Here is a 55,406-nt window from a genome sequence, read left to right as displayed (position 1 = left end):
GGAATAACAAAATCCATGACGGACCTTTCCCCGCCCTGTGCGTCAGACCGCAAGCGACACACAACCTGTCACACGACAGCCTGACACACAGGGACCTTCCGGCTATCCCGCAGCTGTCCAGCGATCCCGCGGAGCACCCTCAGGCGGCAGCCGCTTGGAAATGCTTCTCGACGAGGCCCTTGATGTCCTCGTGGCAGCCACCGCAACCTGTCCCGGCACGGGTGGTCTTGGAGACCTCCGCTACCGATGAACAGCCGTCCACCACAGACTCCTCGATCCTCGCGGCACTGACACCCGCGCAGCGGCACACTGTCCGCTGGGGGTCGTTGTTCGCCCCCCCCGTTTCGAGTTGGTCCGGCCCGTCCAGTCGAAGGAGCAGCGACCGGTCCGCAGGCAGCTCCGAGGAGCGTTCGAACAGCATCACCAGCTCAGCCGCGGTCCTGGGCATGCCCACGGAAACCAAGCCTTCCAATACTCCGCCCCGGGTAGTCATTTTGACGTATCGGCCGTGCTCGGGGTCGGCCCACTGGGAAATCTGACGGCGGGCGCGTCCAACGGCGGCTCCGGCTTCCAGCAGTTCCTCATCCCATGGATCGGCCTGGTTGTCGCCGGCCACGGCCAGGTTGATGCCCCGGGCCTTCAGGACGATGACGCCGGGCTTCTCAGCGGCCAGCGGCTCCAGCGAATCCGCCGCGGACTGCCCGCCACGGGCAAGGACTTGCAGGTATTCGGCCAACCACTCGGCCTGCCGCCACCCTGGACCCACCAGTCCGGAAGGACCACCGGCCGTCCGGCACGCGACACAGGACGCGTCGGTGCAACGGATTTCCGCGCAGTCGCCGATTGCGAACATGTGTGGTTCATGGTGGGTCCGCAAGCGGTGGTCCACCAGGATTCCGGCCGCAACCGGCAAGCCACAGCCCTCGGCCAACTCAATCCGCGGCCGCACGCCGCAGGACAGGACCAGCAGGTCGCCGTCGATCGCGGAGCCGTCCTCGAGCAACAACGCCGAGAAGGAGCCGCCGGGGCCGGCGGTTTCGACGCCGGTGGACCGGGCGTTGCCTGCCATCCGGACTCCGTTCGCCCGCAGGCTGGCGGTCAGGACCGAACCACTGCCGCGGTCGATGCTTCGGCCCAGCGGGAAGGGACCGTTATGCACCACGGTGGCGCATGCGCCTTCCTCGGCGGCGGCCAGGGCGGTCTCCAATCCCAGGACGCCACCGCCCAGGACCACAACGCGCTTGCGATCGGCAACGGCTGAACGCAGCACCGCAGCGTCCTTGAGATCCCGCAGCGTGATCACTCCGTCGGGCAACACGGGGCCGGACGGGTCAGGATTCAATCCCGTAAGGTTCGGAATGACCGGCCGGGAACCCGTGGCAAAGACAAGCCGGTCGTAGTGTTCAGCGGAGCCGTCGGAGAGGACAACATGTTGGCGCGCGCGGTCGATCCGCCGGACCTTGGTTCCCAGCCGCACCTCCACCCCGGCAGCTTCCAGATCAGCAGCATCGGCCAGGGCAAGCGCTTCGGAGGTAGTACGCCCCACGCCAAGTTCCGCCACCATCACTCGGTTGTAGGCAGCCTCGGTTTCCTGTCCGACAACGAGCAGTTGCACCATGCCCGAACGAACGGAAGGAAGCAGTTCCTCCACCAAACGAGCAGCCACGGGCCCGAATCCAACAATAACAATTCGCTCGCTCATGAAGCCTCCTTGGCGTGCAGTGACAGTCCTGCGTCTGCAAGGCCGTCGGGAGCCGGGGTGGATGCAGCACGCTGGACCCACACCCGGCTGGTCTTGAACTCCGGCATGCCGGAGATGGGGTCGGTGGCAGCCTCCGTGAGCCGGTTGGCGTTCTCCTGGCCGGGAAAATGGAAGGGCAGGAAAACTGTGTCCGGCCTGACGTTGTTGCTCAGTTCAGCCCGGCATAGGACCTCGCCGCGTTGGTTGGTCACGCTGGCGTAATCGCCGTCGGCGATGCCCCGGGAGGCGGCGGTGGCGGGGTGGATCAACAAACGTACTTGGGGCTGTGCCGCCATTAAGTCGTCAACACGCCGGGTTTGCGAGCCGGACTGGTAGTGCTCCAGGAGGCGCCCGGTGGCCAGGGCGAGGGAATCATCGGCAAACGAGCGCGCCGCCCGCTTGGACGGCATCACTGGGACCATCACGGCCCTGCCGTCGGGGTGGGCGAAGCCATCGGAAAACAGCCGGGGAGTTCCGGAACCGCCGGCAGGGAAGGGCCAGTAGGCGGCTTCGCCGCGGTCCAGCATGGCGTAGTCGATGCCGGAGTAGTCGGCCAAGCCACCGGCGGAAGCCAGCCGCAGTTCCTCGAACACGGTCTCGGGATCGTCACTGAACGTGGACGGGGCCTCCAGCATCTCCGCGAGCCGGGCCATGAGCCACAGTTCGGTCCGGACACCGGGCGGGGGAGTGAGCGCCCTGCGACGTCGGATCACCCGCCCCTCGAGGTTGGTCAGCGTGCCCTCCTCTTCAGCCCACTGCGTCACGGGCAGCACCAGATCGGCTTCCAATGCTGTCTCGGACAAGAAGAAGTCGCAGACCACCAGGAAGTCGAGGTCCCGGAGCCCCTGGGTGACGGCGTTGGTGTCCGGCGCGGAGACCACCACGTTGGCGCCGTGCACGAAGAGGCACCGCACGCCGTCGGGCTTTCCGAGCGATTTGAGAAGGTCGACGGCGGGCAGCCCCGGCCCCGGGATGAGCGACTCGTCGACTCCCCACACCGAGGCGATATGGGCGCGTGCGGCAGGGTCCGTAATCTTGCGGTAGCCAGGGAGTTGATCGGCTTTTTGTCCGTGCTCGCGGCCGCCCTGCCCGTTGCCCTGACCGGTGAGTGTGCCATAGCCGCTGCGGACCGAACCGGGGAGTCCGAGGAGCAGGCTGAGGTTGATTGCCGCCGTGGCCGTGTCTGTACCGTCCACGTGCTGTTCCACGCCGCGGCCACTGAGGATGTAGCTGCCGCCGGCACGTGCCCCCCGGGCCAGGCGGCGTGCAGTGTCACGGATGAGGTTGGCAGGAACGCCGGTGATGGACTGGACCCGTTCCGGCCAGAAGGCGTTGAGGCTGCGCACCAGGGCGGGGTAGCCGGAGGTGCGGGCCGCCACGAATGCAGAATCCACCAAGCCTTCGTGGACCACTGCGTGGCTGATGCCCAAAAGGAGGGCCAAATCGGTGCCGGGCGTTGGCTGCAAGTGGAGGCCGCCGCCGTCGGACGTGAACGCGGCAGTAGCCGAGCGGCGGGGGTCCACCACGATCAAGCCGCCGGCGTCGCGTGCGCCCTGGAGGTGCTGGACGAACGGGGGCATGGTCTCCGCGACATTGGAACCGAGCAGGAGGATGACCGACGCTGAATCGAGGTCCGTGACGGGAAAGGGGAGCCCCCGGTCAACGCCGAAGGCACGGTTTCCGGCAGCAGCCGCCGATGACATGCAGAACCGGCCGTTGTAGTCGATCCGCGAGGTGCGCAGGGCCAGTCGGGCGAACTTGCCCAGCATGTAGGCCTTCTCATTGGTGAGGCCGCCACCGCCGAAGACTCCCACGGCGTCGTTCCCGTGCTGACGCTGGGTGTCCTTCACGGCTGCCGTGATGAGCATCAGGGCTTGGTCCCACGAGATGGGTTGGTGGACGCCGTCGGAGCCTTTGAGCAGCGGTTCGGTAACACGTCCGTTGTGGCGCAACAACGACGCCGATGTCCAGCCCTTGCGGCACAGCCCGCCCCGGTTGGTGGGGAACTCGCGCCCGGAAACTTCCAAGGGAGCGGCGGGCTGGGCGGTCGCCGGTGCCTGGCCCGCCACCTCAGGGGCGGCCGGGCTCAGCGTCATGGCGCACTGGAGCGCGCAGTAGGGGCAGTGGGTATCGGCGCCGTTGGGCATCTAGATGTGTCCGATCGTGTTGCGCTGGCGGGCAGGGCGGATGTAGCAGGCCCAGCAGACGGTGAGCATGAGCACGTAGGCTGCGACGAACCCGTAGAACGCCGGCGTGTAGGAACCTGCGGTGGTGTTCGATGCGTTCAGGACCTGGGGGATGACGAAGCCGCCGTAGGCTCCGATCGCTGAGATCAGGCCGAGCGAGGATGCGGCGAGGCGGGCGGTGGCTGCGCTGCTGGCTCCGGAGCGGGCCGCGCGGCTGGAGGTCGCGAAGATCACCGGGATCATGCGGTAGGTTGCACCGTTTCCAAATCCGCTCGAGACAAAGAGGAGGAGGAACAGCCCCAGGAAGAGCCAGAAGTTCTTCAGCGGCAGCGTCCAGATCATGGTGAGGGTGATAACGGCCATGGATGCGAATGCGGTGATGGTCATGCGGGCGCCGCCCATGCGGTCGGCCATGCGGCCACCGTATGGCCGTGCCAGCGAGCCAACCAGCGGTCCGAGGAAGGCCAAGGACAGCGCCACTGCCCCCACATGGATGGAAGAGAACTCGGGAAAGTAGTCCTTGATCAGCTTGGGGAACACGCCGGCAAAGCCGATGAACGAGCCGAAGGTGCCTATGTAGAGGAATGCCATGATCCACAGGTGCGGTTCCTTGAGCGCGGCCACGGACCCGGCAACATCGCCCTTGGCGCTGGTGAGGTTGTTCATGTACTTCCACGCCCCAAAAGCGGCAACCAGGATGAGCGGAATCCAGATAATGCCAGCCATGGGCAGGTTCACGGTTCCGGCGGCAAGTACGGTCACGGCAATGGGAACCACCAGCTGCGCGACGGCGGCACCAAGGTTACCGCCGGCGGCGTTAAGTCCCAGTGCCCAGCCCTTTTCACGGGCAGGGTAGAAGAAGGTGATGTTGGCCATTGAACTGGCGAAGTTGCCGCCGCCGAAGCCTGCGAGGGCCGCGACGAGGAGCATGACGCCAAACGGTGTCTGGGGGTTCGAGACGCAGATGGCCAGCCCGGTGGTGGGGATCAGGAGCAGGAGGGCCGAGACGATGGTCCAGTTCCGTCCGCCGAACTTGGGAACCATGAAGGTGTAGGGGATGCGGAGCGTTGCGCCCACGAGGCTGGGCATCGAGATGAGCCAGAAGATCTGGTTGGTATCGAACTTGAAGCCTGCTGCCGGAAGCTGCACGACCACGATCGACCACAGCTGCCAAACAACGAATCCGAGGAATTCGGCGAAGATGGACCAGTACAGGTTGCGCTTGGCGATTGACCGGCCTTCGGCTTCCCATTGGCCCTTGTTCTCGGCATCCCAATTGGCGATCCAGCGGCCGGGACGGTGTTCGAGGGCGGGTGCGGTGACGGCAGCGGACTGGATGGGAGCCAGTTGGTCTGCGGTGCGTTCAACAGTCACAGGAGTGCCTCCTAGGTGGGGGACGTTGTGCTTTCAAACGTAGGTATCGTGCATTTCGCGGACCGTCGCCGTTTGTAAACGTGCTGTGACATTTCCCTATCTACGCCATCACAAGAGCGTGAGACGATGGTGAGGTTGTGGCGCGTGCCACAAGGTGAGATTTTTCTGTGCGTCCACATTTTGGACTTGGTGTCCATTCAATGGACTCCGGGAACTATTATTGAACTCTCGAATAAGCCATCGCCGGCAGTGTGCTCAGGCACCGACCGGCGTGAACGAAAGCTGCTACTACATGTCTTCCACTGCACCCTCCAAGGAAGGTAAGTCCACCAAGCCGGTGAACTCCCGGGGCCGGGTGATCTTCGCCAGCCTCATCGGTACCACGATCGAGTTCTACGACTTCTACGCCTACGCCACGGCGTCCGTGCTGGTCTTCCCCAAGCTCTTCTTCCCGGATGCCACCGACATCAACGCCCTGCTCAGCGCCTTCGCCATTTTCGGCGTCGCCTTCTTCGCGCGGCCCATCGGAGCCGTGGTCTTCGGGCACTTTGGTGACAAGATCGGCCGCAAGGGAACGCTGGTGGCTTCCTTGCTGACGATGGGTATTGCCACGTTCCTCATCGGTCTCCTGCCCGAGGCGTCCTTGCCGGGTTGGGCCATCCTGGCACCGGTCCTGCTGGTGGTCCTTCGGTTCTTCCAAGGCCTGGCCTTGGGTGGCGAATGGTCCGGCGCGGCTTTGCTCGCCACGGAGAATGCCCCCGAGGGCAAGCGTGCCATCTACGGCACGTTCCCGCAGTTGGGTGCGCCGATCGGCTTCATCATCGCCAACGTGATCTTCATCTGGATGAACGTTGCCCTGACCGCGGAACAGTTCCTCGCATGGGGTTGGCGTGTGCCGTTCCTGGTGAGCGCCGTCCTGGTGATCGTGGGCCTGTACGTCCGCCTCAAGCTCGTGGAGAGCGCTTCCTTCACCAAGGTCATCCAGCAGGACAAGGTCCAGAAGCTTCCGCTGGGTGCGACGCTCAAGAACCACTGGCGCCCCGTGGTTGCCGGCACGTTCATCATGTTTGCCACGTACGTGCTGTTCTACATCATGACCACGTTCACGCTGTCCTACGGCACCAAGCCCACGCTGGCCGGCGCGCAGGCAGCGGCCGAGAAGGCCGGCAAGCCCATGACAGCTGACCAGATTGCCGCGTTCGTTCCGGGCCTGGGCATTTCCCGGTCAGACTTCCTCTGGATGCTGATCGTCGGCGTTGTCTTCTTCGGAATCTTCACGGTGGTCTCCGGGCCGCTCGCGGAAAAGTGGGGCCGCCGGAAGTTCCTGCTGGGCGTTACCGCGGGCATCTTTGTCTTCGGAGCGCTGTGGTTCACCATGTTCGGCCCGGGCCAGGCAGCCGCGATGGTCGGCCTCATCGTTGGCTTCACCCTCATGGGCCTGACCTTCGGTCCCATGGCGGCGATCCTGCCTGAACTGTTCCCTGCCAACGTCCGTTACACGGGTTCGGCAGTGGCATACAACCTCTCGTCCATGATTGGCGCAGCCCCTGCCTCGTTCGTCGCGATCGCACTGTGGTCCGCCGCCAACGGAAGCACGTGGCTGGTGGGCGTTTACATGGCTGTTGCCGCTGTGATCACCTTCATCGCGCTTTGGCTCACTCGCGAAACCAAGGACACGGACTACGAGAACAACGTAGCCTAAGTACCTCTTAACGACGCCGGCCCCGCACCACCATAAGGTGCGGGGCCGGCGTCGTTAAGGCGTGCTTGCCGCTAGTCCTCGATGGTGGCGATGACAGCGCCGGCGGCTACCGTCTCGCCCGCGGAGGCGGTCAGGCCGCGGACCGTTCCGGCCTTGTGCGCGGTGAGGGGCTGCTCCATCTTCATGGCTTCGAGGACCACGATCAGGTCGCCTTCGGCCACCACGTCGCCGTCGGACGCTGCGATTTTCACGATGGTGCCCTGCATGGGGGAGGTCAGGGCGTTGCCGCCCGCGGCAGCAGCCGTAGCGCCTGCCGAGCGGGAGCGCTTTTTCGACTTCCCTGCCTTGGCGCCCGCGCCGCTGGAAGCAACTGCCACACCGGCACCCAGGCCGGACGGCAGGACCACCTCAAGGCGCTTGCCGCCAACCTCGACGACGACGCGCTGGCGCTCACCGGCGTCGGACGTTTCCGTGCCGGTGCCCGTCGGCGACCAGGCCGGGATGCTGTTGACGAACTCGGTCTCGATCCAGCGGGTGTGGACCTGGAACGGTCCCTCGGCGGGAGCGAAGGCCGGGTCCGTAACGACGGCGAGGTCGAAGGGGATGACCGTCGGGATGCCCTCGACAACCATTTCCTCGAGGGCGCGTCGGGAGCGCTGCAGTGCCTGCTCGCGGCTGGAACCGGTGACGATCAGCTTGGAGAGCATGGAGTCGAAGTTGCCGCTGATCACATCGCCCTGCTCCACGCCGGAGTCCACGCGGATGCCGGGACCCGTGGGGTTCTTCAGCGTGCTGATCGTGCCGGGGGCGGGCATGAAGTTGCGGCCCGGGTCCTCGCCCGTGATGCGGAATTCGAAGGAGTGGCCGCGGACCTCAGGATCCTCGTAGCCCAGGGCTTCGCCGCGCGCGATGCGGAACTGCTCGCGGACCAGGTCGATTCCGGTGACTTCCTCGGACACGCAGTGCTCCACCTGGAGGCGGGTGTTGACCTCAAGGAAGGAGATGGTTCCGTCCTGGCCCACCAGGAATTCGCAGGTTCCGGCGCCGAGGTAGTTGGCTTCCTTGAGGATGGCTTTGGAGGACTCGTACAGGCGCTTGACCTGTTCTTCGCTCAGGTAGGGGGCCGGGGCCTCTTCCACGAGCTTCTGGTTGCGGCGCTGCAGCGAGCAGTCGCGGGTGGAGACCACCACCACGTTGCCGTAGGCGTCTGCGAGGCACTGGGTTTCAACGTGGCGCGGGGAGTCGAGGAAGCGCTCGATGAAGCACTCGCCACGGCCGAAGGCTGCCACGGCTTCGCGGACCGCGGATTCGTAGAGTTCCGGGATCTCTTCCATGGTGCGGGCAACCTTGATGCCACGGCCACCGCCGCCGAAGGCAGCCTTGATGGCCACGGGAAGGCCGAACTCCTCGGCGAACTTCAGGATCTCGTCCGCGTCCTGGACGGGGTCGGCCGTGCCGGGGACCAGCGGGGCGCCAACCTTTTCGGCGATGTGGCGGGCCTGGACTTTGTCGCCCAAGGCGGAGATGGCCTCGGGCGAGGGGCCGATCCAGTTGATGCCTGCCTCGATGACCTTGGCGGCGAACTCGGCGTTTTCGGCCAGGAAGCCGTAGCCGGGGTGGATGCCATCGGCACCGGACTGCTTGGCAACCTCGATGATCTTGTCCATCACCAGGTAGGACTCGGCTGCCGTGTTGCCACCCAGCGCGTAGGCCTCATCGGCGAGGCGAACGTGCAGGGCATCACGGTCCGGGTCTGCGTAAACGGCTACGGAGGCGATGCCTTCGTCCCGGGCTGCTCGGATGATGCGGACCGCGATCTCGCCGCGGTTGGCAATCAAGACCTTGGTAAGAGGGCTGGAAATGGGCTGCGCCGGGTTAGCTGACAAGTTGTTGACTCCTTCTGTCCTTCAGGGAGCCTAGCGCGATTGTGAGGGTTCCGCCCATATTGATGGGGGATTCCGTGTGTGAAGCGCTGTTCCTTTGTAGGGTTGCTACAAAGTGATCTACTGTGCCTGCGGCGCCCACAGTTCCGTGACGCTGACGTTCGCGTGTACCAGCAGGTCGCGGAGGGTCGAGATGGAAAGCCCGACGACGGCGTGCGGATCACCGTCCACCTTGCGGATGAACGCCCCACCCAAGCCGTCGATGGTGAACGAGCCCGCGCAATGCAGTGGTTCTCCCGTGGCAATGTAGGCGTCGATGTCGTTTTCGGACATCTCGGCGAAGTGCACTTCCGCACTGGAGACGGCACCCAGGGTGGCGCCCGTACCCTCGGCGGTTTCGTCGTCGTCGACGTCCACGGCCGTGTCCCGGCAGTCCACCAGCCAGTGCCCTGTATGAAGGACACCCTTGGAGCCGCTCATCCGCAGCATCCGCTTCCTCGCGACGTCCGCGGTGTAGGGCTTGCCGTGGGATTCTCCGTCGAATTCGAAGACGGAATCGCAGCCGATCACCAAGGCACCTTCTGCCTCGGGGAGCGACGCGACCGCCTCGGCCTTGGCGCGGGCCAGGAGCAGTGCGGTGTCGTGGGGATCGGTCACGCCGTACTTGGCCTGCACCGCGTCCTCGTCCACGTCTGAAACCATGATCTCGTGGTGGATGCCTGCCTCGGAGAGAAGCTTGGTGCGGGCAGGGGACTGGGAGGCCAGGATCAATCGGGTCACGTCTTCCAGCCTAATACCCGCCGCCCCCCGAAGCTCTCTCACGTCCCACCCCCTTCCCGGTGGTTCCTCTCTCACGTCCCGCCCTTTAACGCCCGATGCTCTCTCACTCGCTTCGGGCAAGTGAGAGAGCATCGGTGATATCCGGTGGTTATGTGGGAGAGGGACCTAGTGGACCAGTTCCTCCGAGCCGGACTTGGGGCGGTCGCTGCGGGTGAGCTTGGCTCCTTCCACGTCCACGTCGGGAAGGATCCGCTGCAGCCACTTCGGCAGCCACCAGGCCTTCTCGCCGAGCAGGTACATGATGGCCGGCACGATCGTCATGCGGACAACGAACGCGTCGATCAGGACGCCGAATGCCATCGCGAAGCCGAGCGGCCGGACCATGGTCAGGTGGCTGAAGATGAAGCCGGAGAAGACGCTGACCATGATGATTGCCGCCGCGGTAACCACTGCCGCTGCGTGGCTGAACCCCGTGCGGACCGCGTGCCGGGCGCTCTCCCCATGCATGAATGATTCGCGCATGCCCGAGGTGATGAACACCTGATAGTCCATGGCGAGGCCGAACAGCACACCGATCAGGATGATCGGCAGGAAGCTCAGGACTGCGCCGGGGTTGGCGACATCGAATACGGATCCCAGCCAACCCCACTGGTACACGGCCACCACAGCGCCGAACGCAGCAGCGAGGGAAAGCAGGAAGCCACCGGTGGCGAGCAAGGGAACAACAATCGAGCGGAACACCAGAAGCAGCAGGATCAAGGACAAGCCGACGACGATTGCCAAGTAAGGCGGCAGGGCCGCGCCAAGCTTGGCGGAGACATCGATGTTGCCGGCGGTCTGTCCTGTCAGGCCAATGGTCGCACCTGTCTTGTCGTGGATCCCGGAGCCCTTCTCGCGAAGCTGGGAGACCACTTGAACGGTGCTGGCGCTGGCCGGACCTTCCTTGGGGATGACCTGGAAGACTGCCGTGCGGCGGTCGTCGCTGATGGCAACCGGAACTGCCGCCACCACGTTGTCCACACTGCGCAATTCATCCGCGACGTCATACTGTTTGCTCTTCGCGTCGTTTTCGCTCAGGCCTGCAGGGAACTCACCGACCACGATGATCGGACCGGTCATGCCTTCGCCAAAGCTGTTGCGCGTGAGGTCGTACGCCTTGTATGCCTGGGAATCAACAGGTTCCGAACCGCCGTCGGGCAGTGCCAGCCGCAGCTGGGATGCAGGCAGCGCGAGTGCGCCGAGCAGCACGATGCTGGCAATCAGCGAAACCCAGGGGTGGCGCGTCACGAGCCCGCCCCAGCCGCGCGTGCTGCGCTTCTCCTCGAGTTCGCGGTCGGCAGCTTCGTGACCGGGTTCCGCATTGTGCTGCGCGGCCTTGGCCCAAGCGCGCTTGGAGATGAGGCGGCGGCCGATCAGCGAAAGGACGGCAGGTGTCAGGGTCAAAGCGACGACGACGGCGACAGCAACAGTTGCCGCTGCGGCAACACCCATGACGGCCAGGAAAGGCAGGCCGGGCACCACCAGGGCGGCCAGCGCGATAATGACCGTGAGGCCGGCGAAGAGTACGGCGTTGCCCGACGTTCCTGTTGCGAGGGCTGCGGATTCTTCGCCATCCATCCCTGCGAGGAGCTGGTTGCGGTGCCGGTTGACGATGAACAGTGAGTAGTCGATGCCGACGGCGAGGCCCAACATGAGGGCGAGCATCGGTGACATGGAGCTCATGTCGATCACGCCGGTCAGGGCGAACGTTCCACCTACGCCAACCGCGACGCCGATCAACGCCATGATCAGGGGGAGGCCGGCCGCGATGAGCGTACCGAGCATGAGGATCAGGACTGCAGCTGCGACGGCAACGCCAACGATTTCCGCGATGCCGAAGATCTGGGAGACGTCCTCGGTGATTTCCTTGCTCGCGTACGCCGTCACGCCTGCCGATGAGACGCCGTGGACGATGTCCTGTACCTGCTGGCGGACAGCGGGTGCGACCGCGTTGATGGATGTCTTGAACTGGACTTGGGCGATCGCGGCCTTGTTGTCGCTGGAAACGAAGCGCAGGCCTTCGGAGGCGGCAGCCTCCCGCTTCCCGAGGGCCAACGCAACGGCGCCGTCGGCCGCTTCCTTGGTTCCGGCGTCGAGCTTTTCCTTGCCGGCCGCCAGCTCGGCACGCTTGGCTCCAAGCTGGGCCTCGATCTGCGCCGGCGAAAGGCCGGAAGCGGCCAGCTGTTGTTCTGCGGCGGCGAGCTGGGCCTCGCCCGCGGCCAGCTGGGCACGCGACGCGTCGAGTTGGGCCTGACCGGCGGTGGCCTTGGCTTCGCCTTCGGCAAGCTTGCCGGTCGCCTGGTCAAGCTGCTCCTGGGTGGTGAAGGGGTTCACCGTGCCCTGGACATCGGGCAAGGACTTGAGCTTGTCGAGCGCCGACGCAACGGCATCCTTTTTGGCTTGGTCAAAGCCGGCATCACCGGCGTCGAAAACAACGCTCGCGGAACCGCCGGAGGAGGCCGGAATCGCTGCCTTCAGCTTGTCCGCCATCTGCTGGGTTTCGGTGCCCGGAATCGTGAAGTTGTTGGACATGGTGCCGTGGAACGCAGCGGCCGAGCCGCCCACGGCCACCAGGACGGCCAGCCACAAGGAGATGACCAGCCAGCGGCGGCGATACGAAAACTTGCCTAGACGGTAGAGAAGCGAAGCCATGTCAGGACCGATCTGTGGTGGTGGAGACGGGTGCGGTGTGAGTTTTTGTGAACGACGACGGCGTGAAGCCGGCTCCCAGGAGCCCCATCGCATCGATGAGGTGCTGGCGAAGTACTGCGAGCGATTCGGGGGAGAGATCCGGCCCGCGCTCGGCGAACCAGACGGTCATGGCCGCTTTGCCGCAGGAGATGACCGAGCCTGCCAGCGCATAAAGGTAGAGCTCGCTGACGTCCTCTCCGAGCCTGGTGCGGGCGGCCTCGATGATCTGGCCTGTGCAGTGCTCCCAGGCCTCCAGTTCCGACCGCGCCAAGGAGCGGTTGTCCTGGGTCAGGCTGAAGAGTTCGGCCATGGGTGCAACGGACATTGGATCTGCAAGGGCCATGAGGGCGGCCTGGGCTGACTCGAGGATGGTCTCGTCGCTTGGCCGCAGCCTGAATTGCTCCAGGGCTCGATCCATGAAGCCGTCGGCAACCGAGGAGAGGGCGGCCTCGAGGCTCGGGAAGTAGTTGAAGAACGTGCGCCGGGATACGCCTGCGGTGGCAGCGATGTCCTCCACCGTGAAGTTCCCCGGGCCGTTGGTGCGCAGCAGATCGAGGGCCGCTGCCGCGATGGAGCTGCGGGTGGCGGCTTTATTGAGTTCGCGGCGTGAGGGAGCACTTGGCTCAGTGGTGGCCGACGTGTTGGTTTGGGTCACATACTTACACTAAGTGCAACTTTGCACTCTGCGCAATTTGAATCTTTATTGGGTGTTGATTTGGGTGGTCCTTGGGCCTGCCCAAATTGTCGTACCCCTCTGGAAGAGTTGATGCATGGACGGGAATCGGGCAATAGACACGGGTGCGGGCGATGGGATGGCGCGTGTCTCACCGATGCAAGGAGTTGCCCCGGGCCACGCTGCGGACGTAGCCCGCGATCTCATCGAGCAGTTGCGTGTCCTGGAGGACGTGAAGTCCGCGATTTCCGGCCTCCAAGCCAAGATCGCCGTAGGGTTCGATCACGCACAGCGCCAGGTCCAAGCTGAGCGAGGCCTTCCGGCATCGGAGCGCGGCAAGGGGGTTGCTGCCCAGATTGCGTTGGCGCGGCGTGAATCGCCGAACCGTGGATCACGGCTGCTGGGGCCCGCGAAAGCGCTGGTGACCGAGATGCCCCACACGATGGCCGCTTTGGATGCCGGCCAGCTCAACGAATGGCGCGCAACGCTGTTGGTCAAGGAAACTGCATGCTTGTCAGCCGAGGATCGCTGCGCTGTGGACGAAGAACTCGCCGCGGACACGGGAACCTTCGAAGGCGTCGGGGATCGTTCGATCATCGCTGCTGCCAAGGCTGCCGCATATCGGCGGGATCCGCGTTCAGTGACGCAACGAGCGGCGCGTGCGGCCTCGGAGCGGCATGTGGGCCTTCGGCCGGCGCCGGACACCATGGCTATCCTCACCGCTCTCCTTCCTGTCGCCCAAGGGGTAGCCGCCTACAAAGCCCTGACGGAGGCTGCGGATTCGGCTCGTTCGACGGGTGATGAACGTTCCCGCGGCCAAGTCATGGCGGACACCCTCGTCGAGAGACTCACGGGTACGCCGGACGGCATTTCCAAGGTGGAAGTGCAGCTGGTCATGACGGACCGCACGCTGTTCCAAGGAGACAGCGAGCCCGCAAGGCTTGAAGGGTACGGAATAGTCCCGGGTGGTTGGGCAAGGGAGCTCGTGGGCAGGGCTGGTGGGCCAAGCAACGCCGGGCAAGATGATGACCTGGCTGGAACCGCTCCAGCCTTCGAGGTGTACCTCCGTCGCCTCTTCACGGCCCCCGGCAGTGGGGAACTCGTGGCCACGGATTCCAAGGCAAGGCTCTTTCCTGCCGGCATGCGGCGATTCATCGAGGCCAGGGACCACACATGCCGAACGCCATATTGCGACGCGCCCATCCGGCACATCGACCACATCCTGCCGTGGCAAAACCGAGGGCCCACCACTCTGCACAACGGCGCAGGGCTTTGCGAGCAGTGCAACCACACCAAGGAAAACCCGGGCTGGTCGTCCAGGACGCTTCCCTGTGGCTCGGACGTGCACGAAATCGAAGTGCGGACACCCACGGGCCATAAGTACAGGTCGAAAGCCCCGCCCCTGCCGGGGCACAGCCCTGCCATTTCGTAGGCAGGACTGGGCTCCGGACCGACTAGAACTGCGGCTGCCCGGGGAACTGCTGGCCGGGCTGCGGCTGACCCGGTTGCGTCGGGGGCGCCGGCTGGGAGGGGGCGGACTGCCCCGTGCCCTGTTGCGGCTGCTTGGTCAGGTAAATCGACTGGCCGGTAGCGCCGGGCTCACCTTCACCGAGGGGGAGGACATAGACGGCCGTGCCGTAGGCGCAGACCTCAGTCCAGTTGGTGCCCATCTCCGAAGTATCGAAGCGCATGGCGACGATCGCGTTGGCGCCGCGCTGCTGCGCCTCGTTGACCATGCGGGCCATGACTTCCTGGCGGCTCTCGTAGAGGGCCCGGGTCATCTCGGGCAGCTCGCCGCCGCCCAGGGAACGGAATCCTGCGAGCATCTGTGATCCGATGTCGCGTGAGCGGACAGTGAGGCCCATGACCTCGCCAAAGACGGCGTCAATGCGGTGGCCGGGGATTTCATTGGAAGTAACGATCAGCATGATCCAGAGCCTACTCAGAAGTGTGCCTTAAATGCCGCAATCCCCCAGGGGAGTTCTCCCCCGGGGGATCGCGATGCGACGCTGCTAGCTCTTGGCGTCGGCCAGTTCGCGCTCTTCGGCCTTGGCCGCAGCGGTATCGGCTGCGTACTCGTCAGCGAACGCGGCACCGTTGCGGGGGGCGCTGTACAGTGACTCGTCCAGGATGCCCTGGCGCTTGGCCACGATCGCGGGGACCAGCGCCTGCCCTGCGACGTTGACCGCGGTGCGGCCCATGTCCAGGATGGGGTCGATCGCCAACAGGAGTCCGACGCCGGCCAGTGGCAGTCCCAGCGTGGACAGGGTCAGCGTGAGCATGACGACGGCGCCGGTGGTACCTGCCGTTGCGGCGGAACCGAGCACAGAGACCAGGACGATCAGAAGGTACTGGGTGAAGTCCAGGTTGATGCCGAAGAACTGGGCCACGAAGATCGCTGCGATGGCGGGGTAGATCGCTGCGCAACCATCCATCTTGGTGGTGGCACCAAGAGGCACGGCGAAGGAAGCGTAGCCGGAGGGGACGCCGAGGTTGCGCTCAGTGACGCGCTGCGTGAGCGGCAGCGTGCCGATGGAGGAGCGGGAAACGAAGGCGAGCTGCACGGCCGGCCACACGCCGGAGAAGTACTGCTTGATGGAGAGCCCGTGTGCGCGGACCAGGACGGGGTAAAGCACGAAGAGCACCAGGACCAGGCCGATGTAGATGGCCAGGGTGAACTTGCCGAGGGAACCGATGGTGTCCCAACCGTAGATGGCTACTGCGTTGCCGATCAGGCCGATGGTGCCCAAAGGAGCGATGCGGATGATCCACCAGAGGACCTTCTGGATGACGGCCAGGGCGGACGCATTGAAGGTCAGGAACGCCTCTGCCTGCTTGCCAACCTTGAGGGCCGCGATGCCGACAGCGATCGCGACAACCAGGATCTGGAGGACGTTGAAGCTTACGGACGTGCTGACCGTGGTCGCAGCATTGGCGCTTTCAGTGACGGTGGAGCTGGCGCCAAGGCCGAGGAAGTTCTTCGGGAACAGGCCGATGAGGAAGGCCCACCAGTCACCGGTCTTGCCTGCGTACTCGGCCTTCTGGGTGATGCCGGTCGCTGCGCCGGGTTGCAACAGTACGCCGAGGCCGATGCCGATGAGCACCGAAACGAGCGACGTGATGGCAAACCAGAGCAGCGTGTTCCAGGCCAGGCGCGCGGCGTTCGAGACCTGGCGCAGGTTGGCGATAGAGCTCACCACGGCGGTGAAGATCAAGGGAACGACGGCGGTCTGCAACAGGGAGACGTAGCTGGACCCGATGGTCTGCAGCGTTGCGCCGAGACCGTTGGGGGCGGTCTTGGTGCTGCCGGTGTACTTGGCGATGAGGCCAAGGACCAGGCCCACAACAAGGGCGGCAATGATCTGCACGCCGAAGGACGTGGCCCACTTGGGCAGCCGGGAACCGGTCTTGCCGGTTGGGGGAGTGATGGTGTTTGAGGTGCTCACCGGAACACGGTAGGTGCTCCGCAAATAACATAGCGAACGGACGTTTAGAAATGTTACGTGCGCAAAAGTTATTCCTTGTGCGTTTGTGACGTTGCTCTCCGGCGAGCACCTCGGCCAAGCTACTAACCCAGCAATGCCCTCCGCAGCACGTCCAACCCCACCGAACCGATGTTCAGCGCTTTGCTGTGGAAGGACTTGAGATCGAAGTCGCCACGTCCCTCCAATTCCGTGCGGATCTGCTGCCACAAACGCTGGCCGACCTTGTAGGACGGTGCCTGACCCGGCCAGCCAAGGTAGCGGGCGAACTCGAACTGCAGCTGGCCTTCGCTGATATCGAGGTTCGCTTTGAGGAAGTCGAACCCCTTCTCCGGAGTCCAGGTTCCGGTACCCCAGCGCTCAGGGACGGGGAGTTCCAAGTGGACGCCGATGTCAAACACCACGCGGGCCGCACGCATCCGCTGGCCATCGAGCATCCCCATGTGGTCACCAGGGTCCTTGAGATAACCGAGCTCCAGCATGAGCTGTTCGGCGTAGAGGGCCCATCCTTCGCCGTGTCCGGAGACCCAGCAGACGTTGCGGCGCCAGTTGTTGAGCAGTTCCCGGCGGTAGGTGGCGGTGGCAACCTGGAGGTGGTGACCGGGGACTCCCTCGTGGAAAACGGTGGTTGTCTCCGACCACGTGGTGAAGGTGTCCTCGCCGGCGGGTACCGACCACCACATGCGGCCCGGCCTGGAGAAGTCGTCAGAAGGTCCGGTGTAATAGATTCCGCCCTCGTCGGTCGGCGCGATCATGCATTCGAGGGTCCGCATGACGTCCGGGATGTCGAAATGGACGTCGGCGAGCTCGGATACGGCCCGGTCAGAGAGCTCCTGCATCCAGGCTTTCAATGCGTCCGTTCCCTTGATTTGCCGGGCGGGATCGTTGTTGAGGATGCTCTTGGCCTCCTCGATGGACGCGCCGGGCTTAATCTGGTTGGCCACCTTTTCCTGTTCAGCAATCAGGCGCTCGAGTTCCTGCACGCCCCAGGCATAGGTTTCTTCGAGGTCCACCGAAGCTCCCAGGAACGAGCGCGAGGCCAAGGCGTAGCGTTCCCGGCCCACGGCATCCTTCTCAGGGGCCTGGGGGAGCAGTTCGTCCCGGAGGAAATCGCCCAAGGCGCCATACGCCGAACGGGCGGCTGAAGTACCGGCGTCGAGCTTTGCCTGGACATCCGGCGGCAGCGGTGAGCCGCCAACCGTGGCCTCCGCTGCAAGCTTGGCGAAAAAGCCGTCCGGTGCCGCATACCGGCGGGTCTGCTCGATGACGATGCGCACCTGCCGGGCGGCGGACACCTTACCGTCGGCAGCCGCGCTCCGGAGGGAAGACATGTAGCCCTCCAAGGCTCCGGGAACGTTAGCTGCACGTCCGGCGAGGTGCCCCCACTGCTCAACCGTGTCCGTCGGCATGAGGTCGAAAATGGCGCGGATGTCCTGCGCCGGCGAAGCGATGTTATTGAGGTCCGCCGCATCCCAACCCGAGGAATGGATCTCCAATTCCAGCCCGAGGCGTTCTCGCATGGCGTCGAGGGTGACGGCGTCCACGTCGTCGGAAGGCTCAAGGCCCGCCAGGGCATCCAAGGCCAACCTTGTGGACTCCGCGTGCGCGTCTGCGCCGGCAGGGGAGTAATCCTGGTACTCGGTCTCGTGGCCCGGAAGTCCCAGAGTGGTGGCGAAACTCGGGTTGAGTTCGATCAGCCTCTCTGTGTACGCGTCAGCTACGGCGTCGATGGCGGACTTGGCTCGCACAGGCAAATTTGCAGTAGTCACCCGAAGAGCCTAACCGCGACGAACGCCACGTGAAAGGGTTGTTGAACTTATTTGCTGCGTGCCGTGAAAATCAGCCGCGGCTGCGCCGCCAAGCACCCGGACCCGGGGTGGGATCCAGGCGCAATTGCTGCCGGCGCACCCAGTGGCGCACGCTGGGCTTGGCCTCCGCTTCCGTCGTCTGGGGCACTCCAACGGAGGCGACGACGGCGGCCAGTGCCGCGAGCTCCTCAGGCGTGGGATCCCCTTTGACCACGGAGAACATGGGCAGCACCGGCTCTTCGGCCGGCGAAGGTGTCTGTGCCGCACTCACAGCGGGATGTTCCCGTGCTTCTTGGTGGGCAGGCTCGCCCGCTTGTCGCGCAATGCACGCAGCCCGCGGATGATCTGCAGGCGGGTGTCCGAGGGAGCGATGACAGCGTCCACGTAACCAAGCTCAGCCGCCTGGTACGGGTTGAGGAGTTCTTCCTCATAGCCCTGGATGATCTCTGCGCGGCGGGCCTCGACGTCGCCACCGGCTTCGGCCACCGCAGCAAGGTCGCGGCGGTACAGGATGTTCACGGCACCCTGCGCGCCCATGACGCCGATCTGTGCCGTGGGCCAGGCGAGGTTGAGGTCCGCGCCGAGCTTCTTGGAGCCCATCACGATGTACGCGCCGCCGTAGGCTTTCCGGGTGATGACCGTGAGCTTGGGGACAGTGGCCTCGGCGTAGGCGTAGAGGAGCTTGGCGCCGCGGCGGATGATGCCTTGGAATTCCTGGTCCTTGCCGGGGAGGAAGCCGGGGACGTCAACCAAGGTGATGATCGGGATGTTGAAGGCATCGCAGTGGCGGACAAAACGGGCGGCCTTTTCCGAAGCCGAGATGTCCAGCGTTCCGGCGAACTGCATGGGCTGGTTGGCCACGATGCCAACGGTGTGTCCCTCGACTCGGCCGTAGCCGATGATGACGTTGGGGGCGTAAAGCGACTGCATTTCGAGGAAGTGCGCGTCGTCCACGATCTGCTCAATGACCTTGCGCATGTCGTACGGCTGGTTGGCGGAGTCGGGAATCAGCGTGTCCAGGGCGAGGTCGTCCTCGTCCAGTTCCAGTTCCTGGTCGTGCTCCACCACAGGAGCTTCGGAGAGGTTATTGGAGGGCAGGAAGTCAAGGAGTTCACGGACGAACTCGATCGCATCGGCTTCATCGGACGCCAAGTAGGTGGAGGTACCCGTGGTGGCGTTGTGCTGCCGGGCACCGCCCAGCGTTTCCATGTCCACGTCTTCGCCGGTGACGGTCTTGATGACGTCCGGGCCCGTGATGAACATGTGGGAGGTCTTGTCCACCATCACCACGTAGTCGGTCAGGGCGGGGGAGTAGGCCGCACCGCCGGCACACGGACCCATGATGAGGGAGATTTGGGGGACCACGCCGGAGGCATGGACGTTATTGCGGAAAATGTCCGCGAACATGGCAAGGGATGCCACGCCCTCCTGGATACGCGCGCCGCCGCCGTCGTTGATGCCCACAACCGGGCAGCCGTTGCGGAGGGCGAACTCCTGGACCTTGACGATCTTCTCGCCGTTGACCTGGCTGAGTGAACCGCCGTAAACGCTGAAGTCCTGGCTGTAGATGGCAATCAGGCGGCCGTCCACCGTGCCGTAACCGGACACCACTCCGTCACCGAGCGGCTTTTTCTTCTCCATGCCGAAGGCCGTTGAGCGGTGCACTGCCAACGCGTCGAACTCGACGAACGATCCCGGATCAACCAGCAGGTCGATGCGTTCGCGGGCCGTGTTCTTGCCCCGCGCGTGCTGCTTCTCGATCGCTTCCGGGCCGGAAGGCTGCTCTGCCCGTGCCTGGCGGTCGCGGAAGTCGGCAATCTTTCCCGCTGTCGTTGTCAGATCGTGGCTCATCAAGTGTCTCCGGCTCTGTAGCTGATATGTCGCTGGCGCGGTTCCCTCACGGAGCTGGTTAAGTAGCTTCCGTACAAAGAACAGGCCTCGATGGCCAGTCTAGTAACGCGTTTGCTGCGAACCGCTGTAGAAACCCTACAATTTTCCGCGCTGATGCCCAACGGTCCGGCCATCGCGCGCGTCGCGGCGCCCCATGATTCCGCCTGACGAGGACCGCTATGTTACCCGTGAGTAACATAATTGCGTTACAGTGTCTGCATGACTCCAAGCAACGACGCTTCCTCCGTTTCTGCTCCGGTCCAGGCGCAGTCGCCCTACCGCGCTTCGGGTTCGCTCAAGGGCCGGACCATCATCATGTCCGGCGGCAGCCGCGGCATTGGCCTGGCCATCGCAACCCGGGCCGCTCGGGACGGCGCCAACATTGTGCTCATGGCCAAGACCGGCGAACCCCACCCCAAACTTGAGGGAACGGTTTTCACGGCCGCGGATCAGCTTCTCGCCGCCGGCGGCCAGGCGCTGCCGCTCGTCGGGGACGTCCGTAATGATGCCGACGTCGCCGCTGCCGTGAATGCCGCCGTCGAGCGTTTCGGCGGGATCGACGTCGTCATCAACAACGCATCCGCAATCGACCTCTCGCGGACCGACGCCGTGGACATGAAGCGCTACGACCTCATGCAGGACATCAACGTCCGTGGTACGTTCCTGCTCTCCAAACTGGCCCTGCCCTTCCTCCGGGAGTCCCGTCACGGCCACATCCTCACGCTCTCGCCGCCCCTCAACCTGGACCCTAAATGGGCGGGAATGCACCTGGCTTACACCATGGCCAAGTACGGCATGAGCCTCACCACCCTGGGACTCGCCGAAGAATTGAAGAACGACGGCGTGCAGGTCAACTCGCTCTGGCCGTGCACCTTGATCGACACGGCGGCCATCCGGAACATGCCCGGCGGTGACCGGATGGTCCAAGCCGCCCGGGGCCCCGAAATCATGGCCGACGCTGCCCACGCACTGCTGGCAGCAAGCGGCGGCTACGGATCGGGCAACTTCTACACGGACGAGGAAGTCCTGCGGGCCGCCGGAGTCAGCGATTTTGCTGCCTACAGCCTCGGCGCTCCGGAAGACCGGCTGGTTCCGGACATCTTTCTCTGAGCGGATTCACACGTTCGCGGCGCCGTCTGCCGGGCTACGACTGGATAGGATTCAGCTATGGATGCCGAACAGCCCGCCAGCCCCGAACGCCCCGAGTCCCAACAGCGTGCCGCGCTGGATCGAGAGGCGTTGCTCGCTCCGGATTTCCTGTCCGCCACCGGCATCCCGCAGCTGAACATCGTCGAGTCCACTGGGTCAACCAACGCCGACCTCGTCCGGGCCGTCACCGTCGAACCGAATAGGTGGCCAGACCTGGCGGTGCTCACGGCAGAACACCAAACCGCGGCCAGGGGCAGGCTGGACCGCCACTGGGAATCGCCGGAACGCTCGGCCGTTTCCGTCTCCATGGTGCTGCGCCCGGTTACCGCCGATGGCATGCCTGTGCCTACGCAGAGCTACTCGTGGCTGTCCCTGCTGGCCGCGGTGGCCCTGCGTGAGGCCCTGCAGCAGGCGGCAGGCGTGACCGCCGAGATCAAGTGGCCAAACGATGTCCTGGTCAACGGACGCAAGATCGCCGGCATCCTCGCCCAGATGACGCCCTTGGGTGACGGCTCCGTTCCAGCGGTGATCCTCGGCGTAGGCCTCAACGTGACTCTTTCCGAAGAGCAACTACCGGTCCCCACGGCAACATCGCTCGCCTTGGAAGGCTCGACGACGACGGACCGTACCGCGTTGCTGAAGGCGTACCTTTCCAGCTTCACGAAGCTGTACCGCAGCTTCTGCAATGCCGAGGGCGACCCCGCTGCCGGTCTCGCAGGCGGCCCGTCCCTGCACAAGCGGGTGGAATCGGCCATGGTCACGTTGGGCCGCGAAGTCCGGGCACACCTCCCCGGCGATCACGAGCTTGTGGGTCACGCATCGCGGCTGGACGAGCACGGCTCGCTGCTGGTGGTAGACCATGGCGGCCGTGAACACGTAGTGACGGCCGGAGACGTGGTGCACTTGCGCGCCACGGAAAGCGGTTATGCGTAAAGAGCTGCTCCCGGGGGAGCAGGTCCTGACCATCACGCGTCAGCAGGGCCGTTCGCTCTTCTTTCCGGTGCTGGTTTTTGTCCTGGTTCCTGCCCTGACCGCCTACGCCTGCGCGTGGATCGTCAAGGGAAACCCGCAACGGCTCGCCCCGTTCATTACTGCGGGATGGACGCCATGGCTGATCGGGGTGAGCGTGGGACTGGCGGCATTCATCCTGCTGACCTACAGCGTCAAAAGGTTCCTGCGCTGGCGTTCGGTGCGTTACATCCTCACCAGCCGCCGCATCATCGCCCGGCACGGTATGTTGCGCCGCCGCGACTGGCAGGTTCCGCTGATGTCCGTCCGCAATGTGGGCATTGAACAGAGCTTGCTCCAACGGAGCTTGCACTCAGGGAATATATCCTTGGATACCGGGCACTCCGGAGTGCTTGTTTTGGCCGACGTCCCCCACGTGGGGAAGTTCCGGGGCTTCATTGTTGATGCTTTGGAAGACCTTCCGCGGGATGGGGTCCTGGAAGGTGAAGTGCTCGGGGACCTTGATTTTGAGTGACGTGCCGTCGGATGTGAGAGAAGGTGGAAGAGATGAGCGTTGAGGATCAGCAGTCCGGCGAGGACCTGGACCAGGAGTTCGACGCCGTACCCGAACCTTCAGTGGATGAGGACACGGAACCAGCGCCCGGCCGGGCAAACCCGGCCGGACCCCCTACGGGAGTGATGTCAGCGGAACGGCTTGCCATCAAGGCCCTCGAGACCCGCCTTCTTGGCGGTGAACGCAAGCTCCGTCGTCGTGAAGTTGCCGCGGGAGCCGGTGTTTCGGTGCTGTCTGCGCGCAAGCTGTGGCGTGCCCTCGGGTTTCCCAACTGGGGAGATGACGATGTTGCCTTCACCGAACGCGACCAGGCCGCGCTGACCACCATCCTGGACTTGGTGCGAGCCGGACTCCTGACGGAGGAAGCCGCAATCTCCGTTACCCGTTCCATCGGCCAGATGACCGACCGCATGGTGGTGTGGCAGATCGAGGCGCTGGTAGAGGACATGGTCCAGGAGCAAGGTATTCCGGACGCCGTGGCCCGAAAAAAGTTGGTGGGCCAATTGCCGGCGTTGGTGGATTCGCTTGAGGAGATCCTGGTCTACTCGTACCGCCGCCAACTCAACGCCGGTGTCCAGCGGCTCGCAGTCCGCGCCGAGGCGGGGCTCCAGGCGAGCGAGGAGGGCCGGGACGGTGATGAGGACGATTCGCCGTTGCCCCTGGCCCGCGCCGTAGGCTTCGCCGATTTGGTGTCCTACACCAGCCTTTCGCGGCGGATGAACGAAAAGACCCTGGCCCAGATGGTGCAACGCTTCGAGAACAAGTGCGCCGAGATCATCTCCGTTGGTGGTGGCAGGCTGGTAAAGACGGTCGGCGACGAAGTCCTCTACATCGCTGAAACACCGGCGGCCGGAGCTGAGATTTCGTTGGCCCTGGCCCACGCCTTCACTGAAGACGAGATCCTTCCGCAGGCCCGGGTGTCCATGGTGTGGGGCCGCATCCTGTCCAGGCTTGGTGATATCTACGGGCCCACGGTCAACCTGGCCGCACGACTCACCAGCCTCGCGCAACCGGGAACGGTGCTGGTCGATGCCATGACGGCAGCCGCGCTGGGCCAGGACGAGCGGTTCGTGCTGGTCCCCCAGGCTTCCGAAAATGTCCGCGGTTTCGGCGAGATCCATCCCGTCATGCTCGCCCGCGGCCGCGGCAAGGGTCTGGTCCTGGACTAGTTTTACAGCGTGCCGCTCCCGTAATCGAGGGAGGGTAGTTGTACCCATCACACCTGCACTAATCGATGGATTAAACCGGTAGGCTTGGAGACTGTTCGCGTCAAGCCAGCCGCGCGAGTGGGTGTCGGCTGCCAGAATACACCGGGGGATGTTGATGGCTCCGTCCAAGAGGCCTGCCAAACGGGCGCCCAGACAGGGGGCTTCAAGGAAGCGCCGCAACCGGCTGATAGGTGCGGCATCGGCGGCAATCGCTGCCGCCGTCGTCATCACAGGTGCCATCCTCTATCCGGGGTTCAAAACCACCGAAGTGGATTTGAACGACGGCGGAGTGTGGGTGGTCAGCAAGGCCAAGAATGCGGCCGGCCGCCTCAACTATCCGTCCAAGTCGCTTGACGGCGCGGTAACCCCGGCCAGCGACAATTTCGACATCCTGCAGCAGGCAAGCGACGTGTTCATCGACGACGCCGGCGGAGCAACCATCAACCCCGTGAGCGCTGCGAACATGCGGCTCGGCGGAGACCGGAAGCTCCCGGGTTCCGCCCAGGTGAGCTTCGGCAGCAAGGTCCTCGCGGTCACCGACCCTTCCAAGGGCAAAGTATGGGCCGTGTCACCAACGTCCGTCGGCGGATTCAGCGACGAGTCCGAGCCTGTGATCGAACAGTCCCAAGGCATCAGCTCCGTGGTCGGCGCAGACGACACCATTCACACGCTGGATCCCAAAACCGGCAAGCTGACCGCAACCAAAGTGGATGCCGACGGTAAGGCCGTGGACTCACAGGTCCGCAACGACGACGCCCTCAAGGCCGACGGCGAAGTCCAGCTGACCGCCGTCGGCGATCAGGCCGTGGTCCTGAACCAAGCAAACGGCAACCTGGTCCTTCCGGGAGGCGCCACGATCCATCTGGATGACGCCAGGGACGCCAAACTCCAGCAGCCCGGCCCCAAGGCGGACACAGTGGCCATCGCGACCAAGGGCGCGCTGCTGCTCCAACCACTCGGTGGAGGCACCGCCAAGACCATCCAGGCGGACGGCCAGGGAGTGCCTGCCGCGCCGGTCCAGCTGGGAACATGCACGTACGCGGCCTGGTCAGGCGCCAACAAATACGTTCGGGAATGCGACAACCAGGCAGACAACCGCCGCGCCGACGTTCCCCAGGCGAGCGCATCGCCGTCGTACGTGTTCCGCGTCAACCGCGACCTCGTTGTCCTGAACGACGTCAACTCGGGGAACGTCTGGATGGTCAACCAGAACATGCAATTGGTCAACAACTGGGACGACGTCATTCCGCCCCAGCAGACGTCCGACGACGCCGACAAGGACTCGGCGGACGAGGTGCAGCAGACCGTTCTTCCGGACCGGAGCAAGCCCAACACACCTCCGGTAGCCAAGCCTGATTCCTTCGGGATCCGGGCAGGCAAAACTACGCTTTTACCGGTTTTGGACAACGATGCCGACTCCGACGGCGACATCCTTACGGTGAGCGCCGGCGAACCGCTCAAGTCCGGGGCGTTGTCCGCGGTATATGGCGGAACCGGCTTCCAGATCGCCGTGCCGGCCGGAACCACGGGATCCGAATCCTTCAAGTACACGGTGGACGATGGTCGGGGGGGAACTGCTTCTGCGGACGTCGACCTCAGGATCGTGCCGCCGGAGGAAAACAGCGCGCCGAAGCCCAAGGCCAACCGCAACAACACCATGGTGGTCCAAGCGGGCAAGATTGCTAACCAATACATTCTTACCGACTGGATGGACCCCGACGGCGACGACATCTTTGCGGTCTCCGCGTCCAGCAGCGACCCGGCTGACCAGGTCAGGATCAGGCCGGACGGTCTGCTCACCTTCCAGGATTCCGGCGCGGGCCCAGGTCGCAAGACCATCAACGTCACGGTTTCAGATGGCTCGCTCACTGCCGAGGGCCAGATCAGTGTGGATGTCCGTGCCCCCGGCGCCCTGCCGCCCATTGCCAACGCGGACCATGTGGTGGCGGTGGCCGGCCAGGACACGGTGGTTGCGCCGCTCAAGAACGACACCGATCCGCAGGGCGGCACACTCCGGCTTGCACAGGCCCAGCCCGACGGCCAGTCGACGGCTGTGGTGGGGCCGGACCAGCAAACCTTCACTTTCAACTCAAGCGCTTTGGGAGCGCACTACGTCACGTACATGGTGACCAACGGTCCGGCGAGCGCCCAGCAGTTGGTCCGGGTGGACGTCGTTTCCGGAAACAGTGACGGCGCCCCCGTAGCCGTGCGGGACATTGCCCTGCTGCCGAGCGGCGGAAGCACCGTGGTGGACGTGCTCGGCAATGACTCGGATCCGGCCGGGGGCGTCCTGGTGGTGCAGTCAGTAACCGCCGCTGACGGACTCCCCGTCAGCGTCGCCGTCCTTGACCACTCTGTTATCAAGATCACCGACGTCCGCGCTGAAGGACAGCTGTCCCTCAAATACACCATTTCCAACGGCAAAGCCTCCGCTACGGGCGACATCTCCGTGCAGGTGGTGCCCGCGCCCACCAAACTCCAGGCACCACAGGCAAAACCGGACGAGGTCACCGTTAGGGCAGGGGACGTGGTGACAATACCCGTGCTGGCCAATGACTCGGATCCCAACGGCGGGGAACTGACCTTGGATCCAGTCCTTGCGCAGCAACCGGACGAGGCTGACGGACGCATGTTCGTTGCCGGCAATACCCTGCGTTTCATTGCCGGTGGGGAAGCCAAGACGGCATACGCCATTTACAAGGTCAGCAACGCTTCCGGCCAGTCAGATTCGCAGCAGGTGACCATCCGCATCCGTGCACGCGACGATGCCACCAACACCCGGCCCGAACCGAAGAACCTGACCGCACGTGTTGTCGCGGGCATGACCGTTAAAGTGCCGGTTCCGCTCGACGGCATCGACGCCGACGGCGATTCGGTCCAGCTCATCGGCATCGACAAGGCCCCGGCCATGGGTACGGCCATCCTCCGCGACGGCTATCTGGAGTACACGGCGGGCGGCAAGTCTGCGGGGACGGACACTTTCAGCTACCGGGTACGTGACCGGATCGGCGCGGAAAACACCGGCAATGTGATTGTCGGCATCGCTCCAGCGGAGGCGGACAACCAGAAACCGATCGCGGTGGATGATGTCATCGACGTCCGCCCCGGCCGCCGTGTGGCTGTCGATGTCCTCAAGAACGACTCGGACCCCGACGGCGACCCGATCGCCCTGGTGCCGACGTTCGAAGCCAAGCCTGAGCTCCACGTGGAAGCTGCTGCAGGAAAGGCTGTCCTGACGGCGCCGGGCGAGGCCGGCATCGAAAGCGTGAGCTACCGGATACAGGACGACAAGAAGGCCGAGGCCAGTGCGGTGGTCCGCGTGCAGACCAGCCCCACGGCGCCGCTTCATGCACCCATCGCCGTTGACGATCACGTGACGCTCGCCGAAACACTGGGCAAGACCGCCGTGGACGTCCCGGTGTTGAAAAATGATTCGGATCCTGACGGGGTGGCAGAAGACCTCAAGATCTCCCTCCCCGACGGTAACCCCAATGCCCGCTTGGGAACGTCCGGCAGCGTGGTGGTCACGTTGGCTCCCCAGGACCAGTTGATCCCATACACAGTGACGGATATCGACGGCCAGTCGGCTACGGCCGTCATGTGGATTCCAGGGCAGGGTCTCCAGTACCCGACGCTGGCCAAAACCGACGTCGTCGAGGTCACGGCCGGCAAGGAAGTCACCTTGTCCTTGGCGGACTATGTAAAAGTCCGCGACGGTCGCAGTCCCAGGATCACGGTCGCGGACAAGATCAAGGTCCAGGGCGGCGACCCCGTGAACGTCATCGCCGGTGACGGCACCGCGCTCCGTTACGCGGCGCAGGCGGACTACGTTGGCCCGGGCTCGGTGACCTTCGAGGTCACTGACGGCTCCGGTCCCGACGACTCCGAGGGACTCAAATCGACGCTGACCATCATGACCAGGGTGCTTCCGGACCCCAATGCCAACCACCCGCCGACGTTCAGCGGAGCGTCCATCGAGGCGCCGAAGGGGGAAACGACTGAACTGGACCTCGCGAACCTTGCAAAGGACGTGGACCAAGCGGACCAGGGCAAGCTCAAGTTCGAATTCGACGGACAACAGCCGGGCGGTTTTGATGCCAGGATCGACGGCAGTGTCCTGAAGGTCACCCCTGGAGGCACCTTGAACCCGGGAGCCCGGGGAACGTTGCCCCTCAAGGTTAGCGACGGCCGGTCCGATGCCGTGCGGGCCGCCATCACTGTCACCGTGGTCTCGTCCAACCGTCCAAAGCCTGTGGCCAACGACGACACCGTGGAGAAGGCCGACGCCGGTAAGCCGCAAACAGTCAACGTGCTGGGCAACGACTTCAATCCGTTCAGCGAGCCGCTCACGATCGTTTCCGCAGTGGTCGAGACCGGTTCGGCAGGGCAGCCCGACGTCTCGGGGGACTCCATCACGGTTACCCCGGCAGCCGGCTCCAAGGGCGTGCTCGTGGTCCGCTACACCATCAAGGACAAGACCGACGATCCCGGCCGGCAGGCAGTGGGCCGTGTGCGCATCACCGTGCGGGACAATCCCGATGCGCCCTCTGCCCCTTCTGCAACGGATGTCCGGAGCCGCACGGCAGTGCTCAAGTGGGCGCCGCCGTCGGACAACGGCTCGCCCATCACCAAGTACACCGTCAGGTCGGCTGGCTTCCAGCAGGAATGCCCCACCACCACGTGCACGCTGACCGGGCTGACGAACAACGTCAAGTACGTCTTCACGGTCACGGCAACCAACGAGGTGGGAGATTCGCCGGCATCGGTTACTTCGAACGAAATCCGTCCCGATGAGAAGCCGTCACCGCCGGAACCGCCAAGCGTCAAGGCCGGTGACAAGGACCTGGCCATCACCTGGGCCCCGGCCAAAACGGAGGGTTCGGCGGTGAAGCACTACAACCTTGAGATTTCACCGCCGCCGGCAAACGGCATCGCCGTGAAGAACGAGGTCACCGGACTGAGCTACACCTGGACGGGCCTGACCAACGGCGTGAAGTACAAGGTAAGGGCGCAGGCCGTCAACGACCTGGGGCCATCGGACTGGGGCTTGTACTCGGCCGAGGACCATCCCGCGGGCCTTCCCGGAGCGCCGGCGGCGCCGAGTACCGCCGTCGTCTCCTCGGTTGGATCGCAGAACCAACTGCGCGCTGACTGGAGCGAGCCGGACATCAATGGCGACCCCATCAAGACCTACTACGTCACCATGAGCGGAGGAGGCGGCGCCACGCAGACCCAGACGGTGCCGGGCAACGTCCGCTCGGCGACGTTCACGGCCAATAACTCCGAGGCCGGTTACACCTTCACTGTCCAGGCCGAAAACAAGGCCGGCAAGGGTGCCGTCAGCGCGGCCTCCGCGCCGCGACGGGCCACCGGCAAGCTGGGAACCGTGGGCAACGTCAGTGCCACGCCGGCGAACACCGGGGGAGCGGGCGGCCAGGTGACCATCAACTTCACCACCCTCAACCAGGCCCAGCGCAACGGTTCCACCGCCAACGAAGTGAGCTACACCTACCGTGCCAGCACCGGTCAATCAGGACCGATCCAGCCTGGCCAAACGGTGGGCGGGTTCGCCAACGGCCAAGCGAGCAGCATCACGGTGACTGCACAGTCCTCCGTGGCGCCAAGTTCGGACGCCAGCCAGGCTGCCACTGCAACACCTTACGGTTCACCGGGAACGCCTTCGGCCTCGGGAACGAACGGTGCAATGAACGACCCCTCGGTCACACTGAACTGGTCCTCGCCCTCGACCTCCACCAACGACGTCAGGACGACCAAGATCCGGATCGACGGGGGAGCCTGGGAGACCGTGGCCGCCTCCGGCAGCCGGACGATCAACACCGGCGGGTATGAGCAGACCCGAACCATCGATGTGCAGACCTTCAACTCCTTGGGCACGGGCGGGGCGGTTGCCAGTGCCAGTGCGAAGTCGGGGAAGAAGGGCGAATGGACTGGCGTGTTGAACACGGGCGTGGTCCAGCGTTCATGCACCTACACGCTGGGCGGGATGAACTACCAACCCAGCCCTGACTTCACCTGCGACGGAAAAGGCGGCAACCAAGAGCCCTGGGAGTACCCCGGCCAGACAATGATTGTGAAGTGCTACATCGTCCAAAAAGACGTCAATAACTGGACCTTCAATTGGTGGCGCATTGAACCTGGTTCCAGCCGTAACGTTGGGCGGTACATCATTGCGGGCCACACCTCCATTGGTGAGCCCGGTGCGGTGGGAGCGCCTCCATGCTGACACTCGCCGGCCCTGCAAGACGGGGACTTGTACCCATCGCGCCCTCCACTGCGAAGACAGTATGCTGTCAAAGCCATTGGAGAGGCCTGTCTCGGGTTTCCTTGGATGGCCGTGTGGCGCGTGGGATATTCTTGGACACTGAAAATTCCGCCGCTGTATGGGGGTACTGCGGAATGTCTGGCTGCCGGCACCGGCCGGTATGCCTGAAAGCTGCTTCGCGCAACTTGAATAAAAAGGGAATTTTGGGGCTGTGACTTCTTTCTTCGGCAAGCTGGGGCTGAAAAAGCGTCGGAACAAAAGACTGGTGTCTGCCATCGCTGTGGCTGCGGCCGGTGCGGTATTGGTTGCCTTCGCTGTGCTGTACCCGGGATTCAAGACCACGGAGGTGGACTTGAACGACGGCGGCGTGTGGGTGGTGAGCAAGACCAAGAACGCGGTCGGCCGGCTTAATTACCCCTCGCGGGTCCTCGACGGCGCGGTGACACCGGCGAGCACCACGTTCGACGTCCTCCAACACGAAGGCAACGTGTTCGTCGACGACGAATCGGGCTCCACCATCAACCAGGTCTCGGCGGCGAACCTGAAGCTTGGCGGCGACAAGCAGCTGCCGTCGTCGTCCCAGGTGAGCTACGGCTCGACGGTCCTGGCCGTCACCGATCCCGCCAAGGGCAAGGTCTGGGCACTTTCCCCGTCCACGGTAAACGGCTTCGATGAGGAGGGCACCGAACCGGTCCTGACGGGCTCCCAAGGCATCGTTTCGGCCGTGGGCCGGGACAACCGCATCTACACAGCGGACCCCGGCAAGGGCGAAATCACGGTCACCACAGTGGACGCCAACAGCGAGCGGACCGCCTCGGAGGTCACCAAGGTCGATGAGCTCAAGGGCGCAGGCAACCTGCAGATGGCCGTGGTGGGCGACAAGCCGGTTGTGCTCGACGCCGCCTCCGGAAACCTTTTCCTGCCCGGCGGGCGCCGTTTGCAATTGCAGGATGCCCGCGAAGCCAAGCTCCAGCAAAGCAGCGAAGACAGCGGATTCGTCGCCATCGCCACGCGCAAGGCCCTGCTGAAGCAGCCGCTGGACGGCTCCACTGCGGATGTGGTCAGTGCCGGCGGCGAAGGTGTTCCCGCTGCGCCCGTCCAGGTGAGCAAGTGCGTGCACGCGGCCTGGGCCGGAGCCAACAAGTATGTCCGCGACTGCGAAAACGACGCCGACGACAAGAAAAACGACGTCCCCAAGGCAAGTGCTTCGCCAAGCTATGTGTTCCGCGTGAACCGGGACCTGGTGGTCCTCAACGACGTCAACTCGGGCAGCGTATGGCTGGTCAACCAGAACATGCAGCTCGTGAACAACTGGGACGAGGTGGTCCCGCCCAAGAACCAGTCCGATGACCAGGACCAGGAGTCCGCGGACAACAACACCATCAACGTCCTTCCTGACCGGACCAAACCCAACCGGCCACCGGAGACCAAGCCGGATGAGTTCGGTGTCCGTCCCGGCCGTACCTCCATCCTGAGCGTCCTGGACAACGACTCGGACCCCGACGGCGATGTCCTGACGGCCGCAGTGGGTGCCAACGGACCCAAGTCCGGCGCCCTTGAAAGCATCTACGGCGGCTCCGCCTTCCAGATCAAGGTCCCTGCCGAGGCCAAGCCCGGCACGGAGGTCTTCGACTACAACGCCTCCGACGGGCGCGGGCTCTCTGCCGGCGGCAAGGTCACGCTCCACGTTGTTGGCCCGGACGACAACAAGCCTCCCTTCTTCAAGCGCGCCGAACCCACCACCATGCTGGTGGAGCAGGGGAAGTCGGTCAGCCAGAACATCCTGACCGACTGGATGGACCCCGACGGCGACGACCTCGTCCTGTTGGACGCCAAGGCGGACAACGAGCAGGACCAGGTCAAGGTGCGCCGCGACGGCTTGCTGACCTACCAGGATTCGGGCGCTGCGCCCGGCAAGAAGAATGTCACAATCACCGTATGGGACGGCCGCGCCACCACCACCGGCCGCGTGGTGGTCAACGTCCAGCCACCCGGTGCACTGGCTCCCGTGGTCAACGCGGACCACGTCACGGCCGTGGTGGGCCAGGACCTGGTTATCTCACCCCTGAAGAACGACGTGGACCCCAATGGTGGCGCCCTGCGCGTTGCGCACGTTGAAGCTGCCGGACAGGCAGAGTTGGGCGCCATTACCGACGGCGGTACCTTCACTTTCCGGAGCAACACGCCAGGTCCCGTCTACCTCACCTACATCGCCAGCAACGGTCCGCAGAGCAGCCAAGGCCTCATCCGCGTGGACGTGGAGTCCGGCAAGGATCCCGGTGCGCCCGTTGCGGTGCACGACGTGGCGCTCCTGCCCGTTGGCGGCAGCGTCCTGGTGGACCCGCTGGCCAACGACTCCGATCCCTCCGGAGGGGTGCTGGTCCTGCAATCCGTGACCGTCCCCGAGGGCTCTGCGGCTTCGGTCAGCGTCATCGACCATAGTGTCCTGCGGGTCACCGACGTCCTGGGCTCCAAGGACCCGTTCGTCTTCAGCTACACCATGTCCAACGGCCGGGCCTCGGCCACGGGCACGGTGGGCGTTGTCCCCGTGCCGGCCCCCGCCGTCGTGGAGGCTCCCCAGCCCAAACCCGACGAAGTCAACGTTCGCGTGAACGACGTCGTGACCGTTCCGGTCCTGGACAACGACACCCATCCGCAGGGCGAGGAGCTCAAGGTGGACCCGGTGCTGGCCCAGAACATCGCCGAAGAAGACGGCAAAGCGTTTGTTTCCGAGAACACCCTCCGCTTCATCGCCGGGCCCACACCCAAAACCGTCCGTGCCATCTACAACGCCGTGGATCCGCAGGGCCAAAAAAGCGCCGCAGCGGTGACCATCCACATTCTTCCGCTGGAGGGTTCGCAAAACTCCCGTCCGCAACCACGCAACCTGACCGCGCGTGTGGTGGCCGGGGGCACGGTCCGTATCCCCGTGCCGCTGGACGGCATCGATCCCGACGGCGACTCCGTCCAGCTCACTGGCATCGACAGCACCCCCACCATGGGAACCGCGACGGCGGGAAGCAACTTCATCGACTTCGTCGCCGCGGGCGATGGCGCCGGCACAGACTCTTTCCGCTACAAAGTCATTGATCGCCAAGGTGCGGTCAACACCGGAACGGTGACGGTCGGCGTCGCACCCCGCGGCGAAAACAACCAAAAGCCCACGCCGGTGGATGACGAAGTGAAGGTCCGGCCGGGGCGCCAGATTGCCGTGGACGCCACTGCCAACGACACCGACCCCGATGGTGACCTGATCCGGATACTGACGGACAGCATCGAGGCCGACCCGGGACTGGATGCCCACGTCAGCAAGACCAGCGGACGCATCCTCATTACCGCTCCTGCCGCCGAAGGCACGGTCAACGTCCGCTATTCGGTAGCCGACGACCGCGACGCCGTGGGGCAGGCGAGCATCCGGGTGATCGTCAAGAAGGACGTCCCCCTGCAGGCCCCGATTGCCCGCGATGACCGTGTGACCTCTGCACAGACGCTCGGCAAGACCGCCGTGGATGTTCCCGTGCTCAAGAACGACGAGGATCCCGACGGTGTGGGGGAGAACCTCAAGGTCAGCACCGATGTCCCCACAGCTCGTCCCGGGTCCGAAGGCAACGTGATTGTCGAACTCACCGAGCAACCGCAACTGGTGCCTTACACCGTGGAGGACGTGGATGGCCAGAAGTCAACTGCCATCATCTGGGTCCCGGGCATCGGCCAGCAGGTTCCGACGCTGGCCAAGGACGAAGTTGTGGAGCTGGTCTCCGGCCAGTCGGTCACCGTTGACCTGTCCGAGTGGGTGAAGGTCCGCGACGGCAAATCGCCGAGGCTCACCCAAGCCGACCGCATCAAGCTGATCGGTTCGGACGGAAGCGATCCGATCGCCAACAACGGAACCGCCGTCAAGTACACGGCAGGTGCGGAGTACGTGGGCCCTGGCTCCATCAGCTTCGAGGTCACCGACGGTTCCGGACCTGATGATCCCAACGGGCTGAAGGCTACGTTGAGCATCCGTACCAAGGTGCTTCCCGACCCGAACAAGAACAACCCACCGGAGCTCCTGGGCAGCGACGTTGACGTGCCCAAGGGAGACTCGGCGAGCCTTGACCTGCGCAAGCTCACCTCGGACCCGGATGGGGACGACGTGCAGAACATGAAGTATGAGGTGGTGGGATCGGCACCCGGCGGTTTCCGGGTCTCCGTGGACGGCAGTACGCTCAAGGCTTCGGCTGAGGATTCCGTCCGGATCGGCCAAGGCGGAACGGTCCAGGTGAAGGCCAAGGATCCCCGCGGCCTGGAAGCACTTGCCAGCTACAAGCTCTCCCTGAGCGCTTCCAACCGGCCCAAGCCGGTAGCCAACGACGACGTGGAGCCCGACGCGCAGGCCGGGAAGCCGGTGACGGTGAACGTGCTGGCCAACGACTCCAATCCGTTCCCCGATACGGCGTTGAAGATCGTGTCCGCCGTGACGGAAACAGGGCAGGGCTCCGCCAGCGCCGGGGGAGACAGCGTGACTGTGACGCCCGCGGCGGGTTTCACGGGGACCTTGGTGGTTGCCTATACGGTCGCCGACAAAACGGGCGAGCTGTCCCGTTACTCGACGGCGCGCATCCGGCTGACGGTCAAGGACAAGCCGGAGGCCCCCACCACGCCCCAGGCGCAGAGCGTAGGCGACCAGACGGCGCTGCTCACGTGGAATGCCCCGGCTGACCGGGGATCGCCCATCACTAAGTACACGGTTTACGGCGAAGGCGGATTCAAACAGGACTGCCCCGCGAACACCTGTACGCTCACCGGCCTGACGAACAACGTGAAGTACCACTTCGCAGTGACGGCCACCAATGCCATCAACGAGTCCGAACGGTCGCCGGTCTCCGCCGAAGTCCGTCCTGACGTCAAGCCGGACACTCCTGTTGCGCCCAGCCTCAAGTTTGGTGACAAGCAGTTGTCCGTGGCCTGGGTTCCACCGGCCAGCAAGGGTTCGCCCGTCAAGTCCTATGATCTGGAAATCTCGCCCGCACCGGCCGGCCAGAACCCCCAGATCCAGAACCTGACCGGTGCGAGCTACGTCTGGAAGGGCCTCACTAACGGGGTGGCCTACAAGGTGCGCGTCCTGGCAAGGAACGATGCCAAGGAGCCCTCGGAGTGGAGCCCGTACTCCGCGGCGGAAACCCCTGCCGGAGTTCCGGCCACGCCTTCCGCGCCGTCGGTATCAGGCGCCGGATCGGTGGGTACGCAGAGCCAGTTGAGGGTCAGTTGGGCGGCCCCCAACAACAACGGTGACCCCGTCTCGGCCTACACGTTGACCACCTACCGTGGCGGCGCCGTGGTCGGTTCGCAGTCGGTGGCCGCTACGTCGCAGAACGTGTCCGTGGCGAACTCCGAGGCGGACTACACCTTTACGGTTTCGGCCACCAACAAGGCAGGCGTCAGCGGCGTCAGCCAGCAATCGGCGCCGATCCGCGCGGCCGGCAAGCCCGGGACGGTTGGCAGCGGTTCGGTGACCGCGACCGGTTCCAGCGGCCAGCTGCGGGTCACGTTCACACCGCTGACCGCGGCGGAGCGGAACGGCTCGCAGGACAACGAGATCACCTACCGATGGCAAACAGCCTCCGGTTCCGGCCCGATCGGCCGTGGAGGCGGCGACATCGGCGGCCAGCCGAACGGCACCAACGTGGTGGTCAACATCATTGCGACGTCGGTGAAGAACAACCAGTCCGGCGACGCCAAGGCGATCGGAACGGGCAACCCGTACGGGCCGCCGAACGCGCCGAATGTCAGCGGCGGCAAGTCGGCCAAGGGCGACGGCCAGGTGCACTGGACGTGGAACAACCCCGCAACGAACGGGCGCCCGCTGGACCACTATGAGGTCTCGTTGGACGGCGGCGGCTGGACAAGCGTGGGCAAGGCCAACAGGTACGACGTGTCCGGCGGTGGCTGGGATAAGACACGGAGGCTGAACGTCAGGGCCGTTACCGTGGTCGCAGGCCCGGGCAGCGGCCAGGTCTCGGCCACGAGCGGTGACGATCCGACGCCGCCACCACCTCCGCCGTCGCCGACAACGGTCCAGGCGCACAACAACACGTGCCCCGGCAAGCCCGGACAGCCGGACACCTACAACCCGAGCGGTCCCTCCTGCGGCGTGGGCTGGGTCTCCCGCTCGGAGGGCAAGCTCAAGATCGACTGCACCAAGGCCATCTACGGCGGTTCCACCAAGTGGTACCGCGTGACCGAGGGCAGCCACCCGGGCTGGTTCGTCAAGGCCATCACCGTGGACCGCTACGGTTCAGAGCCCGGTGGCTGCTGATGCCCGCGAGTGAACAACTTCATCCCTACATCCCCACAACGAACAGGATCAACCGATGACCATGACAAACGAGCAGGCCCTGTGGTTTGCAGAAACATTCGAGAAGCTCGTTGCCAATGTGGGCCAGGCAGTCCTGGGCAAGGAACACGTTATCCGGCTGACGTTCACGGCGATGCTGGCTGAAGGGCACGTGCTCTTCGAGGACGCGCCGGGAACGGGCAAGACGTCGCTGGCCCGGGCCCTCGCCGCGACCGTTCAGGGTTCGCACAACCGCATCCAGTTCACTCCCGACCTCCTGCCCTCCGATGTCACCGGTGTGACCATCTATGACCAGAAGACCCAGAAGTTCGAGTTCCATAAGGGCCCCGTCTTCAGCAACATCGTGCTCGCGGACGAAATCAACCGCGCCTCCCCGAAAACCCAGTCCGCGTTGCTTGAGGTCATGGAAGAATCGCGGGTCACAGTGGACGGCACCACGTACGACGCCGGCCGTCCTTTCATGGTCCTGGCTACCCAGAACCCGATCGAGCAGGCCGGCACGTACCGGCTGCCCGAAGCCCAGCTGGACCGCTTCCTGATCAAGACGTCCATTGGCTACCCGGACCACGCCTCGACGGTCCGGCTGCTCGGCGGCAGCAACCTCAAGGACCGTTCAAGAGACCTGTCGGCGATCATCACCACCCAGGCCGTGGCTGACATGGCAGACCTTGCAGCCACCACCCACGTGGATACTGCAGTGCTTGAGTACATTTCGCGTTTGTGCGAGGAGACCCGGAATTCCGCCGAAACCCGGCTGGGTGTTTCCGTCCGTGGTGCGTTGGCCATGGTCCGCGCCGCGAAGGTGTGGGCCGCCGGCCAGGGTCGGAACTTTGTCCTGCCCGACGACGTCAAGGAACTGGCACCCGTTGTATGGACGCACCGACTGGTGATGGATCCCGAAGCCGAGTTCTCGGGTGCCACACCGGAAGTGGTCCTGACCCGGGTGCTGGCCGATGTGGCCGCCCCGCAGCAACGGGCCAGCGCCTAGCTTTCAGAAGCACCCGCAACTGCAAGATCCCCGCACCCCGGCACGAACAAAGGTCCGTACATGTCATCCAGCACACCCCTGAACAGGGCTGCTGATTCGCTCAAGCGCGCAAGCTCGGCGCTTGGCAGCAAGATCCGCTCCCTCGGGGGTTCCGGGAAGGCTTCCGGCAACCCCTCCGGCAGCCCTTCGGGCCGGCCGGGGAAATCCAGCCGCCAAGACGGAAAATCCGGCAAGCTCCATCCCGCCGCTGTGTGGGCCGAGGCCGCCGGGACGCTGGGGGAGTTGGTAGCCCCGGTGTGGTCCACGCTTCGAAGACTGTGGCTGCGTTCCGCCTGGCCGGTACTGTCGGTGGTCAGTGTGCTTGGCTGGGTGATTCTTGCCACGGCAATCGGGCTTTGGCTGGCGGGTCAGGCATGGGGATGGCAGGAAGCGAAGTCGGCGGCCATGGTGGCTTTCCTCCTGCTCATCCTGGCGATCGTGTTCATCGTTGGCCGCTCCGCTTATGGCGTGGTCCTGGACCTCGCCCGGACAAGGGTAGCGGTAGGGGACGACGCCGTAGGCAGCATCGCTGTGTCCAATGTTTCAGCCCGTCCCTTGCTGCCGGCCACTCTGGAATTGCCGGTGGGCTCGAACACCGCGATCTTCCATTTGCCGCGCCTGAAGCCTGCCCAGATCCACGAGGACCTCTTCACGATTCCTACGGCCCGCCGCGCCGTCATTGTGGTGGGTCCTGTCCGGTCCGTGAGGGCCGACCCGCTGCATCTTCTCCGCCGCCGCGTGCTGTGGACGGACCCCGTGGACCTCTATGTGCACCCTCGCACAGTTTCGCTGGGCGGTTCTGCCGCAGGTTTCATCAGGGACCTGGAAGGCATGCCCACCACGGAACTCTCCAGCGCGGACGTTTCCTTCCACGCCCTCCGTGACTACGTTCCGGGCGATGACCGCAGGCACATCCACTGGAAGACGACCGCCCGCACCAACAAGCTCATGGTCAGGCAGTTCGAGGAAACCCGCCGGGCCCACCTGGCCATTTCCCTTTCGATCAACACCGACGAGTACAACACCGAGGCCGCGTTTGAGATGGCCATCTCGGTGGCAGGCTCCATCGGCCGCCAGGCGATCAGCGAGCAAAGGGACCTTGATGTCCTGACGCAGAAGGGACCCCTGCGTTGTGAAACCGGCCGCAACCTGCTTGACGACATGACCAGGATCGTCGGGGCACCGATGCGGAAGACCGCCGTCGACCTCGCCCGTACGTTGGCGGACACCGTTCCCAACGCCTCGGTGGTGTTCTTCGTGGTGGGCAGCGAAGTCACAGCCACCCAGCTGCGTTCAGCAGCCGCTTCGGTACCGCCGGGCGTGCGCAGCCTGGCCGTCCGCGTCCAGCCGGGAGCAGCGCCGTCGCGGGCCAATATCGCGGACCTGACTGTCCTCACTGTCGGTGACCTCGACGATCTCGCCATTGTTCTTCGAAAGGCGGCAGCATGAGTACCGCGCCCAACCTGCGCAGCCGCGAGCGGCGGAACACCCGTTCATCCGGTCGGAGCGGCACCGCCGGCCGGGGCGCCCTTTTTTCCGATGGACGCCCCCTATGGCATTTCGCGATTGACTGCGCTGCGCTCGTGGCGCTCCTGTTCCTCGGCTTGCTGGGGTTCAGCCTGAGCTTCGGCGGCGATCCACGCTACCTCGTCGCCGGGCTGGGCGGCATTTTCCTGGGCCTTGGCATCGCGGTGCTGAACGCCTGGCTTCGCCTGGGGTTGCTGATCACCACAGCCCTGGCGTTTGGCGCGTACATGCTCTTCGGTTCCGCGCTGGCAGTGCCGGACACTGCGGTGCTTGGCTTCTTGCCGAGCCTGGATTCCCTGCGGACCCTGTTGCTTGGCGTGGTGTTCTCGTGGAAGGACATGCTGACGGTTGGCGTTCCTGTGGGCACGGCCAACGGAATGCTCATTGTGCCGTTCCTCAGTTCGCTGATCACGGCGCTGGCCGCCGGACTCCTGGCCTGGCGGCTCAGGAGCCCGTATTGGCCGCTGCTTCCCGTGCTGGTGCTTTTTGTGACCGGTATCGCGTTCAGCACCAGTGCCGGCTTCCTGAACGTGGAGCGCGGCGTCTCACTGACCATCATTTCAGTTGTTTGGGCCACCTTCCGCCGGGACGCCTTGCGCCAGTCAAGCACCAAGGCCGTTTCAGCCAACAGACCGGATCACGACGCCGGAGCGGCCCGACGCGGCAAGCTCCGCCGGCTGGGGACTGCTGCGGCCGTCATCGCTGCCGCAGTCGGCATCACCGCCGTAGCGTCGCCCCTGGTGACGGCAAGCGACGACCGCAGGGTGCTTCGCAACACGATCGTTCCGCCGTTCGACCCCCGTGACTACATCACGCCCTTGGCCAGTTTCCGGAACTTCGTGAAAGACCAGAAGGACAGCACGCTCTTTTCGGTCAAGGGCCTGCCGAAGGATGCCCGGGTACGCCTCGCCGCGTTGGACTCGTTCAACGGCTTGAACTACACGATGGACCCCAACAGCTCCGGAAACTTCAGCAAGGTCGGGGATGCCCGTTCCCTGAATACCCTGGCGGACAGCGGCAGCCCCGTGGCCAGCACCAACTACTCCCTTGACATCACCATTGAGGACTACCAGGGGTACTTCGTCCCCGGCGGCCGGCACGCCACCGGATTGAGCTTCCCGGGCGGATCAGAGGCCGCGTCCGGCCTGTACTTCAACGCCGGCACGGACACCGCGGTAACCACCAAGGGCCTGGCCAAGGGCGATGAATATACGGTCCAGGTCTCGGATCCTGGGAAGCTGGAGCACGGCCAGCTCACCCAGTACGACTTTGCCAAGATCACCTTGCCCGAGGCCCAGGAAGTCCCGCCGATCGTGACGTCCCAGGCCAACGAGCTCTCAGCCGATGCGCCTACCGCGATCGACCGTGTCCGCCAGATCGAAGCCCACTTCCAAAAGAGCGGCGCGTTCAGCAACGGCCTGGTGGCGGACGGCCAGCTGCCGAGCCTGCCAGGACACAGCGCCGCCCGCATACGCAACTTGCTCTCCGCCAAGCAGATGCTTGGCGACGACGAGCAGTACTCAGTGGCGATGTCCTTGATGCTTCGCAACCTGGGGATTCCCTCCCGGGTGGTCATGGGCTTCTACCCTGACCCCAAGAGCCCCGAGAACGGTGCCGGGGACATCAAGATCACGGGCAAGGACGTCCATGCCTGGGTCGAAGTGGCCTTCGACCGTGTTGGCTGGGTGGCTTTCGATCCCACCCCGCCTAAGGACAACGTCCCCATCCCCCCGGATCCTGAAAACAAGTCCAAACCCAAACCCCAGGTGCTGCAGCCTCCGCCCCCTCCGCAGGAGCCTGCGGACCTGCCCCCGGACTCCACCCCGGACGCGCTCGACGCCGATGAAAAGAAGAACAACCCGTGGTTGTTCTGGGGGCCCCTGCTGGCTGCGATCGGGGTCGCTTTGATTCCCATCGGAATCCTTGCCATACCGCTCCTGCTCATCCTGCTGTTGAAGGCACGACGCCGGAAGGCACGTTTCCGTGACGGCCACCCCGCCCAGCGTGTGGGCGGAGGTTGGAATGAGGTCCTGAGCCTGGCCACGGACATGGGTGCGTCGATCGACGGCAAATCGACGCGACGGGAGTCTGCGTCAGTGATCGCCGAGGCGTTCCCGGTCACCGGTACCACCACTACCCTGCTGGCCCACGGCGCCGATGCCGCCGTGTTCGGCGCGGGCCAGCCAAGCGAGGATGAAGTAGAGGAGTACTGGAAGATCGTTGACTCGTCCCTGGACGACATCACGCGAAGCGTTGGGTTCTGGAAGAGGCAGCAAGCGCGGTTCTCGCCCCGATCCCTGTTGTCCGATGGCCGGGCCGCCCTCCGGCAGCGGGAACAGCGCAGGTTGCTTCCGAAGGACCCCTCCGCAGATAGCACTGCGTCCAGGCTCGGGGCGTGGCTGAGGAAGGGAGGAACGCGTGGGTAGTGACGCTGAACTCTGCGCCGCTTGCCGCCATACCGTTCGCCCCGGGGCTGCTTTCTGCACTTTCTGCGGCTCTCCGCTGAACAACCGTGGCGCACGCCGGGACAGGAACGTAAACCACGCCCGGGTGGAAGCACAGAACCAGCCTGACCGGCTTGGCGTGCCCGCTCCCGGTAGTATCTCGGTAGTGTCCGCGTCGCCAAACGAAGGGTGGCAGGGCGCAGCCCAGCCTGGAAATGTGGCTGGCAGGGAGTCGTATCCAGGGGGAGGGACCACTTTGACCACCAAGCTTGAGCCCGTAGCGGCATCGGCCGGAAAGCGGCTCGGTGCGGCGGTCCTGGACTGGCTGGCTCCCGTCGCCGTCCTGGTGACAACCTTCGCCATCGGCATTGCCGGCATCACGCAAACCCGCAGGAACGGCTTCATCGTCTATGACACCGGCTTGCTGGTTCTGCTTGGAAGCATTGGCCTTGCTTTTACGGTCCTTTACATGTTTGTGCTCCTGGCACTTGAAGCCCGGTCCGGAAACACCATCGGCAACCAGTTGATGGGCCTTCGCACTGCCGACTCCGACGGTTATGCCCCCGGTGCCGGCGTGGTCTTCGTAAGGGGCATCATCACCGGTGGAGTGCTGCTCCTCGGCGTGATCGCGGGCGGTGTACTGCTTGGCTTGGGGCAGGCTGGGCTTGTCCTTTTTGTGGCACTTCCGCTCATGGTGCTGGGGGTTGTCTGGGCCGTCGTCGTGGTTGTTTCCAACGCCTGGGACAAAGACGGCAAACTCAGGGGCTGGCAGGACAAGGCTGCCAAGGCCTTGGTCTTCGACGTCCATGCAGGGCGCAACCCCGTGGCCACGGGCGGCATACAGGGACCGTACAGCTTTGCGCCGGTGGATCTTCCGCCGGTACAGCCCGTCGCTTCCCCTGTTCCCGGCCGGGGTCCGGCGAACGGTCCCGTGGCGGGGACTGCCGCGCCGCAACCGGCCGTTGCTGTTCAGCCGGCAAACCAGCCCTCGCACGACCCCAACCAGTGGCGTCCCCCAACGGCGCCGCGCCCCGGCAACCCGGCGCCCGCCGTCGTCGTTCCTCCGGCTGCCCAGGGCCACCCCGACGACGACGTCGACCGCACCCAACTGCGGCCCGGTGCCGAACGCACCCAGGCCGTCCTCCGGCTCCGCGTGGATGACGGCCAGGATGTGCAGCTCGAGGGCAGTGCCCTGCTGGGCCGCAACCCGGCGCCCCAGCCCGGCGAGGCTACCCAGCAGCTCCTGCCGGTCTCCGACCCGGGCCGGTCCATCTCCAAGACCCACCTGCACCTGCGCGTTGACGGCGACGGTGTGTGGGTCACGGACCGCAACTCCACCAATGGCAGCGCCGTCACCACTCCGGACGGTGTCCGGACCCGGCTGCAGCCGGGCGTTGCCGTTTTAGTCCGCCCCGGCTCCACCGTTCACTTCGGAGACCGTTCCTTCCACCTAGGACAAGCATGAACTCACAGCCGGCAACCCCCGATGCCGACGCCGATGCCCTTGCCGCCGCCAGCGGGTCCAGCTTCCAACTGAGCTATGGCTACGGAACGGACCGTGGCTTGCGCCGCGAATTGAATGAAGATTCCTTCATAGCCGCCGATCCCGTGTTCGCGGTGGCCGACGGCATGGGCGGCCATGAAGCGGGGGAGATCGCCAGCGGGATATGCGTCCGGACACTCGGCGCTGCCCCGGAGCTTGCCACGGGCACACGGACTGCCTCTGCAGGTGAGCTGCAGGGATGCCTGCTCAAGGCCGATGCGGCGATCCGTGATGCCACCGGCGGCCGGGCTGGAACCACGCTTTCCGGGGTCGTAGTGGTGGAGCAGATGGGCCTGCCGTACTGGCTGGTCATGAACATCGGCGACTCCCGGACATACTTGCTCAGCCAGGGCCGGTTCTCGCAGGTCAGTGTTGACCACTCCGAGGTCCAGGAGCTGGTGGATTCGGGCGATATCACACCCGAACAGGCCACGATCCATCCCCGCAGGCACGTGGTGACGCGGGCCCTGGGCACGGGCGATGAAACCGAGGCCGACTTTTGGTTGCTGCCCATCCAGGAGGGCGATCGCTTGATGGTCTGCTCGGACGGACTGAACGGCGAACTCGGCGACGACCATCTGTTCCGCGTCCTCAGCACCGTGGCCCACCCGCAGGACGCCGTGGATGCCCTGATCCAGGCCGCACTCCGCAGTGGCGGACGCGACAACGTGACCGTCATCGTAGTGGACGCCAAGAACGTCCTGAACGACGCCGGGATTGCCACCACAGCGCCGCGGCCGGAGAGCGGAACAGAGGTGGAGGAAGACACCCTTCCCCGCGCACGGGTGAACGGCACGGAGGGGGAAGAGGAGCCAGATGGCAAGCAGTAGCAGCGTTCACGACGCCCGTTACCAGCCTGGCTCCTGGTTCGGAATTATCCGCCAAGGCACTGTGGTGCTTCTCGGCCCCGACACCCCGCCCCAGCTGGTTTCGTCCTTGTGGGACCTCCTGGCTTCCGGTCCCGAGGCCCACGAGGTCCTCAACCATGTCACCGAGGCGTTCGGGGTCTCACTTAGCCGCATCCCGCCGTTCGGGATCATCGACGCCAGGGACCAGTTGCGCGTCTTCCTCCGTGGCGACCTTGAACTGACGGTGCGCTCAGCCGATGCCCGCGAGGTCCTTTCCGGCCGGGACGTGACCACCTGGACGGAGCGTCGGATCACGTCCGCGGACGCCTACAGCCTGCGGGTCGCGGCCGCATCCCCGGCTGGCGGCTTGCCATGGATGCCGGTCAAGGATGGGGCAGTATTGCTCGCCGGCCTGGACGTGAACCTCGCGCCCGGGCCGGGACAAGACCTTTCCGCTGCCCCGGTTTCCGACGAGACTGTGCTCGGTTACCCCGACGCTGATCTTGGCCTGACTATCGCCCCGCACGCCCACCCGGCCCAGGAAGAGCCGGAAGCTGATCCTGCGGCGACCGAGGGGGTCCATGCCGCAGATGTCGCAACTGGCCCTTCCGGGGACGGGGAACCGCCCGCAATCGGACAGGAAACCCCTATGGACGGTGACGTCCTGCCCGCTGCGAGCTTGGAAGCGCACGCGGACCGCGAGGAACCGCACACGGACAGCGAGGACCTGGCGCTGGTTGTGGACGAGACCGAGGTGCCCGTCCACACCAGCACCACCGATCCCAATGTCCCCACCCTGGAAAACACCACCAACTATGACCACTTGTGGGACAAGACGGTGATGCGGAACATCGAGGACGCGGCAGTCCGGATTGACGGCGACTCCGAAGACGACGATGTGCCTGCTGCCGGCCCAGTAGCGATCCCCGTGGATGCGCTCTACCCGGCAGAAGGAGCGGAAGCACCCCGCGACGAAGGTGACGGAGGCGCCCAAGGAGCGTCCGTCGTCGTACCCGGGCATGGCGGCACCACACCGGAAGCGGCGGCTCCGATCGGTGTCCCCGCGCTCATTGAGTCTGTTCCGTGGCTGCGCAGCACCCCCGGGGCCGAGACCCGGCAGCCCTCCGTCGCGCCACCGCCCCAATCCTCGGCGAAGCTGAACCAGCCTTCACCCGTGCCCTCATCGGCTCCCCAGGATCCGGATCACGACGGCCAGACCATCATGAAGAGCAGCGTGGCCGAGTCAGTCCCGGCACCCTCGGCTGCGTCCCCGGGCAGCAGGCCGCAGCCCGGCAACGGCCCCACTGTTTTGGCACGCGTGTGCTCCCAAAGCCATGCCAATCCGCCCACCTACTCCCAATGCGCCGTCTGCGGTCAGTCGCTGACAGGCGACGCCGAGCAGGTAGCGCGGCCCCGCTTGGGCCGGATGCGCTTGTCCACCGGGGAACTCATCGACCTGGACCAGTCCTTGATCATTGGCCGTCAGCCCTCCGTCTCCCGGGTCCAAGGCGGCACCATGCCCCGGCTTGTGCAGGTGGAGAGCCCAGGGGGAGATATCTCCCGATCCCACGTCGAGGTACGCCTGGAGGGTTGGCACGTCATGCTGTGCGACCTCAAGGCCACTAACGGCACAGTCCTTATCCGGGAGGGCCAGGCTCCGCGCCGGCTCGCCCAAAACGAAATGGCCATCCTCCTCGACGGCGACATCGCCGAGTTGGGTGATGACATTTCCTTGCGTTTCGAGGAGATTCTTTGAGTTCCAAGCGGCCCCCGGCACCGCCGCCGCCCATCCCCGGTTTCAAGTACATCAGCCTGCTCGGCTCGGGCGGGTTCTCCGATGTCTTCCTGTACGAGCAGGACAGGCCGCGCCGGAAAGTGGCGGTCAAGGTGCTGCTATCGGACCTGAAGACCGAAGGGGCCCGTCGCCGCTTCGAGTCCGAGGCGAACCTGATGGCGCAGCTGTCATCGCATCCGTACATCGTGACGATCTTCGAAGCCGAAACCACGGAAAACGGGCATTCGTACCTCGCCATGGAGTACTGCTCCCGGCCGAGCCTGGACGTCCGCTACCGGCGCCAGCGCTTCAGCGTTGACGAGGTACTCGCCGTCGGTATCCAGGTGGCTTCCGCCGTCGAGACCGCGCACCGGGCCGGGATCGTGCACCGCGACATCAAGCCCGCCAACATTCTGGTCACCGACTACAACCGGCCCGCCCTGACGGACTTCGGCATTTCCGGCACCATTGGTGCAGACAACGACGACGACGCCGGCATGTCCATTCCGTGGTCGCCGCCGGAACAGTTCCGAGGCGGGGCAGTGGACGGCGTTCCGGTGGATATCTGGGCCCTCGGCGCGACGTTGTACACCCTGCTCGCGGGGCGTTCTCCGTTCGTCCTGCCGGGCCAGGACAACTCCCAACGGGAACTGATCTCGCGCATCACCAACTCACCGCTCCCCAGGCTTGGGCGTGCGGATGTTCCCGAATCACTGGAACTGGTCTTGGCCACCGCAATGGCCAAGTCCCCGGGGTCGCGGTACTCCTCCGCACATGCCTTCGCACTGGCACTGCAGCGGATCCAGGCGGAACTGAACCTTTCCGTAACGCCGTTTGAGGTGCTGGCCGACCCCGGGCATGGCGACGAGCAGCACCCGGACGACAATGTGGAGGAAACACGGGTCCGCAGCATCGCCTCCATTGACCCGGACGCCTCCGGAACCGCTACCACCGGTTCAGCGCCGACGTTCCCGGCCCGGACCTACCCGTCCACGCTGCCTGGCAACGGCCCGCGGACCACGCCCCCGGAGACGGCACAGCCGCAGTCCGCCCAAGTTCCGCCGCCTCTCCATACTTACGAGCCTCAGCACCAGATGCAGGCTCCGCAGGTTTCTACCGGTCCGGCAGCCGGGCCGGATACAGCGGAATCCACGGTCCTCCGCGGCTGGCAACCATCAGGGCGGGCGTCCGAGGAGCAAGACGTCACCGTCAGCCGCTCCGCCTCACCAGCGGAAACGACGGCCGGGCAACAGGCAACGGAAACGGACCATAGCAAGCGCAATCTGTGGCTTGCCGTGGCAGGTGCGGCGGTATTGGTGGTGGCCATTGTGGTGGGCGTGGTCCTTGGCGGGCAGGCGCAACCAAAGGTCGCACCGACGGAAACGGCAAGCAAGCCTCCTGCCGATGCGATCGGCGATGGGGGAGTGCCCGACCCGAACATCACCTATGAGGTCCAGCCAGGAGGTACATCATCGACCCCCTTGGTGGTTTTCCGGTGGGATAGCCCGGACTACAAAGTGACGGACACGTTCAAATGGCGCCTCAAGACTGCAAAGTCCGAGGGAACCTACGAATCGACGTCCGACCTCTACACCATCATCACGGGCCACAGCGAGCGGCCGCTCTGCGTGCAGGTCATCATGGTCCGCGCGGACGGCTCGGCGTCGCCCGGTGGCCCGGACTCCATCGCCTGCCTGGAGAAATAGCAGGCTCATGAAAGAAACACGTTGTCCAGCAAGGAGGCACAGATCATGGGGGATCTAGCGATAGATTTCTGTGGCGAATGGTACGAACCGTCTGACGAAGACGTCTTTGACATCGGCCGCGAGGGGGACCTCGAAGTCGACGACAATCCGTACTTGCATCGCCGCTTCCTGCAGATTGCGCGCTATGACGGCATCTGGTGGCTGAGCAATGTGGGCAGCATGTTGTCGGCCACCATAGCCGACGGCTCCGGTGGGATGCAGGCCTGGCTGGCGCCCGGTGCGCGCATTCCGCTGGTTTTCAGCCACACGAACGTCATCTTCACCGCCGGGCCCACGACTTACGAGTTCGCTGTGCATTTGAAAACGCCGTCCTTCCGGCATGAGGCCCGCGACGAGGACCAGGCCGGGGACACCACTATTGGGCCTGTGGTCTTCACGGATTCGCAGAAAGCCCTCATCGTGGCTTTGGCCGAGCCCATGCTGCGCCGCGAGGGCACGGGTTTCAGCGCGATCCCGTCCTCCGCCGAGGCAGCCAAGAGGCTCGGCTGGGCACTCACCCGCTTCAACCGGAAACTGGACAACGTCTGCGACAAGCTGGACCGCGTAGGCGTGGTGGGCCTCCGCGGCGGCGCGGGCAAGCTGGCCACCAACCGCCGTGCGCGCCTGGTGGAGCACGCAGTGACGTCCCACCTGGTGACCCCTGCAGACCTGTACCTCCTTGATACCGAGACTGGAGTCGACGAAGGATGAAGTTCCGCCTGACCTTGCGGCGGGACCCCGCCGAAGCAAAGGACCTCGCAGTAACCGTGGATGGTCGCGCCACAGTGGCCGATATTGCCACGGAGTTGTGGGCCGCCGACCCGGCTCGAAAGGGGACCGAACCGCCGTCGAACCTGTCCATCAGCGTGGACGAAGCGTTCGTCGGCGGCGGCCTGTCCGGCCAGGTCCTCAAGCCCACCGACAACCTGCTGGAGTCCGGGCTCCGGCCCGGCTCCAAGGTTTCCCTGGCCCAGGTGAGCGAGCAGTTCGCCGCCACCGGACACGGTGCCAACCGGGGGCCCGTTGCGGCGACGCTGCGGGTCATGTCAGGGCCCGACGTCGGGCGCGAGTTTTCGCTGCCTTTCGGCACCAGCTACATCGGCCGGGACAAAGACGCCGATATCCGGCTTACCGACCCGCTCACGTCCAAGCGCCACGCCAGGATCACCGTGGGCGAGACCGTGGAGATCGTGGATACGAACTCCGCCAACGGGCTGCTCATGGACGGGCTGCCGGTAACCCGGGCAACGCTCGAGTCTTCGGACACAGTCACCCTGGGCGATACCACCGTGGGCGTTGTTTCCCTGGCCCGCAACCATTCCGGCGGCCCGTCGTCGCCACTGGTCGACTTCAACCGTTCGCCGCGCGTGGTTCCACGGTTCGAATCGCCCAAACGAGTACCGCCTGCGGGGCCAAAACGGCCTGAACACCAGCCTTTCCCCTATATCATGCTGTTCACGCCGCTGCTGATGGGTGGTGTTCTTTTCGCCCTGACGCAGAACCTGCTCTCAGTGATCTTCATGGCGATGATGCCCCTCTTCATTGTGGGGCACTACGTCGACCACAAGATGCAAAGCAAGCGGCAAGCCAAGGAAGGGCACAAGCAGTTCAAGGCGGCCATGCTCGCGTTCCGGGAGGACATCGACCGGCAGCAGAATATCGAGCGGGCCGTCCGCCTGCAGGAGGCGCCGTCCGTCAGCGATACCGTTGACGCCATTTACAAGCTTGGCCCGCTGCTGTGGACCAACAGGCCCGAACACACCCATTTCCTGGGTGTACGCTTTGGCCTCGGTTCGGCTCCCTCGCGCATCCAGTTCGACGAGCCGGGTGCGAATGAAACCGAGCCCAAATACATGCGGGAGATCCAGGAGTGCCTGCAGCAAGTACGCGTTATCGAAGGCGTGCCGATCGTCTCCCAGTTGCGGACATCGGGTTCCTTTGGTGTGGCTGGGGACCGGAGCATCGTGGACGACGTCGCGCGCGGCATGGTCCTGCAGTTGGTCGGCCTTCATTCGCCTGCTGAATTGGTGCTGACTGCGCTCACTTCGCCGCGTTCCCGCGAACGGTGGGATTGGCTCCAGTGGCTTCCGCACGTCGGTTCCGGCCACAGCCCCCTGGCCGGGGACCACCTGGCTGCCGGACCTGCGGCGGGTTCGTCGCTCTTGTCGCGACTGGAAGACCTCGTTGAGCAACGCGAGGCGCAGTCGAAGGATCAACCGTCCAAGGAAAAAGGCCAGCAACCCAGGCCCGGGCTCAAGGACGAGAATGAGGACACACCCGGACCCGTGGTTCCCGCGGTCCTGGTGGTGGTGGAAGACGACGCTCCGGTGGACCGGGGCCGGCTTACCCGGCTGGTGGAGCGCGGCCCCGACTTCGGGATCCACGTCATGTGGGTGGCCGCCAACGTCCAGTCACTGCCCGCCGCTTGCCGCGATTTCCTCTCGGTGGACGGCGAACACGGCACCACCACCGGCCAGGTCCGGTTGGGGCGCCACACCTATCCAGTGAGCTGCGAGAGCCTCGATGCCGGGCTCGCCACCCAGTTGGCCCGCATGATGTCCCCGCTGGTGGATGTGGGCAATCCGCTCGAGGACGATTCCGACCTGCCGCGTGCTGTCTCCTATGCCGCGTTGATCGGCAAGGAGTTCATGGACAACCCGCAGGTTGTCGCCGAACGCTGGCGGGAAAACAACTCCGTTCACGCCACGGCTGTTCCCAACCGCAAGGACAACGGCAGCCTCCGCGCCTTGGTGGGCTCCAAAGGCGTGGAGCCGTTCTACCTGGACCTGAAGAATGAGGGCCCGCACGCCCTGGTGGGTGGAACCACCGGTGCCGGCAAGTCCGAGTTCCTGCAGTCCTGGGTGATGGGCATGGCGGCGGCGTACAGCCCCGACCGGGTCAGCTTCCTGTTTGTCGACTACAAAGGCGGTGCAGCCTTTGCCGACTGTCTCCACCTGCCGCACACCGTGGGCTTGGTGACAGACCTTTCCCCGCACCTGGTGCGCCGCGCATTGACCTCCCTCAGGGCGGAACTGCACTACCGCGAACGCCTCCTGAACAGGAAGAAGGCCAAGGACCTGCTGGCCCTGCAACGCGAAGCCGACCCCGAGGCGCCGCCGTACCTCATCATCATCGTGGACGAATTCGCGGCGCTGGCCACCGAGGTGCCGGAGTTCGTGGACGGCGTGGTGGACGTCGCCGCCCGCGGCCGTTCACTCGGGCTCCACCTCATCCTCGCCACCCAGCGGCCTGCCGGCGTCATCAAGGACAACCTCCGGGCCAACACGAACCTCCGAGTGGCCCTCCGAATGGCCGATGAAGTGGACGCCGTGGACATCCTCGGCGTCCCGACGGCGGCGTACTTCGACCCCTCCATCCCCGGCCGTGGAGCGGCCAAGACCGGCCCGGGCCGTATCCAAGGCTTCCAGACCGGGTACGCCGGTGGCTGGACAACGGAGAAGCCGCAGCGGCCCCGGATCGACATCGTGGAGATGGCCTTTGGCTCCGGTCCGTCCTGGGAACCGCCGCCCACTACCGACGTGATGGAAGAACCGGCCGGGCCCAACGACATCGCCCGGATGACCGCGAACATCATCCGGGCCGCCGACTCGTTGGAGATCGAACCCCCGCGCAAACCGTGGCTCAACGAACTCGCAACCACCTACGACTTCTCCAAGCTGCCCAACCCGCGTACCGACGAGCGGCTGCTCCTTGGCGTTGCCGACGATCCTGCCCACCAGGACCAGCCAACGGTGTTCTACGAGCCGGACAAAGACGGGAACATGGCCATCTACGGCACCGGTGGTTCCGGAAAATCCGCTGCGCTTCGCGGCATCGCCATCGCGGCCGCAGTGACTCCGCGCGGCGGCCCCGTCCACGTGTACGGCATTGACTGCGGTTCCTCCGGACTGAAAATGCTCGACGGACTGCCGCACGTGGGTGAAGTCATCAACGGCGACGACGTTGAGCGTGTGGGCCGCCTGTTGCGCTGGCTCAAGGACATTGCCGATGAGCGTGCCACGAGGTTCGCAGAGGTCCGGGCGTCCACGATCGTCGAATACCGCCAGTTGGCCAACCGCCCGGAGGAGAAGCGCATTTTCGTCCTCGTGGACGGCATGTCTTCCTTCCGCGAAGGCTATGAATACAGCAACCTTTCGGCCCTGTGGGACATCTTCCTCCAGCTCGCAACGGACGGCCGTCCCCTCGGCATCCACCTCGTTGTCAGCGGGGACCGCCCCAACTCGGTTCCGGCGTCGCTCCTGGCCTCCATCCAGAAGCGGCTGATCCTGCGCTTGAGCTCCGAAGACGACTACATGACCTTGGACGTTCCGAAGGATGTCCTCAGCGCGGCATCGCCTCCGGGGAGGGGGCTGCTGGACGGGCTCGAAGTCCAGTTGGCGGTACTGGGCGGGAACTCCAACCTCGCGCTGCAGGCCCGCGAAGTCACCAAGCTCAGCCAGGCCATGCTCCGGCAAGGCCTGGACCAAGCGCCGCAGATCCAGCGTTTGCCCGAGCTGGTGGACCTGGACATCCTGCCCGTGGGCGGTCCGGACAACCCCGTGATCGGCGTGGACGACGAGACTCTCGGTCCTGCGGCGATTGCCGCGAAGGGTCCCTTGCTCTTGGCAGGCCCTCCGGGCTCCGGCCGCACGGTCGCGCTGGTCACCTTGGCCTACGCCCTGCGGCGTTCCAACCCCCGTACGGACCTTATCTACATCGGCTCCCGGCGCTCGGCAGTGGCTTCGCTGAACATTTGGAGCCGTTCGTTGGTGGGCCCCGATGAGGTCTCCGACGTGGTGGACGACCTCGTGGACAAGGCCTCGGACAACCCGGGCACCATGGCGATCTTCATCGAAGGCCTGACCGAATTCACGGACACCTTGGCGGAGTCCGGCGTTGGACGACTGGTCACCGCGGCGATCAAGGCTGACCAGTGGGTGGTGGGGGAGTCCGAGACCTCCACCTGGTCGCAGGCTTGGTCCCTGGCCCAACCCTTCAAATCCGGTCGCCGCGGCCTGCTGCTCAACCCGGGCGACGTGGAGGGGGACAGCCTGCTCAACACCTCGCTTGGCAGGCTCGGAAAGGACTTCATTCCCGGCCGCGGCTACATCGTGGGCCGAGGAAAAGTGCGGAAACTGCAGGTGGCCATGCCGCCGGAGAACCGCGCCTAGGATTTGCATCTGCGTGGCCTCGTGTAGGAGGATGCCGGAGACATTCGGACTTCCGGACTGCCTAAAGCGCCCCAACGCCCCCAGCGAGGTCATGCTCCATGCAACGCACCGTTCTACCTGCCGTTATGCCATCCGCCCTGCGCCGCCGCGTGCCCGCCGTTCTGGCAGGCGTGCTGCTGGCTGCCGGTGCCTGGTTGGCGCCACAGGGTGCTGCCAATGCGGCCCCCTGCGTTCCGTCAACGGCCGGTTCGTGCCCGACGCTGTCCGCCCCCACCGAGCCCACACCCACTGAGCCCGTGCTGGTTCCGGACGCCGGCAAGACCAAGCCCCAGCCCCAACCCAAACCCGAACCCACCCGCGTTCGCGAGGCACAGCCGCCTGCTGCCCCGGGGCCGGTGGCTCCGGCCCCGGCCGTCCAAGCCCCGCAGCCTGCAGCAGTGCAGGCTCCGGTCACGGCGGCCCCCGAAGTGGCGCAACCGCCGTCGGCCGCTCCGGAACCAACCACGACGGCGACCGCATCGGCTGCCGCTTCGGCCACGCCGACGTCCACCCCAAGCCCCTCCAAGTCCAGCAACTGGAACACGCCGGTGGACAAGGGCAAGGAGACGCAGGCCGCGGCGATGGCCACCACCAACTTCTCCGGCCCCAACATGCTTGGCCTGTTCGGGATCCTCGGAGGGGTGCTCCTTGTGGGCCTGGGCGGCCTCGCGTTTGCGTTGTGGAGCAAGAACCGCCTGTCATCGCATTGATAGGCGACTGACCCGGCTGGTACTCGCCCATATTGTCTGTGCCGTTTGGCAAGATAGATCTGTGAGCACACCAGAGAATCCAGATCGGGTCGAAACCACTTCCAAGGCTGCCGCCTCCATTCTGGCGGACGAGGGCAATCCGCCGTCGGAAAACCTCCGGGACGAGTACCAGGAACTGGCGGACCTGGTCCGGAAGTACCGTTACGCGTACTACCAGGAAGACGCTCCCACCGTTTCGGATGCCGAGTACGACGTCCTGTATCGGCGCCTGGAGGAAATGGAAGCTCTCCACCCGGAGTTGGTCTCCAACGATTCCCCCACCCAGGAAGTGGGCGGCGAAGTTTCCGCCGCCTTTGCCGCGGTGGAGCATTTGCAGCGGATGTACAGCCTTGACGACGTCTTTTCCCTGGATGAGCTTGAAGCGTGGGTCCGGAAGGCCGAAGCGTCCGTGGCCAAGCTGGGAGACAGGGTGCCGCCGATCGCATGGCTGACCGAGCTGAAGATCGACGGCCTCGCCGTCAACCTCTTGTACCGCGACGGCAAACTGGTCCGTGCCGCCACCCGCGGGGACGGCACCACCGGAGAAGACATAACCCACAATGTGCTGACCATCAAGGAGATCCCGCGGCAGCTGAGCGGTTCGGGTTTCCCGGCCGAGGTGGAAATCCGCGGAGAGGTCTTCATTCCTTCCAAGGCCTTCGTGGAATTCAACGAAACCCTGGTGGCTGCGGGTAAGGCGCCACTGGCCAACCCTCGTAACGCAGCCGCAGGTTCCCTGCGCCAAAAGGACCCGGCCGAAACGGCTAAGCGGCCGCTGAGCATGTTCGTCCATGGCATTGGTGCCAGGGAAGGCCTCGAAGCTGCCAGCCAGTCGGAAACCTACGAATTGCTGGCGGAGTGGGGTCTGCCTGTGAGCCCCTACTCAAAGGTCCTGGACACCTACGAAGGGGTCCTGGAGTTCATTGCCCACTATGGAGAGCACCGCCACGACCTCCTGCACGAGATCGACGGCATCGTGGTGAAGATCGATGATTTCGCCACCCAGCGGGCCCTTGGTTTTACGTCCCGCGTCCCGCGCTGGGCGGCGGCGTACAAGTACCCGCCGGAAGAGGTCCACACCAAACTCCTGGACATCATGGTCAACGTTGGCCGCACGGGCAGGGTTACCCCCTTCGGCCTGATGGAACCGGTCAAGGTGGCAGGCTCCACCGTCGGCATGGCAACACTGCACAACCAGGACGTGGTCAAAGCCAAGGGCGTCATGATCGGGGACATCGTCATTCTCAGGAAGGCCGGAGATGTCATTCCCGAAATCGTCGGCCCGGTCCTGGCGCTCAGGGACAAGCAGGATCCGCCTGTCCGTGAATTCGTGATGCCTACTGAGTGCCCGTCGTGCGGAACCCCGCTGGCACCTTCCAAGGAAGGTGACGTGGACATCCGTTGCCCCAACGGCAAGTCCTGCCCCTCGCAGTTGCGTGAGCGCGTCTTCCATGTGGCCAGCCGTGGCGCGTTCGATATCGAGGCCCTGGGCTGGGAAGCTGCCATCGCGCTGACCCAGCCCGCCGAACCGGAGGTGCCGCCGCTGACCAGCGAGGCCGCGTTGTTCGACCTGACCAAGGAGGACCTCGCCAACGTCCTGATCCGTCGGGAGAAGAAGTCCAAGGGAGTCGGCACCGGCCAGTACGAACTCGTGCCGTACTTTTACACCAAGGCCACGGCCAAGACTCCATCCAAGCCGACGGCAACCACGGAGAAGCTCTTCGTAGAGCTCGAAAAGGCAAAGAAACAGCCCTTGTGGCGCGTGCTCGTGGCGTTGTCCATCCGGCA

General features: G+C 64.9%; 31 protein-coding genes (1 of these 31 cut by a window edge). 19 read left to right on the top strand and 12 right to left on the bottom strand.

Annotation, left to right across the window (positions count from 1 at the left end; genetic code table 11):
• Nucleotides 1-139 precede the first annotated feature (139 nt).
• From ACIPY2_RS16360 to ACIPY2_RS16350, 3 genes are read right to left on the bottom strand one after another with little or no spacing between them, the layout of a single operon-like run.
• Nucleotides 140-1,702 carry an FAD-dependent oxidoreductase gene (locus ACIPY2_RS16360; protein WP_400267437.1) on the bottom strand — a complete coding sequence of 521 codons (1,563 nt, stop codon included), beginning with the start codon at nucleotides 1,700-1,702 and terminating at the stop codon, nucleotides 140-142.
• Complete coding sequence (locus ACIPY2_RS16355) at nucleotides 1,699-3,888, bottom strand: molybdopterin oxidoreductase family protein (RefSeq protein WP_400267436.1); 2,190 nt, start codon at nucleotides 3,886-3,888, stop codon at nucleotides 1,699-1,701. Before ACIPY2_RS16355 ends, ACIPY2_RS16360 begins: the two co-directional genes overlap by 4 nt.
• Nucleotides 3,889-5,301: an MFS transporter gene (locus ACIPY2_RS16350; protein WP_400267435.1), complete on the bottom strand. Its 1,413-nt coding sequence runs from the start codon at nucleotides 5,299-5,301 to the stop codon at nucleotides 3,889-3,891.
• A 292-nt stretch (nucleotides 5,302-5,593) separates the two neighbouring features.
• Here ACIPY2_RS16350 and ACIPY2_RS16345 point away from each other — a divergent pair, with 292 nt between their 5' ends.
• Nucleotides 5,594-7,003 carry an MFS transporter gene (locus tag ACIPY2_RS16345; protein ID WP_400267434.1) on the top strand — a complete coding sequence of 470 codons (1,410 nt, stop codon included), beginning with the start codon at nucleotides 5,594-5,596 and terminating at the stop codon, nucleotides 7,001-7,003.
• Nucleotides 7,004-7,074: 71 nt separating this feature from the next.
• Here the strand turns inward: ACIPY2_RS16345 and ACIPY2_RS16340 are convergent, their stop codons facing one another.
• The 4 genes from ACIPY2_RS16340 to ACIPY2_RS16325 form a co-directional block, all read right to left on the bottom strand.
• Nucleotides 7,075-8,889 carry an acetyl/propionyl/methylcrotonyl-CoA carboxylase subunit alpha gene (locus tag ACIPY2_RS16340; protein WP_400267433.1) on the bottom strand — a complete coding sequence of 605 codons (1,815 nt, stop codon included), beginning with the start codon at nucleotides 8,887-8,889 and terminating at the stop codon, nucleotides 7,075-7,077.
• 117 nt (nucleotides 8,890-9,006) lie between these two features.
• Nucleotides 9,007-9,666, bottom strand: coding sequence for a Maf family protein (locus tag ACIPY2_RS16335; RefSeq protein ID WP_400267432.1), 660 nt, complete (start codon nucleotides 9,664-9,666; stop codon nucleotides 9,007-9,009).
• 165 nt (nucleotides 9,667-9,831) lie between these two features.
• Nucleotides 9,832-12,357, bottom strand: a complete 2,526-nt coding sequence (locus tag ACIPY2_RS16330; protein ID WP_400267431.1) for an MMPL family transporter — start codon at nucleotides 12,355-12,357, stop codon at nucleotides 9,832-9,834.
• Nucleotide 12,358: 1 nt separating this feature from the next.
• Entirely contained in the window at nucleotides 12,359-13,051 is a 693-nt protein-coding gene (locus ACIPY2_RS16325) for a TetR family transcriptional regulator (protein ID WP_400267430.1), read from the bottom strand.
• Between the two features lie 175 nt (nucleotides 13,052-13,226).
• Here ACIPY2_RS16325 and ACIPY2_RS16320 point away from each other — a divergent pair, with 175 nt between their 5' ends.
• Nucleotides 13,227-14,501 carry a DUF222 domain-containing protein gene (locus ACIPY2_RS16320; RefSeq protein WP_400267447.1) on the top strand — a complete coding sequence of 425 codons (1,275 nt, stop codon included), beginning with the start codon at nucleotides 13,227-13,229 and terminating at the stop codon, nucleotides 14,499-14,501.
• Nucleotides 14,502-14,523: 22 nt separating this feature from the next.
• Here ACIPY2_RS16320 and ACIPY2_RS16315 read toward each other — a convergent pair whose 3' ends face one another.
• The 5 genes from ACIPY2_RS16315 to ACIPY2_RS16295 form a co-directional block, all read right to left on the bottom strand.
• The gene (locus tag ACIPY2_RS16315; RefSeq protein WP_400267429.1) at nucleotides 14,524-14,997 is read right to left on the bottom strand and encodes a YbjQ family protein; all 474 of its coding nucleotides are present in this window, start codon (nucleotides 14,995-14,997) and stop codon (nucleotides 14,524-14,526) included.
• Nucleotides 14,998-15,081: 84 nt separating this feature from the next.
• Nucleotides 15,082-16,515 (bottom strand): dicarboxylate/amino acid:cation symporter, encoded by a 1,434-nt coding sequence (locus ACIPY2_RS16310; protein WP_400267428.1) that lies wholly within the window; start codon nucleotides 16,513-16,515, stop codon nucleotides 15,082-15,084.
• A 122-nt stretch (nucleotides 16,516-16,637) separates the two neighbouring features.
• Entirely contained in the window at nucleotides 16,638-18,320 is a 1,683-nt protein-coding gene (locus tag ACIPY2_RS16305; protein WP_400267427.1) for a DUF885 domain-containing protein, read from the bottom strand.
• 70 nt (nucleotides 18,321-18,390) lie between these two features.
• A complete protein-coding gene (locus ACIPY2_RS16300; RefSeq protein ID WP_400267426.1) occupies nucleotides 18,391-18,630 on the bottom strand; it encodes an acyl-CoA carboxylase epsilon subunit in 240 nt (79 codons plus the stop codon).
• On the bottom strand, nucleotides 18,627-20,210 hold the full coding sequence (locus ACIPY2_RS16295) for an acyl-CoA carboxylase subunit beta (RefSeq protein WP_400267425.1): 1,584 nt from the start codon (nucleotides 20,208-20,210) through the stop codon (nucleotides 18,627-18,629). The genes ACIPY2_RS16300 and ACIPY2_RS16295 overlap by 4 nt, the downstream gene beginning before the upstream one ends.
• A 258-nt stretch (nucleotides 20,211-20,468) precedes the next feature.
• On the opposite strand from ACIPY2_RS16295, the gene ACIPY2_RS16290 reads away from it, so the two are divergent.
• The 17 genes from ACIPY2_RS16290 to ligA form a co-directional block, all read left to right on the top strand.
• On the top strand, nucleotides 20,469-21,359 hold the full coding sequence (locus ACIPY2_RS16290; protein ID WP_400267424.1) for an SDR family oxidoreductase: 891 nt from the start codon (nucleotides 20,469-20,471) through the stop codon (nucleotides 21,357-21,359).
• A 57-nt stretch (nucleotides 21,360-21,416) separates the two neighbouring features.
• Nucleotides 21,417-22,331, top strand: coding sequence for a biotin--[acetyl-CoA-carboxylase] ligase (locus tag ACIPY2_RS16285; protein WP_400267423.1), 915 nt, complete (start codon nucleotides 21,417-21,419; stop codon nucleotides 22,329-22,331).
• Nucleotides 22,324-22,881, top strand: coding sequence for a PH domain-containing protein (locus tag ACIPY2_RS16280; RefSeq protein ID WP_400267422.1), 558 nt, complete (start codon nucleotides 22,324-22,326; stop codon nucleotides 22,879-22,881). The genes ACIPY2_RS16285 and ACIPY2_RS16280 overlap by 8 nt, the downstream gene beginning before the upstream one ends.
• Before the next feature lie 32 nt (nucleotides 22,882-22,913).
• Complete coding sequence (locus ACIPY2_RS16275; protein WP_400267421.1) at nucleotides 22,914-24,089, top strand: adenylate/guanylate cyclase domain-containing protein; 1,176 nt, start codon at nucleotides 22,914-22,916, stop codon at nucleotides 24,087-24,089.
• A 154-nt stretch (nucleotides 24,090-24,243) separates the two neighbouring features.
• Nucleotides 24,244-30,372 carry an Ig-like domain-containing protein gene (locus ACIPY2_RS16270; protein ID WP_400267420.1) on the top strand — a complete coding sequence of 2,043 codons (6,129 nt, stop codon included), beginning with the start codon at nucleotides 24,244-24,246 and terminating at the stop codon, nucleotides 30,370-30,372.
• A gap of 250 nt (nucleotides 30,373-30,622) precedes the next feature.
• Nucleotides 30,623-36,712, top strand: a complete 6,090-nt coding sequence (locus ACIPY2_RS16265) for an Ig-like domain-containing protein (protein ID WP_400267419.1) — start codon at nucleotides 30,623-30,625, stop codon at nucleotides 36,710-36,712.
• 55 nt (nucleotides 36,713-36,767) lie between these two features.
• Nucleotides 36,768-37,739, top strand: a complete 972-nt coding sequence (locus ACIPY2_RS16260) for an AAA family ATPase (RefSeq protein ID WP_400267418.1) — start codon at nucleotides 36,768-36,770, stop codon at nucleotides 37,737-37,739.
• 60 nt (nucleotides 37,740-37,799) lie between these two features.
• Nucleotides 37,800-39,227 (top strand): DUF58 domain-containing protein, encoded by a 1,428-nt coding sequence (locus ACIPY2_RS16255; protein WP_400267417.1) that lies wholly within the window; start codon nucleotides 37,800-37,802, stop codon nucleotides 39,225-39,227.
• Nucleotides 39,224-41,731, top strand: coding sequence for a transglutaminaseTgpA domain-containing protein (locus ACIPY2_RS16250; RefSeq protein WP_400267416.1), 2,508 nt, complete (start codon nucleotides 39,224-39,226; stop codon nucleotides 41,729-41,731). Before ACIPY2_RS16255 ends, ACIPY2_RS16250 begins: the two co-directional genes overlap by 4 nt.
• Entirely contained in the window at nucleotides 41,724-43,214 is a 1,491-nt protein-coding gene (locus ACIPY2_RS16245) for an RDD family protein (protein WP_400267415.1), read from the top strand. The genes ACIPY2_RS16250 and ACIPY2_RS16245 overlap by 8 nt, the downstream gene beginning before the upstream one ends.
• Complete coding sequence (locus tag ACIPY2_RS16240) at nucleotides 43,211-44,122, top strand: PP2C family protein-serine/threonine phosphatase (RefSeq protein WP_400267414.1); 912 nt, start codon at nucleotides 43,211-43,213, stop codon at nucleotides 44,120-44,122. Before ACIPY2_RS16245 ends, ACIPY2_RS16240 begins: the two co-directional genes overlap by 4 nt.
• The gene (locus ACIPY2_RS16235; RefSeq protein WP_400267413.1) at nucleotides 44,109-45,896 is read left to right on the top strand and encodes a hypothetical protein; all 1,788 of its coding nucleotides are present in this window, start codon (nucleotides 44,109-44,111) and stop codon (nucleotides 45,894-45,896) included. Before ACIPY2_RS16240 ends, ACIPY2_RS16235 begins: the two co-directional genes overlap by 14 nt.
• A complete protein-coding gene (locus tag ACIPY2_RS16230; RefSeq protein ID WP_400267412.1) occupies nucleotides 45,893-47,620 on the top strand; it encodes a serine/threonine protein kinase in 1,728 nt (575 codons plus the stop codon). Before ACIPY2_RS16235 ends, ACIPY2_RS16230 begins: the two co-directional genes overlap by 4 nt.
• A 45-nt stretch (nucleotides 47,621-47,665) precedes the next feature.
• On the top strand, nucleotides 47,666-48,370 hold the full coding sequence (locus tag ACIPY2_RS16225; protein ID WP_400267411.1) for a hypothetical protein: 705 nt from the start codon (nucleotides 47,666-47,668) through the stop codon (nucleotides 48,368-48,370).
• Complete coding sequence (locus tag ACIPY2_RS16220) at nucleotides 48,367-52,830, top strand: FtsK/SpoIIIE domain-containing protein (protein ID WP_400267410.1); 4,464 nt, start codon at nucleotides 48,367-48,369, stop codon at nucleotides 52,828-52,830. The genes ACIPY2_RS16225 and ACIPY2_RS16220 overlap by 4 nt, the downstream gene beginning before the upstream one ends.
• A 98-nt stretch (nucleotides 52,831-52,928) precedes the next feature.
• On the top strand, nucleotides 52,929-53,579 hold the full coding sequence (locus ACIPY2_RS16215; RefSeq protein ID WP_400267409.1) for a hypothetical protein: 651 nt from the start codon (nucleotides 52,929-52,931) through the stop codon (nucleotides 53,577-53,579).
• Nucleotides 53,580-53,640: 61 nt separating this feature from the next.
• Nucleotides 53,641-55,406: the 5' portion of an NAD-dependent DNA ligase LigA gene (gene ligA, locus ACIPY2_RS16210; RefSeq protein ID WP_400267408.1), read on the top strand. The gene runs 472 nt beyond the window's last position; the window shows 1,766 of its 2,238 coding nt (coding positions 1-1,766); the start codon lies at nucleotides 53,641-53,643; the stop codon falls past the right edge of the window.

The organism is Paenarthrobacter sp. NPDC089675 (assembly GCF_044749185.1).
Classification (GTDB): Bacteria; Actinomycetota; Actinomycetes; order Actinomycetales; family Micrococcaceae; genus Arthrobacter.
The sequence above is the reverse complement of the archived record's forward strand: the minus strand, read 5'-3'. Positions and strand labels throughout refer to the sequence as shown.

What these genes read in the sequence shown, in the direction of transcription:
- ACIPY2_RS16270 (WP_400267420.1), top strand. Translation starts at nt 24,244, where the DNA reads ATGGCTCCGTCCAAGAGGCCTGCCAAACGGGCGCCCAGACAGGGGGCT.
- ACIPY2_RS16285 (WP_400267423.1), top strand. Translation starts at nt 21,417, where the DNA reads ATGGATGCCGAACAGCCCGCCAGCCCCGAACGCCCCGAGTCCCAACAG.
- ACIPY2_RS16295 (WP_400267425.1), bottom strand. Translation starts at nt 20,210, where the DNA reads ATGAGCCACGATCTGACAACGACAGCGGGAAAGATTGCCGACTTCCGC.
- ACIPY2_RS16215 (WP_400267409.1), top strand. Translation starts at nt 52,929, where the DNA reads ATGCAACGCACCGTTCTACCTGCCGTTATGCCATCCGCCCTGCGCCGC.
- ACIPY2_RS16250 (WP_400267416.1), top strand. Translation starts at nt 39,224, where the DNA reads ATGAGTACCGCGCCCAACCTGCGCAGCCGCGAGCGGCGGAACACCCGT.
- ACIPY2_RS16355 (WP_400267436.1), bottom strand. Translation starts at nt 3,888, where the DNA reads ATGCCCAACGGCGCCGATACCCACTGCCCCTACTGCGCGCTCCAGTGC.
- ACIPY2_RS16255 (WP_400267417.1), top strand. Translation starts at nt 37,800, where the DNA reads ATGTCATCCAGCACACCCCTGAACAGGGCTGCTGATTCGCTCAAGCGC.
- ACIPY2_RS16280 (WP_400267422.1), top strand. Translation starts at nt 22,324, where the DNA reads ATGCGTAAAGAGCTGCTCCCGGGGGAGCAGGTCCTGACCATCACGCGT.
- ACIPY2_RS16320 (WP_400267447.1), top strand. Translation starts at nt 13,227, where the DNA reads ATGCAAGGAGTTGCCCCGGGCCACGCTGCGGACGTAGCCCGCGATCTC.
- ACIPY2_RS16345 (WP_400267434.1), top strand. Translation starts at nt 5,594, where the DNA reads ATGTCTTCCACTGCACCCTCCAAGGAAGGTAAGTCCACCAAGCCGGTG.
- ACIPY2_RS16220 (WP_400267410.1), top strand. Translation starts at nt 48,367, where the DNA reads ATGAAGTTCCGCCTGACCTTGCGGCGGGACCCCGCCGAAGCAAAGGAC.
- ACIPY2_RS16315 (WP_400267429.1), bottom strand. Translation starts at nt 14,997, where the DNA reads ATGCTGATCGTTACTTCCAATGAAATCCCCGGCCACCGCATTGACGCC.
- ACIPY2_RS16360 (WP_400267437.1), bottom strand. Translation starts at nt 1,702, where the DNA reads ATGAGCGAGCGAATTGTTATTGTTGGATTCGGGCCCGTGGCTGCTCGT.
- ACIPY2_RS16290 (WP_400267424.1), top strand. Translation starts at nt 20,469, where the DNA reads ATGACTCCAAGCAACGACGCTTCCTCCGTTTCTGCTCCGGTCCAGGCG.
- ACIPY2_RS16260 (WP_400267418.1), top strand. Translation starts at nt 36,768, where the DNA reads ATGACCATGACAAACGAGCAGGCCCTGTGGTTTGCAGAAACATTCGAG.
- ACIPY2_RS16240 (WP_400267414.1), top strand. Translation starts at nt 43,211, where the DNA reads ATGAACTCACAGCCGGCAACCCCCGATGCCGACGCCGATGCCCTTGCC.
- ACIPY2_RS16235 (WP_400267413.1), top strand. Translation starts at nt 44,109, where the DNA reads ATGGCAAGCAGTAGCAGCGTTCACGACGCCCGTTACCAGCCTGGCTCC.
- ACIPY2_RS16330 (WP_400267431.1), bottom strand. Translation starts at nt 12,357, where the DNA reads ATGGCTTCGCTTCTCTACCGTCTAGGCAAGTTTTCGTATCGCCGCCGC.
- ACIPY2_RS16225 (WP_400267411.1), top strand. Translation starts at nt 47,666, where the DNA reads ATGGGGGATCTAGCGATAGATTTCTGTGGCGAATGGTACGAACCGTCT.
- ACIPY2_RS16275 (WP_400267421.1), top strand. Translation starts at nt 22,914, where the DNA reads ATGAGCGTTGAGGATCAGCAGTCCGGCGAGGACCTGGACCAGGAGTTC.